Consider the following 57,671-nt stretch of genomic DNA (forward strand, 5'->3'; position numbering starts at 1 on the left):
TAGTCTATAATAACTTCGATGTATTGATGCGATGGAATCGCTCTCATTATTTTGCAACCGGAGTCGGCTATCTGGCTGATCGAATTGCTTATCCAGCATCCTCTGGCGATTAGCTCGCTTAAAATTGATTCGAATAAAGCTTGGCGGTGATGGAAATGAATTTTGAGCAATGGTTTGTCCCGGAATTAATTAACAAGTCCGGTGACAAAATTAATTATCAGTATCCAACGAGTAAAGTGGTTTGTGTTGGACGTAATTACGTTGAGCATGCGCGCGAACTGAATAACCCCGTCCCAAAAGCTCCGTTGCTATTTATCAAACCAAACTCTAGTCTGCGCTCTTTGAGGGCCGGAATTGTATTACCTGACTTACCGTTTAGTTGTCATTATGAAACCGAGTTAGCCCTGCTTATCGGTAAGACTATCAAGCACAATGAAAACGAAAACTTGTTGAGCAAGATAACAGGGATAGGACTTGCACTTGATCTCACATTAAGAGATTTGCAGCAAAAGTTAAAAACTGATGGAAAGCCCTGGGAAAAAGCAAAGGCGTTTGATGGATCGTGCCCCGTGTCGGAATTTATACACATTCAAGATAAAGATGACCTCAACACGATTCGTTTTGAGTTGAGGCGTAATCAGGAACTTGTTCAACAAGCTCAACCATCAGAAATGATTTTTAGTATTGAAGAGCTACTCATTGATGCGAGCAGATACTTTACATTATATCCTGGAGATATACTTCTCACAGGCACGCCCGCTGGCGTTGGACAACTTGAATTGGGTGACGAGTTAACGCTACAGCTCAATCACATGCAGTGGCAAACGCGAGTTATGAAAGAGACAGAAATCGATGGCTGATAAAACTAACGATCGTTTTTGGGAAAGGCTACCACTGACTGAGTTAAACGAAGAACAGTGGGAGTCTATTTGTGATGGATGCTGTCAATGCTGCGCTCATAAATTGCAAGACGAAGATACAGACGAAATTTTCAAAACCAATGTTGTATGTCAGTATTTAGATTGTGATAACTGCCACTGTACAGTTTATTCCGAACGCCAGAAATTCGTACCAGACTGTATTAAAGTCACGCCGGAAAATGCCGGTGATTTAGTTTGGATGCCAGACACATGTGGATACAAGCGACTGGCTGAAGGCAAACCGCTTCCCAAGTGGCATCCTTTAGAAACTGGACGTCGAGAGTCGACGGCCGAGGCAGGTTATACAGTAACCGGCAGAGTCATCAGTGAGGCTTTAATTAACCCGGATGATTTAGAAGATCACTTAGTCAGCGATGATTACTTTGAACCTGATGAAGAATAGGTCAGCGCTCAAGCCTTGATAGACTCGAATGAATTTGAAGAAGCCTAGAGCTAGCTTGATAGCGGCGATTTTGATACAGACAAGATAACCAACAAAAATATCGACTCAAAACGGATCCCAAAGGATGAACCCCTAGCAACAAACTTTATCTTGCATTGACTGAACTTATGGCGAATTTAAAATCTCGGAGCAACAACCGGGATAGCTTATAGGGAATCAATAATAGGTTCGCTTTGATCCATTAAATCAAGTAACTGCAACGTGATTGAGACAAAATCATGGGCGGTAATAATACCGGTCACCTGATTGTTTTCATCAACCACGGGTAGACAGCCAAATTTTGTTTGATGAATTAATCGTGCTGCATCGGCGATGTTGAAATTCTCAGTCACACTCGTCACTTGTGAAACCATGATATCCGCCAAAAGCGTCCCGGATTCGATTTTAGCTTGCTCTTCAGGCTCCAGATAGTTTTGTGAAGTGCCGCCGTGAGCGAGGATATTTCCCTGGCTTACGAGACCAACCAGTCCGTCTACTTCATCAACGATTGGGATGTGTCGAAACCCATTCTCTGCCATCGTTTTCCGGGCATCAGCGAGACTATTAAAGCGCGTCAAGGTGGTTGGACTTGGACTCATAAATTCGGCGACTGTTAGCATTTCGGGCTACCTTCAGAGATTGTTTTACAAGATATCGGTGTTGCTTATCGCCATTTTATTGAACCATTCGCTTGGTGTTTTTGATACTGATCAAGCGTTAAGACTCGAGATTTTGGCCAAACTTGAAGTATTACCCAAAGAATAGCGTCTATCTAACTGAAAACTATGAAAATAATGAGAAATCGGCTACACTAGTTTTATGCTTGGAAATTGGCTAAATCCATGAAAATACTAAAAATAGTCGTTTTATTCGTCTTATCTGTGGGTATTTCTTTCTCCACAGGGGTCGCATTGGCTGCAGAACAAGCAGAAAAGCCCGATGTTCGTTTACTCATCGATATCTCTGGCAGTATGAAACAAAATGACCCTAATAATCTAAGGATCCCCGCGCTCCAACTGGTCACAAACCTTATGCCACAAGGCGCTGACGCAGGCGTTTGGGCGTTTGGCAAGTATGTCAATATGATGGTGAAACTGTCACCAGTTGATGAAAAGTGGCAAATACAAGCGACCCAAACCGCTAATAAGATCAATTCAGCGGGACTGTTTACTAATATTGGCGGCGTTTTAGAGAGAGCCAGCTATGGTTGGACGAGACCCGATGCTAGCGAAAAGCGAAGCATGATTTTGCTCACTGATGGTATGGTCGACATTTCAAAAGATCCCGCGGTAAATGCCAAAGAACGTGAGCGAATCCTAAATCAGGTTTTGCCTAAGCTGGTCCAAGCCAATGTCGCTATCCATACTATTGCGCTCTCGCAAAATGCTGATCATGACCTTTTGAAGGCACTGTCTAGTCAAACTGACGGCTGGTATCAAGCCGTTGAAAATGCTGACGATTTGCAACGCGTATTTCTTAAAATCTTCGAGCAATCTGCTGCGCGAGACAGTTTACCGCTCACCGACAACCAGTTTAAGGTCGATTCGAGTATCGAAGAAATGACTCTCCTGGTGTTTAAAAAATCTTCATCCGACAAGAGTAAACTGGTAACGCCTGACGGTGCCGTGATTCAAGATGCGTCTGCGGATGGCAAGGTCCGCTGGTTTTCGACACAAGGCTATGATTTGATAACCGTTAAAGCGCCTCAAGTCGGGGATTGGAGGATCGATGCAGATATCGACCCAGACAATCGAGTCATGGTAGTGAGTAATCTTAAACTTCAAGTGTCCGATGTCCCTAATAACCTGCTTGCTGGAGAAGCAATCGACTATCAAGTTACTTTGTTAGAAGACGGCCAGCCAATCGATCGTCAAGACTTCCTTGATTTGGTGAATGCTCAGCTGATTCAAAAAAAGCAAGGCAGTACAAATCGGTTGGCAATGTTTTTTGATTCCGGCAAAAGCCAGTTTAAGCAAAATTTCTTTACCGATAGTTTTGAAGGCGTATTGGATTTAACCTTGGAAGTTAAAAGTCCTACTTTCGAGCGTACGCGAAATCATGCGGTTAATATTTATGGATCGCCCCTAATTCACGATGTGCTGGTGTCAAACGAAGAAAGCCAACCACACCAGGTAAGCTTTATTGTTCGAGATGATATCGTAAAATCAGAGACCTTGATCGTGAATGCTACAGTTACAGCACCCGATCAAGAAAAGCGTTATTTAGTTCTAGATGACTTGAACAAGCCAATTGAAATTCCTGTCTTTCCAGCAGGGGGAGATTTCTCGATTGGACTTGATATTAAAGGTCAATCGATTTTAGGTAGAGAGTTTACCGTTACACCCGAGCCGATAGTTTTTAGTACTTTGCCGACGCCAGCCTATCTCGCCGCACAGGTACCAGAGGAACCGGACGTCGAGGAGCCTGTAATTGAGGAGCCTGCGACAGATGAAGCGTCAGATTCTGCGGAAGAAGAGACGCAAGACGCCGCACCAGAAACTGAGGAGCCCGTGATTGAGGAGCCACAGGAGCCGCAAACAGATTGGACTATGTGGTTATATATCGGTCTCGGTATTAATATAGTGCTAATCGTTCTAGGTATTTTTGCCTGGAAGGTTATTAAGAAGAAAAAGCAGCAAGGTACTACTCAACTAACGGATGAGTTAGGTATCGAAGAAGATAGTGATGAATAGGGTATAGGAACACTGAATGAACGATCAAATTATTTCATGGCTGATAGTAGCGGAAATCGCGTTGCCGCTTTTGATACTTTCATCGGTTCTGGCATGGGTTCTTTTCAGAAGTGCTAAAAAGAACAAGGAAGCGGCCAGAGGGTTAATTCTCAAAATTAAAAATAATGAAGATAATGAACGCGCTGCGGTTATGTCGTTTCTGACCGACAAGTTATCTTTTGAGGAAGACGCTGCAAAAAAAGCCACCAAAAAGATTATTAACGAGCGTAAGTTCTTGTTTAGAAATTTAATCAGCGGATTGCTTGATAAAAATTTAGCCGCGATTGAGTCGTTAGAATCGGATATGAGTCGTATCACTCGGCGATACCATGATTTAGATGTGGTTATTCCCCAAGAGACCGAAGAAGCAGAAGAAATAGAGGACAACTCAGCACAAATCGAAGAATTAACTGCTGAAATAAAATCGCTCAAAAAAGAAGTTCATATCACTTTGACGACCCTGAATAATATATTCGCAGAATTCAGTTCAATGTTTGGTGAAGAGGTGCCCGACTCAGAAATGAGTGTCGATCAAATCATTAATGCGATGGAAGCCTTTTCAGGTAAGAGTGCAACGGTACAAAGTAATGAGCAAGATTTAGCACGGGAAACGGAGCCAGACGCGTTTGCAGAAGTCGACGAAACCCCTGATGAGGGGGAGCGCGAGGATGATGAGTCGGCCATTGATGCGCTCGATGCGGTTGATGATCAAGGAGATGTATTTGATGCCAGTGAGCCTTTAGCACCAGAAACGCAAATTAGAGAAGAACCGGATGACGATGAAGCTGCTGCAGCGAAAGCATTTGAAGAAGCAATGAATCCTGAGCCGGAAGATGATAAAGATACTTTAGATTTTTCTATTGATGAAGAATTAGACGATATCGATAGTGCGTTAGACGAATTGGAGCTTGGAAGTAGTAACGAGGCTGAACCAAGCTGGGATGATGCGTTTGAAGAAAGTGGCGATAAGACGAGTAATAATTAACCAATCTCGGACGCTGATTGGTCGTTAATTAAGCGGATTTAAAAGTTTTTTGATTTTTTCAAAAAAAATTAAAAAATTTCGTTGACACAAGACGGGGATCTACATATTATTGCGCCCGCTGAAACGCAGTAGCCCGGAACTTCACTGAACAAAGTTCCAACAAAGGGCTAACCCAGTGCGGAGTGGTAGTTCAGCTGGTTAGAATACCGGCCTGTCACGCCGGGGGTCGCGGGTTCGAGTCCCGTCCACTCCGCCATTTTACTGCGTTGTCCTAGTCGGCGATTTGCAACTCTTCATATCAATCGATCGTTTCCAAACCAAAGCTAAATGACCTATCGAGCTGAGTTCATCGATTAACATTTTGTGTACACGCTAATTTATTTGGTGTCATTTATACCCTATAATTTTATTTGCTTTACTGAGTTGGTTGATTTTTAACCTGTTGTAATCAAAAGAGATTTTAAATTCAAACCCGTTTTGCGGTACTCACCAATTTAAGACCATTGTTTTTCTGGCAAAGTGTAATTAAGGCATTGATTTTAATGGATCTGGCTAGCTATCTTGAATCTAATAAATTATGATTAGGGCCAGTAAACAAAAATTCTAATTGTCTAGCAAAGAGGGACAGAAATGAAAAGACTTGCGATTGCGGTTGTTCATGGCTTGGGGAGTGAAGAAGAGTTTTATTCAGTAGAGCTGAAACACCGAATTACCGAAGAGTATGTGAAAGGAGCAGAAGGTCGATTAGAAGACGAGCTGTTATTTCATGAAATCTACTGGGGTGACTTAGTTAAAGACGAGCTGGCGAGTTTCCGTGATAAGGCAAACTACAAAGGCGATTTGGCTTACCAAAATTTGCGTCAGATAATGACAGATACTCAAGCGCTAGCTCTGTTGTACTCTCCAGGAACTAAAATTTACGAATCAATTAATAATCGAATAAAAGACAGTTTAAGAAAATTTGCGTCTCATCGACGTGTTCTACCCGATGAGACTCCATTGCTTATATTGGCTCATTCTTATGGTGGCGTGATGATGGCTCACTATATTAAAGAGATGCAGGGTTTGGACTCAAATTTAAGCAACTTTGAGACAATGAAAACTTTAGCTGGATTTATTACGTTTGGTAACCCGATGGGACTTTACGCCTTAGACTCGGCAAAGTCTGAGCTTGGTCAACCCTGTAACATTGTTGGCTCGGCACTTGACGCCGACATGCAGAAGCGGGCTCGTTGGTATAATTTCTATGATAAAGACGATATTGTTGCCTATCCTTTGAAAGGTTTATCGGACGAGTATAATGAATATGTCCATGGTGACTTTGAAATAAATGTTGGAAGTGCGGCGACTTCTTGGAACCCCGCTTGTCATACGGGGTATTGGGAAGATAAAGATTTTTATCGTCCTGTAGCAGACTTTATTGCCGAATTAAGAGCTCCGCATAGCTTTTGGAATAGCTAAGCAGATAAATGCTTAAATAAAAAGCCTGCTTAAGCAGGCTTTTTTTTTGATCGAATGACGATAAGAATTATGTTGGATAAGATCGACTTTAAACAACTTCAAACTAAAGATAGCGAAACGATTAAACGGCTTTGCCGCTCAATTTCATCCAGAGAAAAGCAACGAAAGCCCGTAGACAAACTGCGTGAAAAGCTCGAGCATTTAGTGGAAAAGTCACAAAACTTAACTCGCGGCTTGAATGAATCTTTGCCTGTGCTTGAACTTAATCAAGATTTGCCCATCGCTAAAGACGCGGATCGCGTTATTGAGTTACTCCATAAACATCAAGTCGTGATAGTTGCAGGAGAAACAGGCTGTGGCAAAACCACTCAGTTACCTAAACTTTGTGTTAATGCGGGGTTTGGTCGACGAGGCCTAATTGGCCATACTCAACCTCGACGAGTTGCAGCAACTAGTGTTGCTCAACGAATTGCCGAGGAAGTAAAGACGCCATTGGGAGAGTTTGTTGGTTATAGCGTTCGGTTTAATAACAAGCTTTCAGAAAAGACCAGAATAAAGCTCATGACTGACGGAATATTGCTTGCAGAAATCGAGGCTGATCCGATGTTGAGTCGTTACGAAGTACTCATCATCGATGAGGCTCACGAGCGTAGTTTAAATATTGATTTTTTACTTGGTTTCTTAAAAAAAATACTGGCAAAGCGGCCTGATTTAAAGCTGATAATCACCTCTGCAACGATTGATCCTGAGAGTTTCGCAAAGCATTTTAACCAAGCACCAGTCGTGTTGGTAGAAGGGCGTAGTTTTCCGGTAGAAGTTCGTTATCGGCCGATTGAAGAAAGTGAAGATAATGATGACGACCGACTATTAAGCACCGTTGTCGACGCTGTTGATGAATGCTCTGCAGAATCACGAGGTGACATTCTTATTTTTGCGGACGGCGAAGCACAAATTAAAGCTATCTGTAAAAGGCTGGCTAAGTCTAATCTTGATAGTACCGTTATCTTGCCGCTTTACGCTCGACTGGGAATTAAGGAGCAACAAAATATATTTAAGCCGAGTCAAAAACGAAAGATAATTGTCTCTACCAACGTTGCTGAAACCTCTTTAACCGTCCCCGGAATAATATTCGTCATTGACATTGGTAATGCGCGCATTAGTCGTTTTAGTCAGCGCAACAAAATTCAACAGCTGCCCGTCGAAAAAGTGTCTCAAGCGAGTGCCGAGCAGAGAAAAGGTCGTTGTGGTCGAGTCGCACCGGGGGTTTGCATACGACTTTATTCTGAAGAAGACTTCAATTTACGCGAAGCATATACGCTACCCGAAATTCGACGAACTAATTTATCTTCAGTCGTGCTCAAATTAAAAGCACTCAATGTCCATGATATTGATGCGTTTCCATTTATGGATAAACCTGATGAGAGAGCTTGGAGAGTTGCCTACAATAGTCTTTTTGAGCTTGCTGCATTGAATAACCAACAAGAAATTACACCGATTGGTAAAGCAATGGCTAGCCTGCCCATCGATCCTCAACTTGCGCGTATTTTAGTTGAGCCAAAATTAACTGCTGTCAACGAAATGCTGATTTTTTGCGCATTGATGAGCGTTAGAGAAGTGAGAGAAAGGCCGCATGACAAGCAACAAAAAGCTGACGGTAAACACCAACAATATATCCAAGGAGATTCTGATATTGTCACAGCCTTAAACTTATGGAAAATCTTGGATGCCAAAAAGACTGAGCTATCTTCAAATAATTTTAAAAAATGGTGTCGAGATAATTTCATCAATTTTTTAGGTTGGTTAGAGTGGCGGCGCGTTTATTTTCAACTGAAAGAATCCGCTGAACAAATTAATATAAAAGTCAACCAGTCAGAAGTTCATTTCGATGAAGTACATCGAGCGTTAATTCCAGGTTTTATTACTCATGTTTTTCAAAAAACTCAAGAAGTTTATTATCAAGGAGTGCGCGGCTTAAAAGTATGGATTCATCCGTCTTCTCTAAGCTTTAAAAAATCAAAACCTTGGTTGTTGTCAGCTGAGATGATAGAGACTGAAAAGCTTTATGCGAGGATGAATGGTGAGGTCAAGCCTGAATGGATTGAAGAGGCAGTGCCTCATTTATTAAAAAGTCAATACAATGATATTCACTGGCGGAAGAACAAAGGACAAGTTTGTGCGATTTTGAATCAAACGGTGCTGGGTTTGCCAATAGTCAATGCACGAGTAATTAATTACAGTCAGATCGATCCAGATAAAAGTCGAGAGATATTTCTGTTAGATGGATTGGCTCAAGATCAATTACAAGAAAAATTTCCATTCCTTATTAGTAATCGAAAAAAACTTGCAGAGCTTGAAGAGCAAGAGCAAAGAAAGCGGCTCAACAATATTAGAATTGATAAACACATGCTGGCGTCCCTTTATGATAAGTTTTTACCAAAGCATATTGTTAGCACAATTAGTCTAAAACGCTGGCTCAAAAAAGACTTTAAAAAACGTAATCAGCAACTTTCGTTCAATTATGAACAGTTGACGCAAGTTCAATCAAACGATTTGGAAGATTTTCCTTCGACACTTCAAGTCAAAGGAGTGGAACTTAACTTAAGCTATACTTTTGCGCCAGGTACTCAAGAAGATGGGGTCAGCGTAGAAATTCCTCGACAAATGCTTGATCAGTTTAATGACAGAGATTTCGATTGGTTGGTCCCTGGCTATCTTCACGATAAGATTTTAGCAACGATTAAATCTCTCCCTAAGACACTTAGACGCTCGCTTATACCACTCGCCGATACAGCGACAGCTTGCCACCAGGAATTAAAATTAGTCGACCAACAAGGGAAGCGATTCGTCGATGAATTAGCGCGCGTATTACAAAGGTATTCAGGAATCCAAATCAAACCTGAGCAGTTTCAAATGGAGGGCGTCGAGCCTCACTTGAGTATGAAATATAAGGTACTCGGGACCCACTCTAAGTCGGGGGCTCGTGTCTACAGCGAGACAATCGGCGAACTAAAAAAACGGTTGGTCGATACTCAACCAAACAAGCCGAAAAGTAAAGTTCAATCCCGTGTGACAGGCTTACCGAATAATGATTTTCAAATCGAATTCATGCAGCGCAAGGATGGTCAGAACAGTCGTTTTTTCGCGGGCTATGTCGATCAAGCCGGAGAAGTTAAAGTTTCAAGATTTGCGTCGAGAGAAGTGGCTGAGTACGAACATTTTCGAGGGGTAGCTCGGCTTTTACTCGTTAATAATCATAGCGAGGTCAATCGTTTTATAAAAGGCTGGCCGGATCGAAAAACACTTGAATTTCAGAATTTAAGAGCCGGTGGATTTTACGCATTGGCGGACACCTTATGCCTAATGGTCGCAAAGGATATTATCGGTACACTACATCCGGTTACCCGCGTCGATGATTTTATAGCAGTCGATCATCAATTTAAAAAAGGGTACCGCGCGAAGCTGGCGGACTCCTTGACTCAAGTAAAACCGCTTATAAAGCAACGAGAAAAACTTTTCAGTGAGCTCAGTGAGTTAAACGAGAGCGCATTTGCAACTTCTATCAAAGATATTCGTCAGCAACTTGAATCGCTTTGGTCGATTGAGACATTGTTTTATGCAGGAAAACGACTTTTCATCGATTACACTCGCTATCATTCGGGCGTCCAAAGTCGAATTAAGCGCATAAAAACTAACTATCCGAAAGAAGAACAAGCATTAGACGTCTGGCACGATTGGAATGAGTGGTTTGAAGAGATCGCTGAACACGAAAATGTTGGGCAAATTGCATCAAAATTTCACGAGGTTTATTGGGCGATGCAAGAGTTTAGAATTAGTTTATTTTCGCCGGGAGTAAAAGTTAGCGGCAGTATATCAACTAAGCGTTTGCAGACTCTGATGGACCAATTAGAGCAAGAATTAGAGTTAATATAATTAAATTGTTAGATAAAACAATAAGATAGGGTGTTTATTGCATATTAAGCTTTAACAATAAGGGCTAACTGTAGCAGACAACTATTTGTGAGCATTTGTTCACAAATTAAACAGCTGTCAAAGAAATAACTGTGCAGTTTGATATGATTATTCGTGAGGACAGATTTAATTCGGTTAAATCACTAAGTTAAAGGACTACTCGCAGTTGATTATCAAGAGGTCGCAAGTAGGTGAAGTTGAAAGCTCTTTTAATTGTAATCCTAGCTGGAATTATCGGTATCTGTCGTTTCTCTGAATGCAGTGCGCAATCAAAGGCTGTTCCTAAGTCAACCAATCTTGATTCGTTTAGCCTACCAGTTTCCTTTAAAGATCACGATGAGATAAGCGAGACGAACTTCACCGCATCAGAGCCTGTCTACGGCGTTAGTTCAGCTAGTTCTTATCGTGGGAACGACCTTAATTCTACCTTACTCAAGCGGTCTGAGAGCAGTTTAGTTTCTTACACGCGCCCGATGAATTTTGGTGGTGTGATGTTTAGTCTTAATATTGAAACCGACAATAATCCGCCAATCAGCAACAAACCGGTTGATGAATCATTCGCGATAGTTGGCAGCGAAACTTCTATTCGCCCACAAATAACGCTGTTTTCGAGCGCACCTAAACTTTCTACGGCGAGCAACCTGAGTTATAGGTCGTCTTCTAAATCTGTGCGCCACGATCGTTACAAAGATACGATCCCTGCAATTTTTCGTTTGACCTTAAAGGGTTACTCAATCATGGAGCATTCGGATAAAGAGACCCTTGCATGGACACTCAACAAGGTTGATAACAAAGAGTTTCGTAAACCACAACTAATGCTCTCTTTTACAAAGCAGTTCTAAACATTTCAATAATTTAGCGCTCATCGACTACGTTGTTAATACGCCGCATCCCACTTTATGCGCCACCTTCAAAATTTTACCGCGAGTAAACTAGACAAGTCGGCATTTTCGGTATAAAGTACTACTTGTCTAGGTGGTGTTTGTTTGGGTGCTACTAGTTCGTGTCGTCAACGATGGCTGGTTTTTATCGCTAGTTCTTATAGCGATATTGTAGCCATATTATAGCGGGCTATTATGGCTGGGAGCACTTGAACACTTGCAAGAACAACGATAACAACCGAATTAACCGGAGTTAAGTCGATGAAAGAGTTAACCGCTCGCCAGCAGGAAGTTTTTGGTATTCTTAAGAATTACGTAGAAAGTTATGGAATAGCCCCAACGCATGTTGAGTTAGCCGAACTAATCGGTGTGAGTTCATCAAAAGCGGCTGCCGACCATCTCAAAGCCCTCGAAAAAAAGAACGTGATTAAAATCTACGCAGATAAACCTCGCGGAATACAAATTCTAACGGCAGACAGTGACGAATTACCCTTGATAGGCTCGGTTGCGGCCGGATTACCAATTGAAGCCATAGAAAATGTCGAAGCTTATGTCACTATTCCCGAGATGCTTAAGCGTAAGAAGCCGACATTTTTACTGCGCGTCAGAGGCGATAGTATGATTGATGAAGGTATTCTGGACGGCGATCTTATCGCGGTAAGAAAGACCAATACAGCAGAAATTGGTCAAATTATCGTAGCTAGAATCGATGACGAAGTAACGGTTAAAAGGCTTGAAAGAGACGGAAACAACGCGGTTCTACAGCCCGCTAATGATTGCTATGAACCTATTGTTCTTCCTGCAGAAGACCTGGCTATTGAAGGTAAATTTGTTGGTTTGATCCGAGCTTAAGTAGGCTAGCCGTTTAAATTAACCAGAGTCTGACCAACTGCTAACTAATACGGTTGGTTGATTGTTGAGCTAGACTTTCAAGCAAGCAATGTTAACAGGGCTGTCTCAACGAATCCTTCCCTCAAGCCATGTTTACAGAGCATTTCTAGCGCTTCATTACCCACGTTCAATGGCAATTGATTCATTATATTCATTCTATGAAGAGTCGTTAATTTACCGAGTTGATAACTTGAGTTTATAAGGGCGAACTTGTCTATAATACGTACAGCTTTTCCGTGTCTTTTGACCGATATTCCGCTAGAATAGCCGCCTTTTTAGTTTCGCCTATTGTTTTATGAAATTTGTAATTAAACTATTCCCTGAAATCATTGTTAAAAGTCGTCCTGTTCGTAAGCGTTTTATTTCTCAGCTGAAGAAAAACTTGCGCAAGTTAATGTTGGAAGTGGACGAGTCCATCATTGTCGGGGGGAAATGGGATTTCGTAGAAGTGCGCTTGGAAAACGGCTTAGATCATTATGAAGCTGAGGTTTTACAAATCCTTAAAAACACACCAGGCATTGACTTTATCTTGAAAGTTAAAACACACGAGTTTGATTCGCTTGAAGATATTGTCAGAATTACTGTCGATGAATATAAAGAAATAGTAAAAGATAAATATTTTTGTGTGCGCGCAAAAAGAGCCGGAAAGCATACTTTTAGCTCAACCTATTTAGAACAGCAAGCAGGGGGAGCTTTGCTGCAAAACAGTCAAGCTGCTGGCGTAAATCTAAAGAACCCGGACGTTACAGTTAATTTAGAAATCAAAGATAACTTGTTGTTTACTGTGGATTATCGAGTTGAAGGGTTGGGTGGATATCCAATGGGGCAGCAAGAAGCTTGCTTGAGTCTAATCTCTGGCGGTTTTGATTCCTCCGTGGCCAGCTATCTGATGATTAAACGAGGTATCAGAACACACTATTTGTTTTTTAATTTAGGCGGTATGGCGCACGAAGTAGGGGTAAAACAAGTTGCTCACTATTTATGGGAAAAATACTCTTCAACTCATCGCGTTTTATTTATTACTATCCCCTTTGAAAATGTTGTGACCGAGATTTTGACTAAGGTACACCATTCCCAAATGGGCGTTATCTTGAAGCGCATGATGCTACGTGTCGCTGAGAGAGTTGCTGAGGAGTTTCATATTCCAGGGCTGGTGACAGGGGAATGTGTCGGCCAAGTTTCCAGTCAAACGATGACAAATTTATCGATCATTGATCAAGCCACGAGTATGTTGACAATGCGTCCACTGATCACAATGGACAAGCAAGCAATTATCAAAATATCTAGAGAAACCGGGACGGAAGAATTTGCTGCTTCAATGCCAGAATACTGCGGCGTTATCTCTGATAAGCCAACGACAAAAGCCCGAAAAGAGAAAATCGAGTTTGAAGAAGCAAAGTTTGATTTTGACGTATTATCGCAAGCATTTGATCAGATGAAGGTCGAAAATATTGACTCATTGTATCAAGTAGAAACCAATATTGATGATATAGCGGTTGTTTCGATGCCGGCGGCGAACGATGTAGTTATCGATATCAGACACCCACAAGAGCTTGCGGTAAAACCGTTGTACTTAACTAACAATAAAGTACTTCCGATTCCTTTTTTCAAATTGCAGTCGACTCAAGAGTTAAACAAAGAAACTGACTACTTACTCTATTGTGATAAAGGCGTTATGAGTCAACTTCAAGCTGAGGAGTTAACGAGTAAGGGATATAAAGTTAAAGTTTACCAACCTTAGTAATCAATAATTTAGGATAAACCATTTATTCGCCGAACATGAGAACTTCGGCGGGATGAATAGCGCTTTCACTAAAATACTCTAGAAAATTTCAGTGAGGCGTTAATTGCAGTTAAGGTTTTTGTCGTTGGCCCCTTCATGGATTTCATCGCCGTCTGTGTCTTTAGAGATCCTGATGCGACCAGCTTTAGTGATTATTAAGGCTCTTGATAACTTTGGTTTTTCCTTAAAACACAAATAAAAAGTACCATTTTGATGGTTGGTGATGCCTGTTTCGTGCCACTGAAACGAACTACGGACACCAAATGCTCTCCATTTTACTTGTAAATGCTCGTCCCTGATTTGGTGACTGTAAGCTAACTGATCGGTGTTGTTGAAGTGTCTATCTTCATTATGGTCAATAAATGCCATGTATCCCTGCGACCAATCTGAGCTGCAGTTCAAATTATCACTTGTCGGACAAACGGTTACTTTTTCCCTTTCAGTGATAGCTATCTTACGCGCTAGCTGTAGTGTCGATCTTAGTTGCATTAATTGAGCATTAACTTTATTTTTATCAAGCAACTCGTCAAAGGCTGGTAGCGCTGTTCCTAATAATAAACTCAATATACTGATTGTTAGTACTAAGTCGATTAAAGTGATTCCCTGTTGAAGTTGTCGATTATTCATTTTCAATTTCACCTGCTTAGTCATTACTGATTGAAAACTATATTATCTTGATAAGGTAATAAGCTAAATTGGCTAAAGCTGAATAAGAAGTCAGTGTATGACTTGCTAAATTGACCTAATAAAGCGGTTTTATCTGTGAGAGATTGGACATGCGGAAAGTAGGCTTTTACTTTCTTGAGGTTTAGTTTAATCTAGAAATAATTGGCGTGTAGTGAATTACTCAAGGTTAAGTTTTTTCAGCTTATATCGCATTGCTCTGAAACTTATACCTAGTAGTTTTGCTGCCTGTGTTTTATTGCCTTTGGCTGCTTGCATTGCTTTTTTTATTTCCGCGGTTTCTATTTGTTCAAGGTATTCGTCCAAAGTCAAATCGTTCCGCTGAGGCAAGTCAACGATTGATGCATGCTGAGGTTTCGAGTCTTTGTTGTCTGTGGAACCACTGGGTAAGTTCAGGTCATCCAGCTGAATTTCATCACCAGAGCATAATGTTGTGGCTCGCTCAAGAATATTCTCGAGCTCTCTAATATTACCTGGGAATTCATACTTGATGAGTCGATCCAACGCTTGTTGGGAAATATTAAGTGTATCAGTGCCATGCAAGCTTGCTAGCTGGCCGAGCAAATACTCAGCCAGTTTTGGAATGTCTCCAGCGCGCTCTTTTAAAGAGGGGACTGATAGCTCGATAACGTTAATTCGATAGAATAAATCTTGCCTGAAAGCTTCTTTTTCGACCAGTTCTAATAGGTTTTTATGACTTGCACTGAGTATTCTGACATTAATTGGTATTTCTGATTCGCCGCCAACAGGTCTAACGGATTTTTCTTGAATGGCTCTTAGTAACTTAACTTGCATTGCAATAGGGAGTTCTGCAATTTCGTCAAGAAACAACGTTCCACCATCTGCCGATTGGAAAAGCCCTTTCTTGTCACTAATCGCCCCGGTAAAACTGCCTTTTTTATGACCAAAAAACTCGCTCTCCATTAGTTCAGAAGGAATAGCGCCGCAGTTGACAGGAACAAAAGGTGCGTCCGCTCGAGGTCCTTTATAGTGGATTAATTTGGCGACTAACTCTTTACCTGTGCCTGATTCTCCATTAATAAAAACGGGCGCTTGGCTGCGCGCTAATTTTAAAATGGTTTGCTTGAGTTGCTTCATGATTGGTGTATCACCAATCAATTGCTTTTTCATTTTGCGCGTGGTCTTCTTGCTGCTCTGACTCGGCTGGTTGAGTTTTATCGCCGAACCAATCAAGTCTCGGAGCGCATTGAGATCAACAGGTTTGGAAAGAAAGTCGAAAGCGCCGGCTTTCATTGCATCAATCGCGATTTCCATATTACCATGAGCTGTAATCAGAGCGACGGGGAGTTCGGGATGTTTCTCTTGAATGTGCTCAACGAGCTCCAAACCGTCTCCATCCGGCAATCTCATGTCAGTCAGACAAACATCAAACTGATTGTTTTCTAAGTGGTGGTAGGCTTGTTCTAGGTTTTCTGCTTTGCGAGTATCAATGCCCATTCTAAGCAAGGTTATTCCAAGTAATTGCAATATATCTGGTTCGTCATCGACAATAAGTGCTAATGGCGATTTACTCATGTGTTTGTCCCAGCCTCACAAAATTTAATGATTAGAATGCGCAAAACTATTATCTACTAAAATTCTTCTCTTGGCTATTGGACTGATCTCTGCCAGTGAAGTTTTGGCGATTTATTTATTGCGGATGTTTCCTGCAGAAAAGCTTATTCTAAAACACGAGCCGCCAGTGGTGAGTGGAATATAATCCAAGCGGGCACGGTTTGCTTCACAAAGTTCTTTTGACAAATATAATCCAAGGCCAGTACCTGAACGACTCGTTGTAAAAAATGGTTCGAAGAGTTTCTCTGCTACTTCGGGGGTTATCCCTTCACCTTTGTCTATTACGTCCAAAAACATCGTTTGGCTATGAGGCTCGACACCACCCATTAACTGAACGTAAGGCTTTCCGGTTTTAAGTTCACTGTATCGAGCGGCGTTGTCGATTAAATTCGTTAAAATTTGAGTAAGCTGAGAAACATCAAAATGAACTTTTAAGTTTGGTGATTGAAACTGAATATCAAGCAGCGGTTTATTATCTTTTCCACTGACGTAGTCTTGAAGCATACTAGGGATAAAACTCGACAAGTTTACCTCTTTAGCTTGTACCGTTCTGCGTTGTGACATGCTCATGATGTTTTCGATGATGTCATTCACTCGGCGGGTATTTTTTTCAATAATTTCAACTAGCCCTAAGTTGTCGGGGTCGATGTTCTCTGATTCTTTCATTAGCTGTGCGGCATGACTGAGAGCGCCCAAAGGATTGCGAATTTCATGTGCAATTGACGCGGTCAAACGTCCCAGGGATGCAAGTTTGAGGCTCTGCGCTTGTTGATTAAGAAATGAAGTGTCCTCCAGGAAAATGATCGCGTTGTCTTTTTGTTCGCCAATTGCTGAGAAATTAGGTAACAGGTTAGGGCCGGTACCAGTATTTCTAAATGGCTTAGAGCGATAACTATTTTTTTGTCGCCAAAGATTTATTTGTCTCGCGAGAGGTGTTGAGACTTGTTCTAGTCTTCGTGATTTCGTCGACTGGGGCATCCCCAAATGAACCCAGGCAGCACGATTGATTAAGCGAATTTGATTTAAGCTATCGACCACTAAGACGCCAGTTGACATAAACTGAATGATTTCTTCATTCAGCTTTTCCATGTTTTCAAGACCTTTAATCGAGGCTTGTGCGACCGATTCCGATTCGATAATTCGACGCGATAAATAATAAGATAGCAGTGAAGTTGCCATGAAGGTTATCGATAAAATACCAACTTGAGTCATGCCATTCTGACCATGCAGGCCGAGTGCGCCGGAATACAGCTCTTCGCTCAGAACACCGATGGAGGCTAATACTGAATAGGCTAACGCAGACGCGTTGCCGGTTAATATCGCCGCGGCCGAAGTGCTGACCGCTATCAATACGCCGAGACCGCTAGAAGCACCGCCACTGGCATGCATCATCAATAAAATGAAAACGATATCGATTAATACGGCAACTTGAATCTGTAAAACATAAAGACGTTTAACTGTGAAACATAGAAATAGGCCAACTCCGGTGATCAGCGAAAACGAAAGAATACTGATATAAAACAGCTGTTGGTTTTCCGAGCCAAGTAATGATGTCTCTTGGTTAAATTGAAATAATATAAATAATGAAAAAGCGAGCACGACACGATAAACGGAAAATACTCTTAACGCTCTCCAAGGTGCGGAGAAGGGAAGTATTTTTTCCGCTTTATCGGCTTGCAATTCCTTAATCATAGGCAACTCTAATTCGTTTGTTTTTTTGTCGCATGAAGTTTCTGGTAGATTAAGTCGCTATTTTAAAGCGATTCAATCAGTCATAAATGGTCGGAATCGGTCGCCTCTTGTGCTGAGTTCTGTTAAATATTTCGACTAATTTATCACTCACTTCCGTAGCAACTGGTTGACCCTCTAAAAAGTCATCAATTTGATCATAGCTTAGGCCTAACGCCGACTCATCTGTTTTGCCCGGTGACAAATCCTCCAGGTCCGCTGTTGGTGCCTTGTTGATGATAACTTCAGGTGCGCCTAAATGCGCGGCTAGTTTCCTAACCTGGCGTTTGTTTAAACCAAATAGAGGAATCATATCGCAAGCTCCATCTCCCCATTTAGTAAAAAAGCCCGTAATATTTTCTGCGGAGTGGTCAGTCCCCAACACCAAGCCACCTAACAGCCCCGCGATTTCATATTGAGCGACCATTCGAGCACGCGCTTTAACATTGCCTTTATTAAAATCAATGGCGGTTTCGGAGAGGTTATTAACACCTTCAGCGGACAATGCCTTAAGGGTTTCAGAATGGATCCCGTCAGCGCCAGGTTTTACGTTGACGGAAATTCGCATCGATGGTCTGATGAAATCTAACACTGCTTGGGCGTCATCTTCATCGGCTTGTTCGCCATAGGGTAATCTTACTGCAATGAACTGGTATTCGTTGCTATCGCTGGTGTTAGGTTGCTCGCCGCGATTACGAGTATTTAAGTCATCGACGGCTAATTGGGCTAATCTTCCTAGCGTGCAAGAGTCAACCCCTCCGCTAATGCCCAGCACTAGGTATTTTAATCCGCTACGTTCGAGTTGGTTTTGAATAAAACTAACCCTTCTTTTTATTTCTGTAACCGGGTCGATTTCCGGCAAAACTCGCAACGCTTGGATGATTTCTTCTACTGTCATACTACGATATCTTTCGTTCAATGTTGCGCGGTATAGTAACACAAGGATTTAATTTAATGACATATTGGCAGAAATTTTGCAAACCTCTAACCAATAGGCATTGGACTAGGGGGTTTATATATTCCATAATAAATCAACGGTTTAGTGCGTATTAAAGGTGCACCAAAATGGTACACCTAACTCACCTTAAAGGTGCGAAAATACACTTTTTTACGTCAACTTAAATAGTCGAGAAAGGCAGATAATGAAAAAAATCGAAGCGATAATAAAACCCTTCAAACTAGACGATGTACGCGAAGCTTTGAGCGATGCAGGTATAACTGGTATGACGGTAACTGAAGTTAAAGGGTTTGGCAGACAAAAGGGTCACACCGAGCTTTACCGCGGCGCGGAATATATGGTTGATTTTCTTCCGAAGACAAAAATCGAGATTATCGTATCGGACGATTTACTGGATCTGAGTGTGGAAACCATTATGAATATTGCGCGAACTGGTAAAATCGGCGATGGAAAGATTTTCGTGACCACGATTGAAAAAGTGATCCGAATCAGAACCGGCGAAGAAAACGAAAGCGCTGTATAAGCTGTATAACAGACATCATACAAAAAAATACACAACAGCTTGGGGATACTGCACGCGTTATAAAAACAATAAAAGGGCACTTGGCCCTTTTATTCTTAATTACACGACTAGCTTATTGAATAGCTGGGTTTTTAATGTCGTGTTTATTCAATGTCTAGTTTATTCAATGGAATTCATTTTAGTACCTACGTTTTTGGAGCGCGACCAAGTCAGCGCTTGCGTGACTCAATCAGCGCTTAAAAAACGTTAACCACCATTGAAGTCAGGGTAGTTTAGCAGTAATACTCGGCGCGAGTTTTCCGCCATTTCAGGTAATTCTAGTAAGTCGTAAGCTACAACCATCATTTGCAAAGCATAAGGCACTGACGGCGTTTTAGGGTAATGATCGACGACATACCTGGCTCGCGCTGCCGCAGCTTGGTAAGCTTCTCGCTTCATGTAGTAATTCGCCACATGTAGCTCATATTCTGCCAAACGGTTTCGCAGATAAATCATTCTTTGCTGGGCATCTTTGGCATATTTGCTATTTGGATACAAACGGATAAGCTCGGCAAAGTCGTCAAATGCTTGTCTTGCTGTGCTGGCATCTCGCTCAGAAAGTGGTGCAGAAAAAAGATCTTTACCGAAGCCGGTTTCTGTTGAGAAATTAATCAGCCCTTTCATGTAGTAGGCATACTCTAGATCTTTGTGACGAGGGTTTTGGCGTATGAATCTATCTGAAGCGGCTATGCCTGAAGCGTAGTCGCTCAATCGATAGTAAGAATAAATTAAATCGAGCTGGGCTTGGTGCGAATAAGCGCCAAAAGGATAGAGGCTGTCCAGTCTTTCCAGATATTCGACAGCGGTCCTAAAATTGCCGGATAACATTGAGTATTGCGCTTTTTCATAGAGCTTAAAAGCGTTGTTGATTCTTTGGGCTTCAGTTGTCGTCGCTTTGTTTCCTGAACACGCACTGATTAATGCGATAAAAGCCAGCAGGGTAATACTTTTTACTATTCTCATGAATTCTCAAAATCGCTAAAATATTGCTACCATATACTCAAGTTTGCTAGGTGTGAACCTCAAAGATTCATTTTAATTGAGTATAACTAGTTAATTTCTTTAAAATTTTTATATAAAGCTGCAAGATAACGTATAATCTCGCTATTCTTAACTAAACCGCTAAGTCAGAGCTGTTTAGTGTTAAAAACGCGCTATTTTAACCCAGAGGGTTAGGGTTCGCTACAATAACCATGCTACTAAGGCCGTAATAGTGACAAAAAGTTCACTCGAAGAGCAACAACAATCGATAGAAGTTGACGATATACACGCTGGCGAGCGCCTCGATAAGGTTTTAGCTGCTTACTTTCCGGACCTTTCTCGTTCGCGGCTACAAGCTTGGATTAAAAATGGCCAAGTAAAGGTTGATGAAGTGGTTGCCAATAAGCCCAAACACAAGATTTTGGGTGGCGAAATGCTGCAAGTAGAAACGACCCTTGAAGACCAAGGTGAATGGCAAGCCACTGATATCTCTTTGAATGTTCATTATGAAGACGAGCATCTAGCCATTATCAACAAACCGGTCGGGCTGGTGGTTCACCCCGCGCCAGGGCATTACACGGATACCTTAGTTAACGGCTTATTATATCGCTATCCAGAACTGAGAAAGCTCGCGCGTGCGGGTATTGTTCATCGGCTTGACAAAGATACCAGTGGAATTCTCGTGGTAGCGAAAACTGCAGAAGCGCATAATCATTTGGTCTCGCAGCTTCAAGAGAGAGAGTTTCATCGTGAATATCTTGCCCTGGTCCACGGAGAAATTGTTGCAGGCGATACCATTGATCTCCCGATTGGCCGCCATCCGGTGAGTCGCAAGAAGATGGCGGTTGTAGAGCATGGTAAAGAAGCTGTTACCCACTACAGAATTGCCGAGAAATTTAAAGATTTTACACTGGTCCAAGTCAAGTTAGAAACGGGCAGGACCCATCAAATCAGAGTACACTTTTCCTATCTCAAGCACCCCCTAGTCGGTGACCCTGTGTATTGCGTGAAGAACTTAAAACCGAAAGGGATGAGTGAATCCTTTACCAATATTCTCGATAATTTTAGAAGGCAAGCGTTACATGCCAAAATTTTAGGATTGACTCACCCGGCCAGCGGCGAATGGATGCAGTGGGAATGCGATATTCCTCAAGATATGGTTGAGCTGATGGATGCCATTAGAGTACACGATGCGGCTAAATCGTGAATCATTTAGATTGCGATAGCGTACGCCAATAATGAGCGGTACTAAATCATGAACAGCTTAGGCGAAGATAGTTTTATTTATCCTGATTGGCCGAATAAAGATGGTGTTAAGGCGGTTTGCACGACTCGGAAAGGTGGAGGCAGTCAAGCACCTTTTGACAGTTTGAACGTCGCCCAGCATGTTGGCGACCATTTTGGTTCGGTTGAACAAAACCGATCCGTACTCTCTCACTCGTTGAAGTTACCGAGTCAACCATTTTGGTTAAATCAGGTTCATGGGACAGAGTGCCTGCAATTTTCAAGCGATCATAGAACACCAACGGCCGATGCCAGTTTTACGACCCAACCAAAGCAGGTATTAGCAATAATGACTGCCGACTGTTTACCTATTCTTTTTAAAAGCAAAAACGGTTCATGGATAGCTGCCTGTCATGCTGGTTGGCGGGGATTGCAATCTGGTGTAATCGAAAACACTATGGCTACTTTTAATGGTGAGCCGAGCGAGTTAATCGCTTGGATTGGCCCGGCTATTTCGAAACAGCATTTTGAAGTTGGCCGAGATGTGTTTGATTTATTTGTTACCAGAGAGCCTCAAAATCAAAGTTTTTTTAAAGTTAAGGATGATAAAAAGTTTTGGTTTGATTTTATTGCGCTCGCAAGATTTTTAATGGAGCGCGAAGGAGTCGAAGTTTTCGGTGGTAACTATTGTACTTTTCACGATCAAGAAAAGTTTTTCTCCTATCGGCGAGATGGAAATACGGGGCGAATGGTTAGCTTGATATGGAAATAGTTGTTAGATTTAATGGTGAACAATAGCAATGACAATCAATAGCTTGGTGGTTTTTTTAGTATGTTAGTCGGATTAACACTCTCGTTTATAGTTGCTTTACTTTTATTCATCGGTCACAAAAATAATCAGGCTGATTGGGGGCATTGGGGCACCAATATACTTGATGGATTAATCCGTGTTTATTGTCGTCGATTTCATCGTCAAGGCCAACAAACCATTCATATACCCGACGACCCGCATGTGTTACTTGCACCCAATCATATCTCCGGAATAGATCCGTTCGTTTTGATTACCGCAACCAGGCGCCCCATTCGGTTTATGATCGCCAAAGAAGAATATGATAAACCGGTTTTAAATTGGATGTTTAGAGCGGCGGGCTGTATCCCTGTTAACAGAGATGGTCGTGTAGAAAAGGCATTCCGAAGTGCACTCAGAGCGATTAAGGCGGGTGAACTTGTGTCACTATTTCCGCAAGGTGGAATTCATCGTCATGATTTGCCGAGAGAAATCATCAAGCCAGGCATTGTTCGCCTGAGTCAACTCAGTGACTGTCATATTTTGCCGGTGCGGATTTTAGGGGTCGGAGCCCCGGGTACAATTGCTCACTCAATTATCAAACGAAGCAACATTACATTTGTAGAGCATCCACCGGTTTCACCTGAGCAAGCACTCGACCCGGGGTTTCGCGAAGCCATGGGTGGCTGGTTAGTGGGAAAGCGGGATAAGATAGTTTAGTTAAATTTCGAAGAGCTAAGAGCTAAGAGCTAAGAGCTAAGAGCTAAGAGCTAAGAGCTAAGAGCTAAGAAAAGAGAACAAAATCATTGTATTCGGTGTTTGAAACTGAGTACTTCTATTTTTCCCTTGATTTCGAGTTCATGATCCCCATCTTTTAGGCATTAACTAAGTTTTTATTTGAGGGGAAACTCATGCGAATGGAAAAGTTTACCAGCAAATTCCAGCTGGCCATTGCAGATGCACAATCTTTAGCGGTTGGGCGTGATCATCAGTTTATTGAACCTATCCATTTAATGACTGCATTACTCAACCAAGAGGGTGGGAGTGTACGTCACTTGTTTGCGCAGACTGGAATAAATTTGCACAGTTTACGCAGTCAATTAGGCGAAGCTCTCGACCACCTTCCTCAAGTGGAAGGTGCACCGGGTGAAGTTCATATTTCTAACGATTTGGCTCGTTTATTAAATCATTGCGATAAGCTCGCTCAACAGCGTAAAGATCAGTATATCTCAAGTGAGCTGTTTGTCATCGCGGCTATCGATGATAAAGGTGAGCTTGGACGAATTCTTAAGTCACTTGGTGCGGATAAAAACAGTATCGAAAATGCGATCGAACAAGTTCGAGGTGGTCAAGCTGTTGATGATCCCAATGCTGAAGAACAACGCCAAGCATTAGAAAAGTTTACCATTGATTTAACCGAGCGAGCAGAACAAGGCAAACTTGATCCGGTAATCGGTCGAGACGATGAAATCCGTCGCACAATTCAAGTACTGCAACGTCGTTCAAAAAATAATCCGGTGTTGATTGGAGAGCCCGGGGTTGGTAAAACGGCGATCGTTGAAGGCTTGGCGCAGCGAATTGTTAATGGCGAAGTTCCCGAAGGGTTAAAGAGTAAGCGTGTTTTATCATTGGATATGGGCGCATTAATTGCTGGTGCGAAATTTAGAGGCGAGTTTGAGGAGCGTTTAAAAGCGGTGCTCAACGATTTAGCAAAACAAGAAGGCCAAATAATTCTTTTTATCGATGAAATTCACACTATGGTTGGAGCGGGTAAATCAGAAGGTTCAATGGACGCAGGTAACATGCTAAAACCTGCACTTGCTCGAGGTGAACTGCACTGCGTTGGCGCAACGACTTTAGATGAATATCGCAAGTATGTCGAGAAAGATGCCGCTTTGGAAAGGCGTTTTCAAAAAGTCCAAGTGGATGAGCCAACGGTTGAAGATACGATCGCAATTTTGCGAGGTTTAAAAGAGCGTTATGAAGTTCATCATGGTGTAGATATAACTGATCCCGCCATCGTTGCGGCTGCGACGCTTTCTCATCGCTATATTTCTGATAGAAAACTACCTGATAAAGCGATCGATTTAGTTGACGAAGCAGCGAGTTTAATTCGTATGGAAATCGATTCAAAACCCGAACAAATGGATCGTCTCGAGCGCAAGCTAATTCAGCAAAAAATTCAACGCGAGGCGCTGAAAAAAGAAAGCGATGAAAGCTCTAAAAAACGCTTGGCTGATCTAGAAGAAAAGATCGAGGAAATGGAAAGAGAGTTTGCCGAGTTAAATGAGATTTGGACGGCAGAGAAGGCCGCGCTGCATGGCACTCAGGCCATTAAAACAGATTTAGAACGTGCGCGTATTGATTTAGATGCTGCTAAGCGAGCAGGTGATTTAGCAAGAATGTCTGAACTTCAATACGGACGAATTCCTGAGTTAGAGCATCAGCTTGATATGGCAAGCCAAGTTGAAATGCAAGATATGACTTTGCTTCGAAACCGAGTAAGTGACAATGAAATCGCTCATATTGTCTCTAAGTGGACTGGAATTCCTGTTGAAAAAATGCTGGAAGGTGAGCGAGAAAAGTTACTCAAAATCGAAGAACACTTACATACCCGAGTGATAGGGCAAGAAGAAGCGGTATCGGCAGTTTCTAATGCCGTTCGTCGTTCGAGAGCGGGACTGTCTGACCCGAATCGACCTAACGGCTCTTTCTTATTTTTGGGGCCTACCGGAGTGGGAAAAACTGAATTAAGTAAAGCGCTGGCCAACTTCTTATTTGATTCAGAAGACGCGATGGTGAGGATCGATATGTCCGAATTTATGGAGAAGCATTCTGTCGCGAGATTAATCGGTGCGCCGCCTGGATACGTCGGTTATGACGAAGGGGGGTATTTAACGGAACTGGTGAGAAGAAAACCATATTCAGTGATATTGCTGGACGAAGTCGAAAAAGCGCATCCGGACGTGTTTAATATTCTATTACAGGTACTGGAAGATGGTCGCTTAACGGATGGCCAGGGCAGAACCGTAGACTTTAGGAATACTGTTATCATTATGACATCAAACTTGGGCTCAGATTTGATTATGGAGTCTGCAGGCGAGGCGCATTATGATGAGCTGAAACAGAAAATTCATGGTGTGATTGGTGATTATTTCAGACCTGAGTTTTTAAATCGTATCGATGAAACGGTGATATTCCATTCTCTAGAGAAAGAGCATGTAAAACAGATTGCGAAAATTCAGTTGAGCCACCTAGTTGAGCGATTGAATGATAATGGCATTTCGTTTGAATATTCAGAGGAAGCTTTGGCGAATGTGTCCGATAAAGGGTTTGACCCTGTGTATGGTGCTAGACCGCTAAAACGGGCCATTCAACAATGGGTAGAAAATCCACTTGCGGAAAAAATTCTTGCTGGAAAAGTAGAGCACGGTAAACCCGTTGTTTTAGATGTCTACGATGGTGAGCTCGTTTTTAAATAAGCACATCTTTTTAATAAACTCGTCGCTTCAATAATTGAGGGCGAGGAACTAAATCCTAGGAACTAAGTGCTAAAATTCTTAGCCTTAGTTCTTAGCTGGAGCGCCAGCCGGGTCTAGTTCTTAGTTCTTAGTTCTTAGTTCTTAGTTCTTAGTTCTTAGCACTTCTATAATAGAATCTGTCTCAACCTACTAGCGACTTGTTGTTAGCTAATTTATAATGTTCTCGATTAAGTAGTACTCAACAAGGAATAGAAAATGAGTTTAGGGAAAGTGCTAGTAACCGGTGGTGCCGGCTATATTGGTAGTCACACAACGTTGTTATTGCTAGAAGCCGGTTATCAAGTCATTGTAGTCGACAATCTATCAAACTCGTCCTTAGAGTCTATGCGCCGAGTCGAAGATATCACTGGTCAGCCGGTTATATTTCATCGAGTCGATATTCGTGACACAGAAAAACTCGATGCGTTGTTTATGGAGCATGACTTTAAAGCTGTCGTGCACTTTGCCGGTTTAAAAGCCGTTGGTGAGTCTACCCAAATACCCTTGGAATACTACGAACAAAATGTATTCGGTTCAGTTTGCCTGCTGAAGGTTATGCAAAAACACGATTGCCGCAATATGGTTTTTTCTTCTTCTGCCACGGTATATGGTGATCCAGCTAGTGTACCGATTACCGAAGACTTTCCCACTTCAACCACCAATCCGTATGGCAGCACTAAACTTTATATTGAACAAATTATGCGCGACTTGGCTGCGTCGGAGCAGGGCTGGAATATTGTTTTGCTCAGATACTTTAACCCTATCGGTGCCCATGAAAGTGGCATGATTGGCGAGGATCCCAGTGGGATTCCGAATAATCTTATGCCGTTTATCAGCCAGGTGGCGGTTGGAAAACGTGAGAAGCTTTCGGTGTTTGGAGACGACTATGACACCATTGATGGCACCGGAGTACGGGATTATATTCATGTTGTCGACTTGTCCGATGCTCATGTCAAAGCAATCGAAAATATTGATGCCTTAGAAGGTATAAACGCGATTAATCTTGGCACTCAAACCGGCTATTCGGTTTTACAAATGGTTGATGCATTTGTCGAAAAAACTGGCCAGAAAGTCCCTTATGAAATTGTCGCCAGAAGACCAGGCGATATCGCAGAATGCTGGGCTGACGCAACTTTGGCTAAGGAAAAGCTTGGCTGGTCAGCCAAGCGAGGTTTAAATGAAATGGTCGCTGATACATGGCGTTGGCAAAGTAAAAACCCGGAAGGTTATCCTAAATAAGCTTTAGCCTACGAAATAAACAACCGCTATCATTGCAGAGTTGGATTTGTTTGTAGAGAACGATTGGCGCGAATTAAATAAAATTAACCGTTGAAAAATAAAATCTTTCTGATAAGATACGCGCCACATTTCGAAGCAGTAAGCATTAATGCTTCAAAATACTCCAAAATAGTCGCGTAGCTCAGTTGGTTAGAGCACCACCTTGACATGGTGGGGGTCGGTGGTTCGAGTCCACTCGCGACTACCACGCTTTTTGTGGTATCAAGACTGGACTCTCCAGGTAAAAGACCCACTCGCGACTACCACGCTTTTTGTGGTATCAAGACTGGACTCTCCAGGTAAAAGACTCACTCGCGACTACCACGCTTTTTGTGGTATCAAGACTGGACTCTCGAGGTAAAAGATTCACTCGCGACTACCACGCTTTAAGTGGTCGCAAGACTAGACTATCAAGGTAAAAGAACCACTCGCGATATAAAGCTTTTACCATCAAACACTTGTTACAAATTCTACAATTTCAAACTTCACAAACATAGCTTAAATAATTGACTTGTGGAGAATGCTGATGAGTGTAACCTCATCAGCCGTATTATAATTATTAGTGAAACAATTCCAGGATTACTCAGTTTTGAGTAACGTTTGTCGTTATCGTTGGCTGCACATCTGCACCATAATCAAAGGTTACAGCAAGTACCAGCACGATTGCAGCAGCAGTCATTAATTTGATCATCAATGGAAAACAGAATCTAAACCAGAGGTGATAAGGTACTCCGGCCATGCCGATAATTCCCATTAATACTGCATTAGTTGGAATGATCATATTCGAAAAGCCGTCACCGAATTGGTAAGCAAGCACGACGACCTGGCGATAAACACCAACTAAATCACCAACAGGCGCCAGTAAAGGAATGGTGACATAGGCTTGCCCGCTGCCTGATGGAATGAATAGATTCAACAAAGTTTGCATAATAAACATACCCACAGCAGCGATTTCAGAGCCGACAAAAGACAATGGGTAGGACATCCCATAAACCAATGAATGGAGGATTTGGCCATCTTCCATTATAAGCGCGATACCGCGCGCAACACCGATTAGCATTGCGGTCGTTGCTAAGTCCTTAACGCCTTCAATAAATTGATCGGCTGCGGTATTTGCAGATAGTTTGCCAAGAACCGCGGTTACGATGCCCCATAAAATAAATAATGCACCCAGTTCGTACAGGTACCAACCATGTTGTGAGATTCCCCATACGGCGGTTGCGATAGTTAGCACCAAGCCCAGTAATATGAGTTTGTGTCTCAGCGCCAGCTTGGGATAGTCGGCTTCGTCGATATCTGCGAGTGGGCAGGGTAAATGAGCGGTCATTGAATTAGCGGGATTTTCTAGGACCTTTTTCGCATAACTCCATACGTGATGAAAGCCAATCAGAACAAAAGGAATAAAGATAGCCAGTCTAACTTCAATGCCCGAATAAACCGGAACTTCCGATATTGTTTGCGCGACCATCACGGTAAACGGATTGAATGCTGAGACACCATAACCGATCCCATAACCGGTCACCACCATGCCCACTGCAGTCATCGAGTCCAAGCGCATCGCCTTACAGAGTCCCACCAAAATTAAAACGAAGGGGATGTATTCGCCGGCTGTGCCGATCGCACCAGATGCCATCGCAAAGCAAAAGACTACCATGAAGATTAACATGTGAGGCTTTTGACCAAACTTTTCTAATAAGTTACCGATTAGCGCGTCGATAGTTCCTGTGGCGCGAGCCACTGCTAAAACACCACCGACAATAAACACAAAGAAGATAACATCCTGAGCGGCCGCAAAAGCGCGAGGAATAGCCACTAAAAAGTCCATCGGCGTTAATCGAATCTGCTCATCCGTCAGAGCAAAAGTCCCTGGCACAACGGTTTGTCGGCCATTATCCAAAGTGACTGTCTCGAAGAATCCTTGAGGAACTAACCAAGTCGCGACATAAGCGACGATCATCATCAGTAACAGTAAAATAAGGGTGTGAGGAACTTTGAAAGCTTTTGTCATTAGTTTATTGCCTACTTAAGACCAGGCGATTATTCAGCTGAAACGCCCAGTTTGCTATTTATGATTGATAGTTGTTGTAATGTGTCTTGTTAGTCGAACTACAAGAACGACCCAAAGTTCGAAAGAATAAGGTAGAACGAAGCAATAGACAAGTTAACCACCCGTTTTCAGACTTAGCGCGCAAAATGTAACATTTTTCACACCAGCGCTCCAAAGTCAGTTTTTTTGATGTAAAATTGCGCCTATGAAAACAGTTTTAAATTTCAAAGAATACCTGATTCTCTTGACGCTAGTTCTCTGTGGAAATGCAAGTGCCTCGAGTATCGCTGAGCCGATCCTCGGAAATTTGCAAGACCACTACATCGAGCGAGTGAAGCATATCAATAGTACCCTTGAGGAAAATCAGGCTAAATTCGCACAAAGCCCTCATGACCTTGCAAAATTCGTCGATAGGTCGGTGCTGCCGCTTTGGAATTCAGAGAAAACTTTACGTGGACTGTTCGGTAAAAAGTACTGGATGGAGTTGTCGAGTGCTGAGCAGCAAGGACTGGTTAAAGGCTTTAATGATACGATTCAACGTTATGTCCAGGAAGGATTTTCTTTGTACGATGGTCAGCAACTTGAGTTTGTTAAACTCAAGCTCAATCAAAAGAAAACGCGCGCGCTACTGACTTTGAAAGTCATCCCTAACTTGTTGCCTGAGTTCGAAGTCAATTTTAAGGTTGCCAAAGAGGGGAACAGTTGGCAGCTCTATGACATTTTAATTCAAGGCGTGAGTTACGTAACGCTGAAGAAAGATAGTTTTAGAAATCAATATAAAAATCAAGGAATTACCGCTGTTATTGATTCGATTAAACTGAAAAATAAAGGATTTATCGAGAGTCAGTTGGGTGTTTCGTCATCTGCAGGGTCATTATCTTCTGATTAATCAGACGGTTCTTTGAATAAACCGCTGAGACCGAGACTGAAACTGATCACAATTCGCTATACTCGAAACTTCTGTCTTCGATATAATTAGTTCCGACGATACAATTAAGTCAGACAATATAATCAACCCATCCAACATAGAAATGGCGCCCCATGAGCAGTTCATCAGAGTGGTATCTTGCGACTACCAAACCCAGACAAGAAACCCGGGCTGAAGAAAACCTTAAAAATCAGGGAATTAAATCTTATTCGCCGATAATTAAAGTTGAAAAAGTGCGTTCAGGAAAGAAACGTTTGGTCGAGGAACCCATGTTTACTGGGTATATTTTTATCAATGTTTCTCCCGAAGACGCTCAATGGCATAAAGTCCGCTCAACCCGCGGAATTAGGGATTGGGTGAGGTTTTCTGGCAATGTGGCTAAAGTACCGCAAAATTTAATTAATCAGTTCGTCAAATCAGAGCAAGAGTTTAAACTTGCATCTGCAACAAATAGCCTGAAACACGGTGACGCTGTCCGAATTCTCTCAGGGCCATTTGAGGGGCTCAAAGGCATGTTTGTTGCTGAAAGCGGCGAGCAGAGAGCGATGATTTTGATCGACTTTTTAGGGAAACAAAGCCGTTTAAATGTCGCCAACGAACAAATAATCGCCGATTAGTGCTAAAAGCCGCATTTTAGCCACAATTCCACTCCTTTTATTCTGTAATAAAGCTGTATTTGCTGATCCCTTCGGGTATAATTTGCTCGCGTTAATATGGTGCGTAATAAAGTAACTTAACTGTATGTAAAACAACCAAAAAATTAGGGATTTGATCGGTTCAATTGCAAGGGAATAAAAGTGAGATAGAACACTTTGGGTTGCTTTGTCTTCCATTCTCGATCCCAATCGTTAATTTACTCAATTACGTCAGAAAAGATAAACTCGTGCAGTGTGGATAGACAGTGGCGATTTAAGTGCCGTAACTTAAGGGCGGTAGCGTGCCTGGAGCCTTCTGAAATACAGGGAAAATAAGCTTCAGTTGATACGCTGGATTGAATATTAACCCTGGTCATGGATCGAGAATTGAACGATCAAAGTTATAATTTCTGGCGCATAGCACATAGCATTCGGCCTGGCTAGCGTTCCAGCCCAGCATTCTGAATTAACTAACAAATACCTAGAATTTAAGAAATCCATGGATATCAATATGCGATTGATTGTGTCAATTTCGACTTTTCTCATTTCTATTGTCGGTTACACTGGCAGCAGCTATTCACAGGCCGCTGAATTAGCCAATATACAAAGTCAATGCCGTAACATCACGCCACAGCAAAGACAAATGGCCAAGGCTGCTGGTTACGATGTCGATCAATTATGTTCATCGGTGAGTAACTTAAATTCGCAAGAAAGCACTCAGCAGCCTATTCGTACGGTGATTCCCAGAGGATCGGCAGTCGAAATGAATTCAAGAGGTGTTATCGGCGAGCCAACTGAACCGGTTTCTGAAGAAGTCGAGTTTGTTGCAGACCTAGTAGAAACCACTAAATTTATTGATGACAGTGGACTGACTCGTTACGGGTATGATCTATTTGCTGGCATTCCTACAACTTTTGCGCCTGCGACAGATATTCCTGTACCGGTCAACTATGTGATGGGGCCTGGAGACCAACTACAAATTCAATTGCTCGGCAAAGTCAGTCAGAATATCAATTTGACCGTAAGCCGTGATGGTACCATTAATTTTCCTGAGCTCGGCCCTATCTCATTAGCAGGTTTAAATTTCACCGAAGCAAAATCAAGAATTCAAGAGACCGTCAAAGAACAAATGATTGGCGTGAGAGCAGTAATTTCATTGGGCGAACTTCGATCAATCCGAGTCTTTGTTCTCGGTGAAGCATTCAAACCGGGCTCATATACAGTAAGCGCGTTGTCGACTATGACCAACGCGCTTTTTGTTAGTGGTGGTGTCAAAGAGTTTGGTTCACTAAGAAATATTCAGTTAAAGCGCCAGGGTGAAGTGATTACCACTCTCGATCTTTACGACCTCTTGCAAAAAGGGGATACCAGTGGTGATCAAAGGTTACAGCCGGGTGATGTTATCTACATTCCACCTGTCGGAAAAACCGCAGGCATTACAGGCGAAGTTAAAAGACCGGCAGTTTATGAATTAAAAAATGAAAATAACTTAGAAAGTTTAATTCAATTGGCTGGAGGTTATTCAGCTAGTGCTTATCCTAATATCTCTCATATCACTAGAAAAAGTAATAGTGGTTTTACGACAGTCATTGACGTCGACTTAACGACTAAGCAAGCTAAGTCGACTCGACTAAAAGATGGCGACTTAGTTGAGATCAGTACTGTTTTAGATGAGTACGAGGGGGTTGTTGGTTTAACCGGCACTTTCCATCGTCCAAGAAAAGTGAAATGGAAACAAAATTTAACCTTAGGTGATGTGATTACTTCTATCAGAGATTTCAAAGAAAATACCGATCTCAATATCGCCTTGATAATTCGCAAATCTTTACCGCTGCGAGAAATTTCGGTACTTCACTTTAATCCGCGATCTGTTATTGAGGGCGGCGAAGATAAAGATATTCTGCTAAAGCCTCTAGATAGAGTGGTCACTTTTAGTGCCTTTGATGCTTCCAGGCATTCAGGTTCTTCGTTAGACTTATTCAAAGAAACCGATCCTGAAATCGGTTCGATTGAAGAAGCCAACGCGCTTGAAGCCCAATTGGAAAAAGAAGAAATCGAAAGTAAAACAAACTTTCGAGTGAGTCTGCTTACGCCTGTGATTGAAAAATTGAAAGAGCAAACCTCTGACGGTCAGTTAGTTCGAATTGTGGAAATTTCCGGGAATGTTAGATTTCCAGGGGTGTATCCACTTTCTCAAAATATGAATACTCGAGATTTAATTTTATTAGCCGGTGGTTTAAGGGAAGCCGCTTATTTGGGTAATGCTGAAATTACTAGAAAAGATTTATCCAACTTTGAATCGGCAAGCGTTGAACATATTAACGTGAACTTAGCGGAACAATTAACAGGCCGAAAATCATTTGAGTTACAGCCAAAAGACAAACTAGCTGTGTATACAACGCCAGAGTATCGAGAGCGGTTAAATATTTCATTGCAAGGCGAAGTAAGATTTCCTGGAGAATACGAGTTTAAGCGAGGTGAAACTCTCTCGCAGGTGATCTCCAGAGCTGGTGGCTTTACCCCAATGGCGCATATTCAAGCCGCGGTTTTTACTCGTGAAGCATTAAAACTTCAAGAGTCAGCACGATTAGAAGAGTTACGAGAAAGAATGCGAGCGGATATTGCCGCAAGTGAGCTCGAAGAGGTTGCGGCAGGAGAGGCTGCCGGAATGAATAATGCAGAGGCCTTATTAAACGCTTTGTCTGAAACTGAAGCCGTAGGGCGTTTGGTCATTGATTTAGAAAGAATTGTTTCTAATGAAATGACAGATATTCAGCTACAAGATGGCGACCAGTTGATTATTCCCGCATTTCGCCAAGAAATTTCGGTACTAGGTGAGGTGCAGCATGCCACTTCGCATCTGTTCAATGAGCAATGGACGCTTGAAGACTACCTAGACAAAAGTGGAGGGCTTACAGGGCGAGCTGACGATGATCGTATTTATGTGGTTAAAGCCGATGGTTCAGTATTTTTGCCTAACCAAAGTGGTTGGCTAACCCATCAAAATGAAATGCTAAATCCGGGCGATACTATTGTCGTTCCATTGGATACCGATCGAATTAAGTCTCTAACGCTTTGGACTAATGTGAGTCAGATTGTTTACCAGTTGGCGCTTGGAGCGGCAGCGGTGAAAAGTTTATAGCGCTTTTCAGGAGCGAGGCACGAGGAGCTGGGAACGAGGGAAGAACATTAAATAAACTTGCCAAGGAGGGGCAAATGAATTTTGAAGATATGGAAGTTTGGAAAAGAGCGGTTAAGTTAAGTTCTAAAGTATACAAAGAAACATCTAAATTAAAAGATTACGGATTCAAGGATCAAATAGGAAGAGCAAGTCTTTCGATACCTAGCAATATTGCGGAGGGAATGGAAAGAATTTCAATTAAAGAATCATTAAATTTTCTTTCTTATGCTAAAGCTTCCTGTGGTGAACTTTACACACAAATTATTATCGGACAAGAAATTAACTATTTAAACACTGACACTGCAAGTCAGATGAAACTTGAATCGAAAGCAATTAGTAAAATGCTAGGCTCTTTGATTACCAAAAGAAAAAGTTTTATTAATACAAAGTAAATTAGAATAAAAGGTGTTAGGTTTTGGGAGGGAGTAGCAATAGGGCACAGTGTATTCGAGAAAAGGTTTTAATTCCTCGAACCTCGAACCTTGTATCTCGCTCCTACAAATTAATAATTGTTTTAGGATTATTATTTTGTAACGCAATTAGTGCTGAACCTTGGATCGACACTAGAGATGAATTCCTGCGGGCCGATATAGAAATCTTAGCAGATATTGGCGTGATTAAAGTGCCTATTTCAACTTATCCTTTGATGTGGTCGGGGATAATTAGAGACTTAGATTCGGTTAAAAGTGAGAATATTCCGATGGAATATCGAGCAACTTATTGGCGAGTTAAAAAAGCAGGACGAAAGTCAATAGGCGAGGATTTGCGGCAGCTTAAATTTTCACTTTCTGATAATGAAAACGTTATCAGGACTTTTGGAGACTCTTCTCGAGCCAAGAATGAGTTATCAGCAAGAAGAGCAGGGATGAGTCGGCATTTTGCTTGGAACGCTGAGTTGACTTATGCGGATGATCCGATAGATGGTGATGATGTACGAGTTGATGGATCATATATTTCATCTATCTTTGGTAATTGGATTGTTACTATCGGCGCAGTAGAAAAGTGGTGGGGGCCTAGTTGGAGTTCCAATAACATACTTTCGAATAATGCTCGGCCGCCTGTTGGGCTATCATTTCAGAGAAATTATTCGGACCAAGCTGACTCATCTGGTCTTCAATGGATCGGCCCTTGGACATTTAATGCATTTGTTTCTGAGCTCAATGATGAACGAGGTAAAGCAAACTCCAAGTTAATAGGGGCTTCTTTAACACTTAAACCTATTGAGTCTGTTGAGGTAGGTCTTCGCTCTACACAAGTTTCGACTGAAGATAAAAAAGTCGAAGCTTTTGATAGCTCTTTAGATGTGGCCTTGAGTAACAGAATATGCGTTTCTGAGATGAAAATAAATCCTCAGGAATGTCTAAGGTATTTTGATGAGAGTAGTCGTCAAATTAGTGGCTTAGATTTTCGGTGGAAATTACCCTTTCAAATACCCGTTGCCTTATATGGAAGCAGCTACTCGAACAGTAAGCTGTTTTCTACCAACAGTATAAATCAAGTTGGCTTGACATCTTCGCTGAAAATTGGGTTGACAAGGGTCAAATGGTATATGGATGTCTCTGATAAAAAGAGATTCAATGAGACTAACAACAGTTTAGAAAATTCTTTTACTGAGTTAGGTTTTCGATATAATAATTTGAGCTTGGGCTCAACTTTTGACGATTTTACAAGTGTAGTATCTCTAGGTTTAATTGCAACTATAGACAAAACTAATCAAATATCATTACATTTTACAAAGGGTCGAGATATTTTGCATATCCCTGCCTTTAGGGAAGGAATTGAAAATAATTCTTCTTCAAAACGCAAAAGTGACTTAACAGCACTAAAACTGATTTGGAAAATAAACACAGATAAAGGTGGTACTTTTAATATATCGCTTGAATCTTCGGATTTCGAGTCTCTGGTTAATAGGAATGAGGCAAGAATAGATTGGAACTATTTATTAAATAATTAGAAAGATATTCCAACGTGTAGTTTTGAAAGTCGAGTAAGTAACGCTATAAGATGGTGTTAGAAATTTAAGATGCAGAAAGGCTCTGCTTGAGTTTTAGTATTACAGCTAGTTGAGTAAAAATATACATTCGTTAAATAAGAAATTGGATAGTGTGTTAAGATGAGCATCGAAAAAAGTACTAGTGTGCCTTCGAATCAAAACGAGATAACCTTAAAAGAAATCTTAGATGCATTCTGGGAAAAAAAGTGGATTATAATTATAGTAACTTCTATTTTTGCTATATCTTCCGTATTTGTTGCTTTAAATATCCCTAATCAATATAAGTCAACAACTATTCTTGCACCCTCGTCAAATTCTGGCGTGAGTGGGCTTTCGAAGTTGGCCGGACAGTTCGGAGGCCTAGCTTCTCTTGCTGGAATAAATCTTAGTTCCGGCGGCTCAGACGATAAATCATTAATTGCCATAGAGCTTATAAAAACATGGGGGTTTTTAGAAAAGTTTATAAAAGAACAAGAAATTCAAATAGAACTTTTCGCAGTTGAAGGTTGGTCGTTACATAATGATAAGCTTCTCGTGAATGCTGACTTGTACGATGAAAGCCAAAAAAAATGGGTCAGAGAACCTGATTACGGTAAAGGGATTGGTTCTGAGCCGACTAGCTGGGAACTATATAAAGAACTAAAAGATCGAATAGAAGTTAGTCAGGATAAAAATACTGGGTTTATTAAACTCAGTCTTGAATATTATTCTCCCAAGCTAGCTAAGGCATGGCTCGATAAGCTGGTATTATCATTAAATTCTCACATACAACAAAAAGATCGAGAAGATGCGTTGAAAAGTATCAGTTATCTACAGAGCCAGATAAAACAAACAAATATTAATGAGATGCAAGCTGTTTTTTATCAACTTATTGAAGAGCAAACCAAAACACTCATGCTTACAGAAGTAAGTGATGAGTATGCTCTCAAAACGATAAGTGAGCCCAAAGTAGCCGAAGTAAGGTCCACACCTAATAGGGCATTAATATGCATTGTTAGTACTATTGTTGGCGCATTTTTTTCATCATTAATAGTTTTAATTCGGACTTACATTATTAAGTAGTTATTAATTAATTGTAGGTTCGCGTAAATATAATCTCACGAGAACCTAAAAGTAAAATTAGCGTGTATAGTCGTAAGCATATTTCATTTAATTCATTTTTCATATTTTTAGAAAAAATATGCAAAATGATAACTTACTTTGTTGTTGGTGTAATTGTTGCGAGAGAAGTTGGGCCAAATGTATTTGGCTTGTATAGTAGTATATTATCTGTGTCTGTAATTCTTGCCGCTATAGCCGCTCTAGGGCTAAACTCTCTGTTGGCAAAAGAATTTATTAGTAACTCGAATCTTAATCTTGTTGCATCTAACTCCTTAATAATTAGATTTTCCTCTTGTGTGTTATTTTCACTAATAAGTTTGTTAGTTTACAAATATGTGTTGAAGCTATCCACAGAGTTATCATTGTTAAGTTCGATGTTAATAATGCTAACGATGTCCCAAGTTGTGGATGTTTTTTTTGAGTCGAGACTAAAAAACAAAATTGTTTCTGCCTATAAAGTGAATGCATATTTTTTCGGGGCGGCTTTAAAAATATATTCAGCAGTATATTTGAAATCAATTTATGCGTTAGTTTTTTCTCAAGTGATGGAGCTTTTCCTTGTTTTCTCAGTGGGTTTAATCTGTTTTTTTAGGCTTGAGAAGTCTGTAGTTAAGCATATTGATTTATCAATAGAATATACAGTGAATCTACTAAAAAAATCATTTCCATTAATGTTATCCAGTATAGCTGTAATAATTTATATGAAGGTAGATCAGGTTCTTGTACTACATATTTTAGATGAAAGAAATGCCGGTTTATATGCGGCAGCCACAAGGTTGGTTGAAGGGTGCTTTGTGTTTTCAATGATAGTTATGCCGTCACTTTTTCCGAATATGATAAAGCTGCACGGTGAGAACTTTACAGAGTTTAATGTTTTTATTGGAAAAGTATTTGTTAAATTTGCCATCCTAGGCTTAATTGTTTCAGTTTTAGTATTTTTACTCTCAAGTGAGATAGTCAATCTCGTTTACGGAGTAAACTATACGGAAGCGTCAAACGTTTTGGCTATCTATGCTCTTAGTATCCCTATAGTATACATTGGTGATTTATTTAGTAGGTGGTTAATTATTACAGACAATTTAGTTCTGTCCATACTGCGTCACTCATTTGGATTAATAATTAATTTGTCATTGAATCTGCTTTTGATTCCAGTTGTTGGTATCGAGGGCGCCGCTGTCGCTTCAGTGTGCGGCTACTTGTCCTCGGTAGTTCTATTCTCACTAATCTCCTCTAGAGCGAGAAGCTTTTACATGTTTATGAAGTAAAGATGAAAACATTATTAAAAAAAATCGTCCCAGAGTCTCTTTTTTTGGTTTTAGTTAAACTTAGGGATGATGTTAATTATTTTAAATTAGTAGTTGCAAAATCTAATAAAATTACAGCGTATTTCTCATTACTCTGGAGTAGGCTGTATTTAAACGAACACTTTGCGTTTTTGAGGGGAGCGTATGATTATGAAAGTCGATTGCGCCATGGTAAAAGGAATCTATATTTTATTAGAAGAAATGTGCATAGAATAGAAAAAGGATTAACCATGATCCCCAGGAGGCAAGTATTCGCCCTCCGGTTTATACTTGAAACAGTTGAAGCATTTAAGTTTCTATCTGATGATAGTGGTCGGATTAAAACAAGTGAATATAATTGGGCAAAAACTGTTTTGGATGAGTATTTCGACGTTACGGATTCTGATCATGAGCAGTACCTTAAGGCACAATCGCTTTATCGCTCTCTTTCAACTAGTTTTGATAGCAAGGTGGAAGGACCGGTTGAATACAAAAACGAGATTGAAATAGATAAATACTTATCTTTAAAACTACTCTGCGAAAATCGAAAATCTGTGAGGTGGTTTAAAACGAAGAAAGTTAGTAAAAACCTAATAAATAAGGCACTTGAGGTGGCGTTGCTCTCTCCGTCAAGTTGTAACCGACAACCTTTTAAGTTTTATATTATTTCAGATCCTGAATTAGCGCGAGAGGTCGCAAAAGTTCCTGCTGGTACAGTAGGGTGGAGCGAAAACGTTCAGTGTATAGCTGTATTGGTAGGAGATTTGAAAGCTTTCTCCAATATTGCAAATAGGCACTCGATCTATGTTGATGGGACATTAGCTGTAATGCCTTTCGTTTTAGCTTTAGAGGCTCAAGGATTGTCTTCATGTATCATAAACTGGGCAGACAACCACGACAGAGAGAAAAAAATGTGTCAGTTGATTGGTTTAAGCGACAGTGAAAAAGTTGTCCTGTCGATTGCGATTGGACATGCTGTTGATGAAGTTTTAGTTCCATATTCAAAAAGAAAGTCAATAAAAGAAATCTCGGAATTTATAGAGTAATATGAAAAAGATATTTATTTTAAATGCGCAACCTGGCGGTAATAAAGGTGCGGAAGCAATGCTTGAGACTGTCGTGTTACAAATTGAAAAACAATTTGGCTCGGATTGTAAACTATACTTGGAGGCGCTAGGTGGATCTACGAGCTACAAATTATTCGCAGAGCGGCTTGGTCTAGATCTTAATTTTATTACATTTAATCCGAAAAAAGTCATTAAGCCTTATCACGTTCAAGTCACTGAATCTGATGTAGTTATAGATATTGGTGGTATAAATTACCATGATAAGTCAATAAAGGGCGTGTTAAGAAATTTTATACGTCACTCTTTCTTTCTTCGCAAAAATGCGAAGCTTGTTTTTTTTACACAGGATTTCGGTCCTTGTGAGAAATTATTGACGCGCATTTTAGCAAAATATGTATATAAAAGAGCTAGTAGCATCTTTATGAGGTCCGAAAAAAGTAGAAACCTTTTAATAGATTTAGTAGGAGATCAGAATATTAAGGGGCCTTTTCCTGATTGTACATTGATTTATCCTCCAGAATCTTTTTCCGAGCAATTTGAGAAACTCAATATAGAAAAATACTTTATCGTAAGTCCTAGCGCCATAATGTACAACAAATACGGGGCGGATTACTTGAGTAAAATATCTGATGTTATAAGGGGAGTATATAAGGATTATACGCCTGTCGTGTTAGTACATAATTTTACATCAAATGATGGGTCGTCTGACCTGAAAGTATGTAATATGTTGGTAGATAAAGTGAGAGATTGCGCACCAGTACTTTTTGACAAAGAGTTACCGCCAAGAGAGCTAAAATATATTTTGAGTAAATCATGTTTTACGCTTACATCTCGCTATCATGTGGTTGTTGGCTCGTTAAGTTGCAATGTACCCTCTATTGCGATTGGGTGGAGTCATAAGTATCAAGAGTTTTTGAAATTATACAATCTAGAGTCACTCAATTTGGATTTTAATGACAAGTTTCAAAAGAAAGTATTAAAAAAGCTTGAAGAATTTAAAGATAACGATTTTTATTCGAGGAGCATAGGGCAATCTAATGTCGCTCTTAAAAGCAAAGTAAAGGACTCATTCAGTTTATTATTCGATGAGATCCGGTAATGAATTTGGCGCTTGATAGTAAGCTTATTACGTTACTAGTCCTTGGCTCCATCGCTTTGTTTTTTTTTCCACTTCTTTTTTTATTTGCATCTATTCTTGTTCTTACAGCAAGTGAAATAAATAAATCACTCGCTTTTTCAATCATAGGAGGAGGGTTAGCGCTATTTTTTACATTAATTAATCTATTAAAAGTTCCTGAGTCTGATATGTTAGTGTACATAGATGCTATTAGAGAGATTCGAGGTTACTCTTTTTTTGATGTGATTCAATTCAATTTTGTTTCAATGCGTAGTATTGAATTTATTTTTAATTACTACATCTATTTTGTTTCATTTATTGATACAGGTGGATTTTTCTTCTCATTTCTGTCCGTTTTTATAATTTATATATTATTTGCGCTTTCTCTCGACAAAGTAATGCCTCTGGAATTGAGGGAGAAATATTTGATTTTTTTCTCATTGATTTTATTCTCAATTACATTTTCACTTTCTGGACATTTAGTTAGACAATATCTGGCCGCTTCTGTATTAATATATGGTATAGCTTCTTTTAAAGACTCGCCGGTAAAAGGTGGTTTATTTATATTAATGTCACCTTTCGTTCATATATCGGTAGCACCATTTGTGGTGCTAATTCCACTCCTCTATAAAAGTTTAAGCCGGAAAGCTTGGGTTTTGATCTCTGTATTTAGTGTTTTGATAGCTTTAGCTATGACCAGTTTTGTAGTAGTGCTCAGACCATATATGGAGATTGGCTTTGTTAAGGATGATGGAAGTATTCCAGTATTTTTAATAGTTTTTGATGCGATTCTTTTTTTTGGTTTTGTCTGCGTGCGAGTGTTGAAAACAGAGTGCTTTGAAAAGACAAAAGTGGTCTACTGCTTTGCGTTATTACTGGTTTGCTGTTTGATAGTGTCTCATGAGATAAACTTAATTTTCTTAAGATATTATTTTTTAATGGATTTTGTTCGAGCAGTATTTTTAATGTATCTAATCTATTTTTTTTCGACAAAAATAGATTTCAGTAGGATAGTCTCGTTTCTTGTTTTTACGGTTTGTTGTTTATTATTTGTTTACAGGCTCGACTCAAGTCCTTGGGATTATGGGGCAACGGCTTTGGAGATACTGTTTCTTACAGATGTGAAGGCTTATGCCGAACGAATTGGTATGGTTTGGGGAGTTTAGGTGTTAGCGAAAGTTTGTGTTTTCGGTTTTAATAGACCTCATCATGCAGAAAACTTACTTCGTAGTTTATCTGCTTGTAAATTAGCAGAAAAGACTGATGTTGTTTTTATAGTAGATGGACCTAGAAACAAAAAAGAATCTGTTTTATGTCTATCGACACTAGATTCTACGCAAAGCTTTGAAAGGTTATTTAAGTCGTTAACCGTTATAAAAAGAGAATCAAACTTCGGTCTTGCCAAATCACTTGTATCCGGTGTTTCACAAGTTCTTAATGAGTGTGAGAAGGTGATTGTGCTTGAGGATGATTTAGTTTTAACAACGGATTTTTTGAAGTACATGAATCAAGCTTTAGATTACTATAAGAATAATGATGAGATTGGCTCAATTAGTGCGTTTACAACCCCTATAGTTGGACTCGATGCAGAAAGTGTGTATTTCCACCCTCGCCCCACGTCTTGGGGGTGGGCTACATGGCGGGACCGGTGGGATAAATGTGATTGGTCATACTCTCCTTCCTCGTTGTTAGAGGAGATTGTCTTTTGGTTTAAGTCTCGGAAGGCAGGGCAAGACGTATATCGTATGTTTAAGAATAATTCGAAGAAAAAAATTAACAGTTGGGCGATTATGTGGACAGCGTACCACATTACTCACGATTTAAAATCCGTATGCCCAGTTACTACCAGAGTTAGAAATAACGGCTTTGATAGCGATGCTACCCATTGTTTTGGAATGAATCCATTTCCGTCAAATTTTCAAGCACAAACCGACTTGGATACTAGATTTGTTAGAGAAGTGTTATTTGATCGAAAAGTGATAAAACAGATTAATTATTATCATAGTAATATCTTTAAGTTTAAGAATAAACTTAGGCTTATTTTAAAATGAAAGTTTTATTAGTACATAATGAATACGGAAAGTTTAGTGGTGAAGAGAGTGTTTTTTTTGCACAACTACGGGCTCTAAAAAAGAATTCTGTATTGGTAGAGTCCTACGTGATCGACTCTACAAAAACGCCATCATCCATATCAGATAAAGTGATAGCTTTTTTCTCTGGTATTTTTTCAGTTGTCTCTTTTATTAAAATTTATAAACAGGTCAGAAAGAAAAAGATTGATATTGTACATTTTCATAATATTTATCCTTGGCTTTCTGTATCGTCTTTATTGGCTGCACGGTTAGCAAATGCGAAAATAGTTTTTACATTACATAATTTCAAGCACATTTGTCCGAGTGCGACCTTGGCCTTCAAAGGAAAATTGTATCTTAAGGGGGTGATAAAAGGCCCAGTTTATACTCTTTACGATAATGTTCAGGGTAATTATTTTAAATCGCTAGGATATTATTTACGGTTTAAATCGGAACGTTTGCTATGTATGACGCGCCTTGTAGATAAATTTGTGTTCATAAGTAGTTTGCAGAAAGAAATATATGATAAATATTGTGACAAGATGTCAAAAGCTGGAGTTGTTATTCCAAATTTTTTGGAGCAAGAAGTTTATGATATCTTAAATAATATAAGTGGAACTAGAGATTCAGACAGGGACAGTAAGATAAAGATCGGGTTTGTAGGTAGGCTCACTTCGGAGAAAGGCTTCGACTTGTTCCTTAAACTAGCAGAAAAACATAAAAGCAAAGAGTTTCTTGTTTTTGGTGATGGTGACGAGAAGGCTGCGAGTAATATTAGATATCAAGGTAACCTTCCAAGAAAAGAGTTACTGACAGCGTACGCTGCGCTAGATATATTGGTAGTACCAAGTGTTACATACGAAACTTTTAGTTTAGTTGCTTTAGAGGCTTTAGTTGCTGGACGAAAGGTCGTTGTGACGGACAAAGTTGGTATTTCTAGTTATGAGAATAAATTTGAAAATTTGACTGTTGTGTCATCCGAATCGGAGCTATTCGAGTACTTTGAGAATTATAAATTTCAAAGTGCCTCTAAACAAAATTTTGAACTTTGCGAATCCTTTCTAGAGAAAGGTTTCGTTGAAAAAACGATTGATTTATATGAGAGTTTAATACATGAGTGTAAATAAGAAAGCGCTAATTACGGGAGTTACTGGGCAAGATGGTTCTTATCTGGCTGAATTTCTGTTAGAAAAAGGTTATGAAGTACATGGAATAAAGCGTAGAGCTTCATTGTTCAATACAGAAAGATTAGATCATATCTATCAAGACCCTCATGAGGAAAATCCTAAGTTCTTTTTACATTATGGCGATCTTACAGACTCGTCAAACTTGACGAGAATCCTAAAAGAAGTCGAACCTGACGAAGTTTATAATTTAGGCGCACAGTCTCATGTTGCTGTTTCATTCGATTCTCCTGAATATACTGCTGATGTCGATGCAATTGGAACTTTAAGGCTACTCGAAGCTATAAGGTTTCTGGGATTAGAAAAGAAGACTAAGTTTTACCAAGCTTCGACCTCTGAGTTATATGGATTAGTTCAGGAGATACCCCAAAAAGAGTCAACGCCTTTTTATCCTAGATCACCTTATGCTGTTGCAAAAATGTACGCATACTGGATTACGGTTAACTATCGAGAGTCATACGGTATATATGCCTGCAATGGTATTCTTTTTAATCATGAGTCTCCAAGAAGGGGAGAGACTTTCGTTACTCGAAAAATTACAAGGGCTATTGCTAATATTGCCTTAGGGCTTGAGCCTTGCCTTTATTTAGGGAATATGGATGCTTTACGAGATTGGGGCCATGCGAAGGATTATGTCCGCATGCAATGGATGATGTTACAACAAGATAAGCCAGAAGATTTTGTTATTGCAACGGGGAAACAAATCTCCGTTCGTGAATTTGTTAGAATGGCAGCAATAGAATTGGGGATAGAGCTTGAGTTTCAAGGAAGCGGTGCAAATGAAGTTGGAATTGTTAAGTCTGTTTCCGGAAACCTAGCACCTGAGGTTTCTGCTGGGCAAGAAATAGTAAAGGTAGATCCCCGATATTTTCGGCCTGCAGAGGTTGAAACTCTACTAGGTGATCCGACGAGGGCTAAAGAAAAGCTCGGTTGGACTCCAGAAATTTCGGTAGAAGAAATGTGTAAAGAAATGGTATTAAGTGATTTGGAAAGAGCTAAGCGTCATGCCTTATTAAAAGATCATGGGTATGACGTAACCGTAAGTAGAGAAAGCTAAAAATGAAAAAGACGCGAATATTTGTGGCTGGTCACAGAGGAATGGTTGGCTCTGCCTTAGTGAATCTACTTAAAAAAGATGCAAATGTCGAGTTGGTTTTAAGAGACAGAAATCAGTTGGATCTACTAAATCAAACGCAAGTATCAAAATTTTTTAAAGAAGAAAAAATTGATCAAGTTTATTTAGCTGCTGCTAAGGTCGGAGGAATAGTAGCAAACAACTCATTTCCTGCTGACTTTATTTATGAAAACCTAATGATTGAATGTAACATTATTCACTCATCATATAAAGCAAAAGTTAAAAAGCTATTATTCTTGGGCTCTTCTTGCATATATCCTAAGCATGCACCACAGCCAATGAATGAACAAAGTTTATTGACCGGTGTTTTGGAACCAACAAACGAGCCTTATGCTATAGCAAAAATCGCAGGTATTAAGCTGTGTGAAAGCTACAACAGACAATATGGTACCGATTTTCGTTCTGTAATGCCCACTAATTTATATGGCCCCAATGATAACTTTCACCCAGAAAATAGTCATGTAATTCCGGGATTATTAAGAAGGTTTCATCAAGCAAAGATAAATAACGAAAGTAAGGTAACAGCTTGGGGAACGGGTAAGCCAATGAGAGAGTTCTTGCATGTAGATGACATGGCAAGGGCTTGTGTTTTTGTGATGAATCTTAAAAAAGATGAGTTCGACAAAAACATAGAACCTATGCTTAGCCATATTAATATAGGTACAGGAGTTGATTGTACTATAAGAGAACTAGTGGAAACAATTGCTTCAGTTGTCGGCTTTACAGGTAACATAGAATTTGACGATTCCAAACCAGATGGAACTCCCAGGAAATTGATGGATGTTAGCCGATTAAAATCCTTAGGTTGGCAGTCTACTACAAGCCTTGAACATGGACTTTCCTCTACTTATGAATGGTTTTTAAGCAACATTGAACAGTATCGAGGATAGTCGAAATTGTTATCAGTTGAAGATTTTAAAGCTACTGTCAGAAATACTCCGCTAGTCTCTTTAGATTTAATAATAAAAAATAATAAAGGTGAGGTCTTGGTTGGAAAGAGAATAAACTCGCCGGCTAAAAATTATTGGTTTGTTCCTGGTGGCAGGATATTTAAGAATGAATCTATTGAAAAAGCATTAAGTCGAATAATGAACGAAGAAGTCGGCATGCTTTTTAGTAAAAAGGAATGTAAGAGTTTAGGTGTTTATGAGCATTTTTACCAAGATTCCTTTTATTCTAAAGAAGTTTCAACTCATTATATTGTACTTGCTTTCGAGATTAAGATGGATAAGGAGATTGCCGAGTTACCTAAAAAACAACACAGCGAATATAGACTAATTGATATAAATGAATTGTTGACTAACGAGCAAGTCCACCAGAACACAAAAATGTATTTTGAGACTAAAAGTATTTTAAATACAAACTAATTTATAATTTCAGAGTTACACATGACAAAAAACTTACCCATTCTAGGGTTTAAGGTTTCTACAGAGCCCGTAAAACAGATAATTGAGTACTGTTTAAATGATGGAAAAAACCTTGTAGTAAATACTATAAACCCTCACTCATATATCGAACAAAAATCTGATAAGGATTTTCGTGATGCTTTATTAAAAAGTGATGTGCTTATCCCTGATGGAAGTGGGATAGTATTTGCCGCGAGATACCTCAAAGGTGTGAGAATATCAAAAATAGCAGGCTATGAGCTTTTTACTGAAACTATGAAACTTTTAAATCAAAATAAAGGGAAAGTGTTATTTCTTGGTTCTTCGCATAATACTCTTGCTAAGATTAAAGAAAGGGCTTCGAAAGATTTTGAAAATGTAGATGTTTATACACATTCTCCTCCGTTCAAGCCTGCGTTCACCGAGGATGACTATGCTGAATTCGTGAGGATAATAAATGAGTTCAGCCCGGATGTGTTATTCGTTGGACTAACTGCGCCAAAACAAGAGAAGTTAATCGAAAGTATTCGAAATAGAATTGATGTAAAGTTTAGTAGTGGGATAGGTGCTGTTTTTGATTTTTATGCGGGAACGATAAATAGACCTTCTAGTATTTGGATTAAATTGCATCTTGAATGGTTTGTAAGATTAATTGGAGAACCTAAGCGGTTGTGGCGTCGTAATTTCATATCTACACCACTTTTTTTAAAAGATGTATTACTCAGCAAAAAGCATTAATCAAGAAATAAATTGAAGTTAAAGGGCTTCGACAGATGAAAAATATAACGGTTGTAGGAACTGGGTACGTGGGATTATCCAATGCTTTACTTCTAGCGCAAAACAATAGAGTCATCGCGTTGGATATTGACGCTGAAAGAATAAGCTTGCTTAAACAACTAGAATCTCCCATTCAAGATGCTGATATTGAGAGTTATTTGAGTGAGAGAAACGAAAATATTCAATTCACTACAAACAAAAAAAAAGCGTTTGAAAGTGCGGAGTTAATTGTAGTAGCTACACCTACAAATTATGATCCCGAAACAAACTATTTTAATACCAGTAGTGTTGAATCGGTTATTAGTGAAGCAAGTCAGATTAAACCGGATGCAGTCATATTAATAAAGTCTACCGTTCCCGTAGGTTTTACAGAAAAGGTAAGAAAAAAAAATGATTCAGAAAATATATTATTTTCGCCAGAGTTTTTAAGAGAGGGAAGGGCTCTTCATGATAACCTTTACCCGTCTAGAATAATTGTAGGTGAAATCTCTAAAAGAGCCAAAGAGATTGCAGAATTATTTAGAGAGTGTGCTTCGGTTGATGATGTGCCTGTTTTATTGATGAATGCAACTGAAGCAGAGGCGGTTAAGTTATTCTCAAATACATATTTGGCGATGAGAGTTGCTTATTTTAATGAGTTAGATTCTTATTCAGAGTCACACGGCTTAGATACTAGTCAGATTATTAAAGGTGTTTGTTTTGATCCAAGAATAGGAGACCATTATAACAACCCATCATTCGGCTATGGGGGATATTGTTTACCCAAAGATACTAAGCAACTTTTAGCAAACTATAAAGATGTGCCAAATAATTTGATCAAAGCGATTGTAGAAGCAAATCGTACTCGTAAAGATTTTATTGCTGAATCTGTTCTAGCGAAAAAACCTCAGGTCGTTGGTATCTATCGGTTAATAATGAAATCGGGTTCAGACAATTTTAGGTCTTCATCTATTCAAGGGATAATGAAACGAATTAAAGCTGAGGGTATTGAAGTAATAATTTATGAGCCAAATTTGTGTGACAATGAATTCTATCATTCTGAAGTTATTTCAAGTATAGAAGTGTTTTTAAATCGCTCTGATGTTATCGTAACTAATCGTATGTCAGAAGAGTTAGAAACTGTGAAACATAAAGTGTATACCAGAGATTTATTCGGGTCCGATTGATAATAAAAGGAATTTACAAATGCAAATTAATAAAGCTGTTAAGGCAGTAATTCCGGTTGCTGGCTTAGGAACAAGAATGTTACCTGCGACAAAAGCTATTCCAAAGGAAATGCTACCTATAGTAGATAAACCGTTAATTCAATATATTGTTAATGAGTGCATTGATGCTGGTATAACTGATATTGTTTTAGTAACCCACTCCTCAAAAAACGCTATCGAAAATCACTTTGATAAGTCTTTCGAACTAGAGACAACGCTTGAGAAACGGGTAAAAAGGCAGCTTCTCGATGAAATTCAGGCTATCTGTCCTAAGAAAGTGACGATTATGCATGTCAGGCAAGGCGAGGCAAAAGGCCTTGGTCACGCCGTCTTAAAAGCTCGGCCTCTTGTCGGTGATAGCCCGTTCGTTGTTGTTCTTCCTGATGTATTAATCGATGATGTAGAAAGTGATTTAAAAACAGAGAATTTAGCGGCAATGCTTAGTCGTTACAATGACAACGGTAAAAGCCAAATTATGGTCGAGCCGGTGCCGCAAGAACAAGTGTCAAACTATGGTGTAGTTGATTGCGCAGGAGTTAACCTACAACCGGGTGAATCTGTGAAAATGAATGCTATTGTCGAGAAACCTCTAGTCGAGGAAGCGCCCTCGAATCTTGCTGTTGTAGGTCGATATGTGCTTTCTAACAGGATATGGGATTTACTTGACTTTACGCCACCCGGCGCGGGAGGTGAAATTCAACTGACCGATGCGATTGCCGCGTTGATGAAGGTTGAGGACGTCGAAGCCTTTCATATGACTGGCAAGTCGCATGATTGCGGCTCAAAGATTGGATACATGTCTGCATTTGTTGAGTATGGGCTAAGACATTCTGAAAAAGGCGAAGAGTTTAAGCAGTTTTTAAAGTCATTATCGATAGACTAGGTATCGTTAACCTAACTTTGTGACTAAAAGGGCGCCTCGATTGACTATCCAGAGAGCGCTAGATGCTAAAATAAGAAACCTATAGCTTCTATTTGTTTAAGTTATTGACCTGATAAAATAAATCGTTGAATTTGATATGAAAATCTCCGAATCTAAGGAATGGAAACAATTAACATCTCATTTGCTTGAAGATATTCAAGGAATAAAAGTGGGTGAGTTAAATGATTTAAAGTCTCGGTTTGAGGACTTTTCATATGAGTTTGATGACTTACTAATCGACTTTTCCAAACAAAAAGTAACCTCCAAAACCCGAGAGCTTCTGCTATCACTCGCAGAAGCCGCGAATTTAAAATCCTCAATAGCCGCTCTGTCCGAGGGCAAGCCAATTAATACGACTGAGAATCGTCCAGCGCTGCATACTGCGTGTCGTTTGCCTGCGAGTGTCGAATTAGTCGTTGACCAAATTGATATCAATTTAGCCGTGCAGGAAGAAATTTCCAAAATTGATAAGATGGTCGAGAAACTTTCCAACGGTCACTGGCGGGGATACAGCGGTAAACCAATCAGAGATATTGTCAATTTAGGCGTTGGTGGTTCTGATTTAGGGCCATTGTTGGTCTGTGAAGCGCTTGATGAATTTAAAGTCGATTACCCAAACAATATTAGAGTTCACTTTGCCTCCACCATGGACGGTTCGCAGATATCGGATATTTTTAACACTCTTAATCCTGAGACCACCGTGTTTGTCTTGGTTTCAAAGTCCTTCTCGACTATCGACACACTTTCAAACGCGGCATCAGCAAAAGCGTGGCTCATGTCAAATTGTCCAAATGAAGCACTTGTTGATAAACAACATTTTATTGGTGTTTCTGTTAGCGCAGAGAAAATGGGTGAGTGGGGAATACACCCCGATAATCAACTTAGACTTTGGGATTGGGTCGGCGGTCGATATTCATTGTGGTCGAGCGTAGGCTTAACTATCGCAATTAAACTGGGTATGGAAAACTTCAAGTTGTTGCTAAGCGGCGCCCACTCGATTGACAAGCATTTTTTTGAGACAGAGCTTTCTCAAAATTTACCCGTACTCATGGGACTCATCGGTGTTTGGAATAGCAATTTCCTTGGTGTGCCGGCGCAAGCTATTTTACCTTATGATGCACGGCTCAAATATTTACCTAACTATCTAATGCAATTGGAAATGGAGAGTAATGGTAAGTCGGTCACACAAGGAGGCGAAAGTATTGATTATGACAGCTGTCCGGTGCTTTGGGGGGAAGTTGGACCTAACGCTCAACATGCTTTTTATCAGATGATGCATCAAGGCACAAGGAAAGTGACCAGTGACTTTATCGCACCAATCAGACGTTTTTCAAAAGAGGATTCCGAACACGGGAAGTCACTCCAAGAACAACATTTATTGACGCTCGCAAATTGCTTTGCACAGTCGAGGGCTCTCATGACAGGTGGTTCGCTTGATGAGTTAGCATCTAATTCATCAGAAAAAAAGCAATTTCCAAACCCTCACAAATTTTATCCAGGGGACCAAACCTCAACGACTATTCTCATTCCTGAGTTAAATCCCTACACGCTCGGCCAGCTAATCGCCCTTTATGAGCATAAAGTTTTTGTAATGGCGACTATTTGGGGAATAAATCCTTTTGACCAGTGGGGCGTCGAGCTAGGCAAAATAATGGCAAATGAAACTTTAAGTGAACTGAAAAATGCCGCTTCGACAGAAAAATTCGATAATGGAACCAATACTTTGATCAACTTAGTCAAAGAAGGAATTGGAAAGAACGGCAAAGGATCAAACTCATGAATATCATTGTGATGGGAGAAGACCTAAATGCTAAAGTGGCAGCATCGATGCTCGCTTCTGTTGGCAATCAAGTATGGGTTACTTCCGAAGAAAGCCTGCTAACTCAATTTAATTCTGAGCCTGGATTAACTGAACTTTATCAACGCCAAAAATCTTGCGGTCGTATCGTCTCGATTGCAAAGAGCGAGCTTTCAGAAAAGCGAGCTCCAGCGGAAACAGACTTTGTTATCATATCTGAAACTTCAGATGTGATTGCGGAGATCGAGTGTCTACGAGATAGTTCCTGCGTAAGTAAATCAATTTTTGTAATTCTTTCACCCTCTAGAATTGGTGAAGCAATCGGACTAAAGCAAAAATTTTTTAAAGATTATGAAGAGGTATCTGTTGCCTGTATTCCTTTATTGATAAGAGAAGGAAGAGCTCTTGAGGATTTTTCAAGACCGGAAAATATTATCGCTGGAATAGATGATCTTAAATCACTTGCGAAAGTAGAAAGCCTATTTCATCCGTTCAATCGAGTAACCAATGTTCTAAAATTCGTTTCCACGAAAGAAGCTGAATTTACTTGTTTTGCTGGACATGCCATGTTGGCCACGCGTTTAAGTTTTATGAATGAAATGGCGAGTTTAGCCGAAAGAACTGATGTTGATATTGATGTAGTTAGGCAATGTATCGGCTTAGATCCGAGGATTGGCCAAGAATATCTTTATCCCGGATGTGGGTTTGGCGGAAAAGCGCTAGAGCAAAATGTTAAACGTGTAGCGACTCAGCTGCGGCAACGCAATGATGATCTTGGACTGCTCGATATTGTTTTAAGAATCAATGATCGGCAAAAAGAATTGTTATTTAGAAAAATTTGGAAATTCTTTAATGGTGAATTGGAGAATAAAACAATCGCGATTTGGGGAGCTGCCTTTAAGCCTGGTACGTCAAATATTAACGATGCACCTTGTCTCAAATTGATTGAGTTACTCACTGCGCAAGGAGCTTTAGTAAAAGTCTATGACGTTCAAGCGAGTTCAAAACTGATAGATTACTTTAAAAAAGTTGATTCGGTTAGTGTTGTCGATTCGTCGTTAAAAGCAATAGAACGCGCTGAAGTTCTAGCGATTTGCACTGAATGGAAAGAGTTTTGGAGTCCAAATTACAAACTGTTAGCAGAGCACTTGAAATCAAAAACGATATTTGATGGCCGAAATATCCTTCAGCCGCAACTTGCTGAGCAACATGGGCTTAAGTATTTCGGCATAGGGCGGAATAAAGTTACCAGGTAAATAGACAACTGCTGCATTTATTATCTTCTATTTCACTGAGAAGATTTAATATTTAAATGAATTGGCAAAACAGGTTACGGCTGTAGTGAATCCGAGTTGCCCCATACCTATCAGCTTAAGGTTTTGCTCCTAGAATTCAGTTCTACCACTTCTGCGTCGATGTCAGTCAGTGTTTTCCGTCTATCTCCATGAGTTTTAAAGTCATAAACTTCGGCCACTGGTTTGCGCGACAATGATCCGACTCTTCCGAGATAAAAAGTCATAAAGATAAAAAACGCCGCAAATGATTCGATTTGAGAAAAGCCAAAGTATTGAGCCGCAAAGCCAAAAGAGACAGTGGTGATAGTCAGCAGATAAATCAAATGAAGCGTGTGCCTGACGGTTAGCCCGGCCTGCATAAGGACGTGGTGTATATGGTCTCGGCCCGCACTCAACGGAGACCGTCCATCTCTCATTCTTTTTATAATAACAGCGCAAATATCCCAGATTGGAATCGCGAATAGCCACAGAAGAATCGAGCTTGGCGCATAAGCAGGTGCTTCGATTGCTAGCTTGATAGCGAGATAGGGAAGAACGAATCCAAGCACTATCGTGCCTGAATCGCCCATAAAAACAGATGCTCTCTCTCGCCAAGAAAACCGGTAATTGTAAGCCCAAAAGCCGAGGACACCGCCAAAAAATACAGTCGCAAAGAAGGATACATTGGTTAATGAAGCAGCGCTTGCAACGCTGATGATGAAGCCTAATGTAATCAAAACGATGCCGGATGATAAGCCGTCTAGACCATCAAGCATATTGACCGCATTAATTAGAGCCAATACCGCTACAACAGTTAGCGGATAGGCGAAAACGCCTAAATCAAGGACAATGTCTTTCGTGAGCGCAATTTGAGTTAACCAGACATCATCCAAGTAAAGTGCGACCGCCACAAGCGTTGTTTGTGCAATGAGTCTGAGCGCGGCACTTATATCATATTTGTCGTCAATAAAACCAATTAGGAACAACCCACCGCAGCTAAAAACGAGTCCTTCATGGCCTTTTGAAAACCCCCATAGATAGATGGATGCTAGACTAGCCGTTATAATAGCTAGTCCTCCAACTAGAGGAACTGGCATAGCGTGCTGCTTTCGTCCTCCTGGATGATCGACTAAATCATATTTAATAGCAAGACGTCGGTATAATGGAATTACCGCTAAAGATATTAGCAATGCTAAAAATAGATAAGGAGAAAATAAACTGTCAAAAAATGGAGACAAGTCGCCCATCGCGTATCCTTTAGTTTTACTCGAATAAGTCCATGTATTTATTAGCGCTTTTCGATTTCGGGCAGATTATACGTAGACTAGTTATAAAAACAAGAAAACGCCAACTTTTTTAGCTATTTAAGTTAAAAAATACGCTAAAAGACTCATTTTCTAAGGTTTGTAATTTGAAACGTAGGATTCCACAAATAGATGACAAAAACTTTAAGAGAGTTGTAATTTTTTGTAATGACATCTAAATATTGGTCTAATATCTTGGTCGATATATAATTCTGAATCACTTTACAGCAGAAGGCTGAGTTGAACGAATTAGTAAAATTCTTTAATTTTGGTTGATTAATCGATGAGAATCGCGATAATCGCCACTTTGTAGGAACTTGAATACCCCAAGCTAAGGGGAGCATAAATAAAAAGGAATTATAATGAGTCGCAAAATTTCCGTTGTTGGCCTAGGATATGTGGGGTTGCCCGTCGCTGTCGCCTTTGGCAATAGCTCTAAAGTTATAGGCTTCGATCTTAGCGATGCTAGAATTGAAGAACTTAAACAGGGTATAGATAAGACTTTGGAAGTTGAGTCTGAGGAATTAAGAAACTCTGATATTCTGTTTACTTGCAATCCCTCTGATTTAAAACATGCAGATTTCCATATAGTCGCTGTCCCCACACCCATTAATATAGCTAATCAACCAGACTTGACGCCGATGCTTTCCGCCTCAGAGACCATAGGTAAGCAGCTCAAAAAAGGCGATATCGTAGTTTTCGAATCGACTGTTTACCCTGGTGCTACTGAAGAAGACTGCGTGCCCATTTTAGAGCGAGAGTCTGGCTTAAAGTGTGGCGTTGACTTTAAGGTAGGGTATTCTCCTGAGCGAATTAATCCTGGCGATAAAGAGAGGACTTTCACCAAGATTCTAAAAATCGTTTCAGGTATGGATGAAGAGTCATTAGATATTATCGCTGATGTGTATTCAAGTGTTGTAAAGGCCGGCATTCACAAAGCTCCAACAATCAAAGTAGCTGAGGCTGCGAAAGTAATTGAAAATACCCAGCGAGATCTCAATATAGCCCTAATGAACGAGCTTGCAGTCATTTTCGAACGTTTGGGAATCGATACTTTAGACGTCCTCGAAGCGGCAGGTACAAAATGGAATTTTCTACCATTTAGACCCGGATTAGTTGGCGGGCACTGCATTAGTGTCGATCCATATTATTTGACTTACAAGTCAGAAAGAGTCGGTTATAGACCGGAAGTTATTCAATCTGGACGCAGAGTCAATGATAACATGGGGCATTTTATCGCCGAAAGATGCGTTAAGCAGATGATATTGGATGATAAAAAGATTAAAGGCGCCAAAGTCGCAATACTCGGTTTGACCTTCAAAGAAGACTGTCCAGATTTGAGAAATTCGAAAGTTAAAGACCTTGTAGAGGCATTTAAGGGTTACGGAATTGAACCGATTGTAACCGACGCAATGGCTGATTCTAATGAAGCGAAGCAGATATACGGTGTTGAGCTTTCATCATTGAACCAAGTCAATAAGTGTGATCTTGTTGTAGTCGCAGTGGCTCACAAACAATATAAAGCTTTAACTGCTTATGATTATCAAAGCATGTTAAAAGACGACGGTACCTTATTCGATATTAAAGGAATCTTACCCAGAAGTGACATCGAAAGCTTAGGGATGAAGCTACATCGAATTTAAAAGTTTAAGCTTTAATTAATATTAATATTATTTAGGAAATATAATGATTTTACCCGTAATTATGGCTGGAGGGTCAGGTACAAGGTTGTGGCCGCTCTCTCGTTCTTTGTACCCCAAGCAATTTTTGAATATCGTTGGGCAAAACACGATGCTTCAAGAAACTTCACAAAGAATTAAAAACATAAAAGCAACTAAGTCTCTGATTATTTGCAATAGCGAACACCGGTTTCTCGTCGCCGAACAAATGCGCGAAGTGGGCCAACCTGTTGATATTATTCTTGAGCCCATGGGGCGAAATACTGCGCCAGCCATAGCGCTAGCGGCACTCAAAGCCACTAAAGATGGAAATGATCCATTGTTGCTTATACTGGCTGCTGACCATGTTATTCAAAACGTGAAAGCTTTCGAATCTGCTGTAGAAAAAGCGACTCAATACGCCAATGATGGTCAGCTTGTGACTTTTGGTATTGTCGCCGATAAGCCTGAAACGGGATATGGTTATATTCACCGTGGTGAAGACATTGGTGATGGCTTTAAAGTTGATAAGTTTGTCGAAAAGCCAGATGCTGAGAAGGCGCAACAATATATAGATACTGGTGAATACTATTGGAATAGCGGTATGTTTATGTTTAAGGCAAGCCGTTATTTAGAAGAGCTAAATACGCATTTCCCAGAAATCCTTTCAGCGTGCGAGCCGTGCATTGATGGTGCCTATGAAGACTTAGATTTTATTCGTATCGACGAAGCCCTTTTCGCAAAATGTCCGTCGGAGTCAATCGATTATGCTGTCATGGAAAAAACTTCAGACGCCGTCGTTGTTCCTATGGATGCTGGTTGGAGTGATATTGGTTCCTGGTCGGCGATTTGGGATGTTAGCGAAAAAGATGAAAACGGCAACCGAGTATTGGGTGATGTTTTAACTGAAGATTCTAAGAACTGTTTAGTTCATGCTGAGGACCGTTTAGTTTCAATTTTAGGCCTAGAAGATGTTGTAGTTGTTGATACGAAAGATACAGTTTTGGTTGCGGACAAAAGCAAAGTCCAAAACGTTAAAAAGCTCGTTGAGAAATTAAAAGCTGCCAATCGAGAAGAGTGGAAAATTCATCGCGAAGTTTATCGTCCTTGGGGCAAATACGATTCCATCGATATGGGTGACCGTTACCAAGTAAAACGGATCACTGTTAATCCTGGCTCTAAACTAAGCGTGCAAATGCATCATCACCGGGCTGAGCATTGGGTAGTGGTTTCTGGTACTGCAAATGTTACTAATGGTGATAAAACATTTTTAGTCTCAGAAAACGAATCAACTTATATTCCAATTGGCCAGGTTCATGCATTAGAAAACCCCGGTAAAGTACCGCTAGAGCTAATTGAAGTTCAGACTGGCTCCTACTTAGGGGAAGATGATATTGTTCGATTGGAAGACAATTACGGTAGAGCTTAATTAAAACTTAAAGAAAAAAGTTCTAAGTGACGGATTCTAAGAATGAAGTTCTAAGTGCTAGATTCTAAATACGAAAATAAGAGCTAGAGAAAGCGGAGTTGTCTCCGCTTTTTTGTTTTTAGATTTTGGCTATTTAAGGGAAGCTCTACAGTCAGCAATACATCTTTTTTATTTGGTTAGGAATTTGAATAAGGCAAAACCTAAAAGAACGCCAATAAAATCGGCCAGCATATCGGCAATACTGAAGCCTCTCCCAGGGACAAAATACTGGATGATTTCTATCACAATACCTAAGGTTGTTGCAATTATAACAATCCACAGGTGTTTCAGTTTCCCGTAGGCCGCAAGCATCAAAAAGGTTGTGCCGGCAAACGCAAGGCAGTGGTAAATCTTATCGATCTGTGGGAGGTTAATTGGTTGTGGTGGTTTAGGTATAATGGTCAAGTACAACAATAAAGCTATCACTACCCAAAAGCTTACGCGCCAAAAGATAACATAGGAAGTTAACAGAGATTTCAACATGGATTTTTTTTACTGCGGGACATTGCGGCGTAGTTTACGCGAATTGTTTGGTTATAACTACATAGCAACAAATTATTCATTTTAATAAGGCAAAATAGACTGGCTGTGGTAAAATTCGCCCGTTTTTTAATCATTACAACAAATTGGAAATCAAGGAAATGCAGATTGAATATCGTGCCCATGGTGGGGAGCTCAAAGATCTTTATTTGTCTTTGAACGAAGCAAAACAAGCAAAGGAAAGCGCCAAGGAACTGGCCTCTTGGGATTTAACCCATCGTCAAATATGTGATAT

At 40.3% G+C, this 57,671-nt stretch carries 48 protein-coding genes and 2 tRNA genes (2 of these 50 cut by a window edge); 41 read left to right on the forward strand and 9 right to left on the reverse strand.

The features are described from left to right. The 3 genes in view from FLL45_RS03325 to FLL45_RS03335 are tightly spaced (at most 42 nt apart) and all read left to right on the forward strand, a layout consistent with a single transcriptional unit that may run on beyond the window. Positions 1-113: the 3' portion of a lytic murein transglycosylase gene (locus FLL45_RS03325; RefSeq protein ID WP_142888358.1), read on the forward strand. It extends 889 nt beyond the left edge of the window; 113 of the gene's 1,002 nt are visible here — the last part of the coding sequence; its start codon lies off the left edge, out of view; it ends in the stop codon at positions 111-113. A gap of 42 nt (positions 114-155) precedes the next feature. Continuing rightward, positions 156-860, forward strand: coding sequence for a fumarylacetoacetate hydrolase family protein (locus tag FLL45_RS03330; protein ID WP_142888359.1), 705 nt, complete (start codon positions 156-158; stop codon positions 858-860). Further along, complete coding sequence (locus FLL45_RS03335; protein ID WP_142888360.1) at positions 853-1,323, forward strand: YcgN family cysteine cluster protein; 471 nt, start codon at positions 853-855, stop codon at positions 1,321-1,323. The genes FLL45_RS03330 and FLL45_RS03335 overlap by 8 nt, the downstream gene beginning before the upstream one ends. Before the next feature lie 206 nt (positions 1,324-1,529). On the opposite strand, the gene FLL45_RS03340 is transcribed toward FLL45_RS03335, so the two are convergent. Continuing rightward, positions 1,530-1,982 carry a CBS domain-containing protein gene (locus FLL45_RS03340; RefSeq protein ID WP_142888361.1) on the reverse strand — a complete coding sequence of 151 codons (453 nt, stop codon included), beginning with the start codon at positions 1,980-1,982 and terminating at the stop codon, positions 1,530-1,532. A 222-nt stretch (positions 1,983-2,204) separates the two neighbouring features. On the opposite strand from FLL45_RS03340, the gene FLL45_RS03345 reads away from it, so the two are divergent. From FLL45_RS03345 to thiI, 8 genes are all read left to right on the forward strand, one after another. Beyond that, positions 2,205-4,055, forward strand: coding sequence for a VWA domain-containing protein (locus FLL45_RS03345; protein WP_142888362.1), 1,851 nt, complete (start codon positions 2,205-2,207; stop codon positions 4,053-4,055). 16 nt (positions 4,056-4,071) lie between these two features. Continuing rightward, the gene (locus tag FLL45_RS03350; RefSeq protein WP_142888363.1) at positions 4,072-5,079 is read left to right on the forward strand and encodes a hypothetical protein; all 1,008 of its coding nucleotides are present in this window, start codon (positions 4,072-4,074) and stop codon (positions 5,077-5,079) included. Positions 5,080-5,258: 179 nt separating this feature from the next. Further along, positions 5,259-5,335, forward strand: a tRNA-Asp gene (locus FLL45_RS03355). A 374-nt stretch (positions 5,336-5,709) separates the two neighbouring features. Next, positions 5,710-6,540, forward strand: a complete 831-nt coding sequence (locus tag FLL45_RS03360) for a hypothetical protein (RefSeq protein WP_142888364.1) — start codon at positions 5,710-5,712, stop codon at positions 6,538-6,540. Between the two features lie 69 nt (positions 6,541-6,609). Further along, entirely contained in the window at positions 6,610-10,470 is a 3,861-nt protein-coding gene (gene hrpA, locus FLL45_RS03365; RefSeq protein WP_185964303.1) for an ATP-dependent RNA helicase HrpA, read from the forward strand. 230 nt (positions 10,471-10,700) lie between these two features. Next, positions 10,701-11,351 carry a hypothetical protein gene (locus FLL45_RS03370; RefSeq protein WP_185964304.1) on the forward strand — a complete coding sequence of 217 codons (651 nt, stop codon included), beginning with the start codon at positions 10,701-10,703 and terminating at the stop codon, positions 11,349-11,351. Between the two features lie 300 nt (positions 11,352-11,651). Beyond that, on the forward strand, positions 11,652-12,242 hold the full coding sequence (gene lexA, locus FLL45_RS03375) for a transcriptional repressor LexA (RefSeq protein WP_142888367.1): 591 nt from the start codon (positions 11,652-11,654) through the stop codon (positions 12,240-12,242). Positions 12,243-12,576: 334 nt separating this feature from the next. Next, complete coding sequence (gene thiI, locus FLL45_RS03380; protein ID WP_142888368.1) at positions 12,577-14,022, forward strand: tRNA uracil 4-sulfurtransferase ThiI; 1,446 nt, start codon at positions 12,577-12,579, stop codon at positions 14,020-14,022. A gap of 102 nt (positions 14,023-14,124) precedes the next feature. On the opposite strand, the gene FLL45_RS03385 is transcribed toward thiI, so the two are convergent. From FLL45_RS03385 to nadE, 4 genes are all read right to left on the reverse strand, one after another. Then, positions 14,125-14,691 (reverse strand): GspH/FimT family pseudopilin, encoded by a 567-nt coding sequence (locus FLL45_RS03385; protein WP_185964305.1) that lies wholly within the window; start codon positions 14,689-14,691, stop codon positions 14,125-14,127. Between the two features lie 216 nt (positions 14,692-14,907). Beyond that, complete coding sequence (locus FLL45_RS03390; protein WP_142888370.1) at positions 14,908-16,284, reverse strand: sigma-54-dependent transcriptional regulator; 1,377 nt, start codon at positions 16,282-16,284, stop codon at positions 14,908-14,910. Between the two features lie 111 nt (positions 16,285-16,395). Then, positions 16,396-18,015 carry a sensor histidine kinase gene (locus FLL45_RS03395; protein ID WP_142888371.1) on the reverse strand — a complete coding sequence of 540 codons (1,620 nt, stop codon included), beginning with the start codon at positions 18,013-18,015 and terminating at the stop codon, positions 16,396-16,398. Positions 18,016-18,091: 76 nt separating this feature from the next. Beyond that, complete coding sequence (gene nadE / locus FLL45_RS03400) at positions 18,092-18,949, reverse strand: ammonia-dependent NAD(+) synthetase (protein WP_142888372.1); 858 nt, start codon at positions 18,947-18,949, stop codon at positions 18,092-18,094. 244 nt (positions 18,950-19,193) lie between these two features. On the opposite strand from nadE, the gene FLL45_RS03405 reads away from it, so the two are divergent. Then, positions 19,194-19,532, forward strand: a complete 339-nt coding sequence (locus tag FLL45_RS03405; RefSeq protein ID WP_142888373.1) for a P-II family nitrogen regulator — start codon at positions 19,194-19,196, stop codon at positions 19,530-19,532. Between the two features lie 246 nt (positions 19,533-19,778). Here FLL45_RS03405 and FLL45_RS03410 read toward each other — a convergent pair whose 3' ends face one another. Beyond that, entirely contained in the window at positions 19,779-20,534 is a 756-nt protein-coding gene (locus FLL45_RS03410) for an outer membrane protein assembly factor BamD (RefSeq protein ID WP_142888374.1), read from the reverse strand. A gap of 250 nt (positions 20,535-20,784) precedes the next feature. Here FLL45_RS03410 and rluD point away from each other — a divergent pair, with 250 nt between their 5' ends. From rluD to FLL45_RS03440, 6 genes are all read left to right on the forward strand, one after another. Continuing rightward, complete coding sequence (rluD, locus tag FLL45_RS03415) at positions 20,785-21,759, forward strand: 23S rRNA pseudouridine(1911/1915/1917) synthase RluD (RefSeq protein WP_246075748.1); 975 nt, start codon at positions 20,785-20,787, stop codon at positions 21,757-21,759. A 48-nt stretch (positions 21,760-21,807) separates the two neighbouring features. Then, the gene (gene pgeF, locus FLL45_RS03420; RefSeq protein ID WP_142888375.1) at positions 21,808-22,548 is read left to right on the forward strand and encodes a peptidoglycan editing factor PgeF; all 741 of its coding nucleotides are present in this window, start codon (positions 21,808-21,810) and stop codon (positions 22,546-22,548) included. A 60-nt stretch (positions 22,549-22,608) separates the two neighbouring features. Next, a complete protein-coding gene (locus FLL45_RS03425) occupies positions 22,609-23,283 on the forward strand; it encodes a lysophospholipid acyltransferase family protein (protein WP_142888376.1) in 675 nt (224 codons plus the stop codon). A gap of 191 nt (positions 23,284-23,474) precedes the next feature. After that, on the forward strand, positions 23,475-26,045 hold the full coding sequence (clpB, locus tag FLL45_RS03430; RefSeq protein WP_142888377.1) for an ATP-dependent chaperone ClpB: 2,571 nt from the start codon (positions 23,475-23,477) through the stop codon (positions 26,043-26,045). 255 nt (positions 26,046-26,300) lie between these two features. Continuing rightward, a complete protein-coding gene (gene galE, locus FLL45_RS03435; protein ID WP_142888378.1) occupies positions 26,301-27,323 on the forward strand; it encodes a UDP-glucose 4-epimerase GalE in 1,023 nt (340 codons plus the stop codon). 170 nt (positions 27,324-27,493) lie between these two features. Next, a tRNA-Val gene (locus tag FLL45_RS03440) sits at positions 27,494-27,570 on the forward strand. Between the two features lie 375 nt (positions 27,571-27,945). Here the strand turns inward: FLL45_RS03440 and FLL45_RS03445 are convergent. Further along, positions 27,946-29,370 (reverse strand): YfcC family protein, encoded by a 1,425-nt coding sequence (locus FLL45_RS03445; protein WP_142888379.1) that lies wholly within the window; start codon positions 29,368-29,370, stop codon positions 27,946-27,948. A gap of 244 nt (positions 29,371-29,614) precedes the next feature. Between FLL45_RS03445 and FLL45_RS03450 the strand changes: the two genes are divergently transcribed. From FLL45_RS03450 to FLL45_RS03550, 20 genes are all read left to right on the forward strand, one after another. Next, positions 29,615-30,298, forward strand: coding sequence for an MlaC/ttg2D family ABC transporter substrate-binding protein (locus tag FLL45_RS03450; protein ID WP_142888380.1), 684 nt, complete (start codon positions 29,615-29,617; stop codon positions 30,296-30,298). A 152-nt stretch (positions 30,299-30,450) separates the two neighbouring features. Continuing rightward, a complete protein-coding gene (gene rfaH / locus FLL45_RS03455) occupies positions 30,451-30,954 on the forward strand; it encodes a transcription/translation regulatory transformer protein RfaH (RefSeq protein WP_142888381.1) in 504 nt (167 codons plus the stop codon). Between the two features lie 529 nt (positions 30,955-31,483). Next, entirely contained in the window at positions 31,484-34,114 is a 2,631-nt protein-coding gene (locus FLL45_RS03465) for an SLBB domain-containing protein (protein ID WP_185964306.1), read from the forward strand. Between the two features lie 74 nt (positions 34,115-34,188). After that, entirely contained in the window at positions 34,189-34,545 is a 357-nt protein-coding gene (locus FLL45_RS03470; RefSeq protein WP_142888384.1) for a four helix bundle protein, read from the forward strand. Between the two features lie 371 nt (positions 34,546-34,916). Next, entirely contained in the window at positions 34,917-36,107 is a 1,191-nt protein-coding gene (locus FLL45_RS03475) for a capsule assembly Wzi family protein (protein ID WP_185964307.1), read from the forward strand. A gap of 159 nt (positions 36,108-36,266) precedes the next feature. Further along, a complete protein-coding gene (locus tag FLL45_RS03480; RefSeq protein ID WP_142888386.1) occupies positions 36,267-37,208 on the forward strand; it encodes a Wzz/FepE/Etk N-terminal domain-containing protein in 942 nt (313 codons plus the stop codon). 62 nt (positions 37,209-37,270) lie between these two features. Then, entirely contained in the window at positions 37,271-38,512 is a 1,242-nt protein-coding gene (locus tag FLL45_RS03485) for a flippase (RefSeq protein ID WP_142888387.1), read from the forward strand. Between the two features lie 2 nt (positions 38,513-38,514). After that, positions 38,515-39,576 (forward strand): nitroreductase family protein, encoded by a 1,062-nt coding sequence (locus FLL45_RS03490; RefSeq protein ID WP_142888388.1) that lies wholly within the window; start codon positions 38,515-38,517, stop codon positions 39,574-39,576. A 1-nt stretch (position 39,577) separates the two neighbouring features. Then, positions 39,578-40,696 (forward strand): polysaccharide pyruvyl transferase family protein, encoded by a 1,119-nt coding sequence (locus FLL45_RS03495; RefSeq protein ID WP_142888389.1) that lies wholly within the window; start codon positions 39,578-39,580, stop codon positions 40,694-40,696. Next, the gene (locus FLL45_RS03500) at positions 40,696-41,880 is read left to right on the forward strand and encodes an EpsG family protein (RefSeq protein WP_142888390.1); all 1,185 of its coding nucleotides are present in this window, start codon (positions 40,696-40,698) and stop codon (positions 41,878-41,880) included. Before FLL45_RS03495 ends, FLL45_RS03500 begins: the two co-directional genes overlap by 1 nt. Next, positions 41,881-42,765 (forward strand): glycosyltransferase, encoded by an 885-nt coding sequence (locus FLL45_RS03505; RefSeq protein ID WP_142888391.1) that lies wholly within the window; start codon positions 41,881-41,883, stop codon positions 42,763-42,765. After that, positions 42,762-43,913: a glycosyltransferase family 4 protein gene (locus tag FLL45_RS03510; RefSeq protein ID WP_142888392.1), complete on the forward strand. Its 1,152-nt coding sequence runs from the start codon at positions 42,762-42,764 to the stop codon at positions 43,911-43,913. The genes FLL45_RS03505 and FLL45_RS03510 overlap by 4 nt, the downstream gene beginning before the upstream one ends. Further along, on the forward strand, positions 43,900-45,027 hold the full coding sequence (gmd, locus tag FLL45_RS03515) for a GDP-mannose 4,6-dehydratase (protein WP_142888393.1): 1,128 nt from the start codon (positions 43,900-43,902) through the stop codon (positions 45,025-45,027). The genes FLL45_RS03510 and gmd overlap by 14 nt, the downstream gene beginning before the upstream one ends. Before the next feature lie 2 nt (positions 45,028-45,029). Beyond that, on the forward strand, positions 45,030-45,995 hold the full coding sequence (fcl, locus tag FLL45_RS03520; RefSeq protein WP_142888394.1) for a GDP-L-fucose synthase: 966 nt from the start codon (positions 45,030-45,032) through the stop codon (positions 45,993-45,995). A 6-nt stretch (positions 45,996-46,001) separates the two neighbouring features. Then, the gene (locus FLL45_RS03525) at positions 46,002-46,472 is read left to right on the forward strand and encodes a GDP-mannose mannosyl hydrolase (RefSeq protein WP_142888395.1); all 471 of its coding nucleotides are present in this window, start codon (positions 46,002-46,004) and stop codon (positions 46,470-46,472) included. Positions 46,473-46,493: 21 nt separating this feature from the next. Further along, entirely contained in the window at positions 46,494-47,228 is a 735-nt protein-coding gene (locus FLL45_RS03530; protein WP_142888396.1) for a WecB/TagA/CpsF family glycosyltransferase, read from the forward strand. Between the two features lie 35 nt (positions 47,229-47,263). Next, positions 47,264-48,433 (forward strand): nucleotide sugar dehydrogenase, encoded by a 1,170-nt coding sequence (locus tag FLL45_RS03535; RefSeq protein ID WP_142888397.1) that lies wholly within the window; start codon positions 47,264-47,266, stop codon positions 48,431-48,433. Positions 48,434-48,452: 19 nt separating this feature from the next. After that, the gene (gene galU / locus FLL45_RS03540) at positions 48,453-49,355 is read left to right on the forward strand and encodes a UTP--glucose-1-phosphate uridylyltransferase GalU (protein WP_142888398.1); all 903 of its coding nucleotides are present in this window, start codon (positions 48,453-48,455) and stop codon (positions 49,353-49,355) included. Positions 49,356-49,491: 136 nt separating this feature from the next. Then, a complete protein-coding gene (pgi, locus tag FLL45_RS03545) occupies positions 49,492-51,174 on the forward strand; it encodes a glucose-6-phosphate isomerase (RefSeq protein ID WP_142888399.1) in 1,683 nt (560 codons plus the stop codon). Further along, positions 51,171-52,448: a nucleotide sugar dehydrogenase gene (locus FLL45_RS03550; RefSeq protein ID WP_142888400.1), complete on the forward strand. Its 1,278-nt coding sequence runs from the start codon at positions 51,171-51,173 to the stop codon at positions 52,446-52,448. Before pgi ends, FLL45_RS03550 begins: the two co-directional genes overlap by 4 nt. 110 nt (positions 52,449-52,558) lie before the next feature. Here the strand turns inward: FLL45_RS03550 and FLL45_RS03555 are convergent, their stop codons facing one another. After that, on the reverse strand, positions 52,559-53,713 hold the full coding sequence (locus FLL45_RS03555) for a glycosyltransferase family 4 protein (RefSeq protein ID WP_142888401.1): 1,155 nt from the start codon (positions 53,711-53,713) through the stop codon (positions 52,559-52,561). 419 nt (positions 53,714-54,132) lie between these two features. Here FLL45_RS03555 and FLL45_RS03560 point away from each other — a divergent pair, with 419 nt between their 5' ends. Both FLL45_RS03560 and FLL45_RS03565 read left to right on the forward strand, forming a co-directional pair. Beyond that, positions 54,133-55,413 carry a nucleotide sugar dehydrogenase gene (locus FLL45_RS03560; RefSeq protein WP_142888402.1) on the forward strand — a complete coding sequence of 427 codons (1,281 nt, stop codon included), beginning with the start codon at positions 54,133-54,135 and terminating at the stop codon, positions 55,411-55,413. A gap of 43 nt (positions 55,414-55,456) precedes the next feature. Then, positions 55,457-56,857 carry a mannose-1-phosphate guanylyltransferase/mannose-6-phosphate isomerase gene (locus FLL45_RS03565; RefSeq protein ID WP_142888403.1) on the forward strand — a complete coding sequence of 467 codons (1,401 nt, stop codon included), beginning with the start codon at positions 55,457-55,459 and terminating at the stop codon, positions 56,855-56,857. Between the two features lie 168 nt (positions 56,858-57,025). Here FLL45_RS03565 and FLL45_RS03570 read toward each other — a convergent pair whose 3' ends face one another. After that, a complete protein-coding gene (locus FLL45_RS03570) occupies positions 57,026-57,379 on the reverse strand; it encodes a VanZ family protein (protein WP_142888404.1) in 354 nt (117 codons plus the stop codon). 158 nt (positions 57,380-57,537) lie between these two features. Here FLL45_RS03570 and FLL45_RS03575 point away from each other — a divergent pair, with 158 nt between their 5' ends. Beyond that, positions 57,538-57,671, forward strand: the start of a protein-coding gene (locus FLL45_RS03575; protein ID WP_142888405.1) for a bifunctional sulfate adenylyltransferase/adenylylsulfate kinase. The gene runs 1,579 nt beyond the window's last position; only the first 134 of its 1,713 coding nucleotides appear in the window; the start codon lies at positions 57,538-57,540; its stop codon lies beyond the right edge, outside the window.

Source organism: Aliikangiella marina, assembly GCF_007004765.1.
Classification (GTDB): domain Bacteria; phylum Pseudomonadota; class Gammaproteobacteria; order Enterobacterales; family Kangiellaceae; genus Aliikangiella; species Aliikangiella marina.

Coding starts and splice junctions, on each gene's coding strand:
- FLL45_RS03425 (WP_142888376.1), top strand. CDS start 22,609: ATGTTAGTCGGATTAACACTCTCGTTTATAGTTGCTTTACTTTTATTC.
- FLL45_RS03535 (WP_142888397.1), top strand. CDS start 47,264: ATGAAAAATATAACGGTTGTAGGAACTGGGTACGTGGGATTATCCAAT.
- FLL45_RS03490 (WP_142888388.1), top strand. CDS start 38,515: ATGAAAACATTATTAAAAAAAATCGTCCCAGAGTCTCTTTTTTTGGTT.
- FLL45_RS03465 (WP_185964306.1), top strand. CDS start 31,484: ATGCGATTGATTGTGTCAATTTCGACTTTTCTCATTTCTATTGTCGGT.
- FLL45_RS03330 (WP_142888359.1), top strand. CDS start 156: ATGAATTTTGAGCAATGGTTTGTCCCGGAATTAATTAACAAGTCCGGT.
- pgeF (WP_142888375.1), top strand. CDS start 21,808: ATGAACAGCTTAGGCGAAGATAGTTTTATTTATCCTGATTGGCCGAAT.
- FLL45_RS03390 (WP_142888370.1), bottom strand. CDS start 16,284: ATGAGTAAATCGCCATTAGCACTTATTGTCGATGACGAACCAGATATA.
- nadE (WP_142888372.1), bottom strand. CDS start 18,949: ATGACAGTAGAAGAAATCATCCAAGCGTTGCGAGTTTTGCCGGAAATC.
- FLL45_RS03410 (WP_142888374.1), bottom strand. CDS start 20,534: ATGAGAATAGTAAAAAGTATTACCCTGCTGGCTTTTATCGCATTAATC.
- FLL45_RS03565 (WP_142888403.1), top strand. CDS start 55,457: ATGATTTTACCCGTAATTATGGCTGGAGGGTCAGGTACAAGGTTGTGG.
- clpB (WP_142888377.1), top strand. CDS start 23,475: ATGCGAATGGAAAAGTTTACCAGCAAATTCCAGCTGGCCATTGCAGAT.
- FLL45_RS03560 (WP_142888402.1), top strand. CDS start 54,133: ATGAGTCGCAAAATTTCCGTTGTTGGCCTAGGATATGTGGGGTTGCCC.
- FLL45_RS03405 (WP_142888373.1), top strand. CDS start 19,194: ATGAAAAAAATCGAAGCGATAATAAAACCCTTCAAACTAGACGATGTA.
- fcl (WP_142888394.1), top strand. CDS start 45,030: ATGAAAAAGACGCGAATATTTGTGGCTGGTCACAGAGGAATGGTTGGC.
- FLL45_RS03495 (WP_142888389.1), top strand. CDS start 39,578: ATGAAAAAGATATTTATTTTAAATGCGCAACCTGGCGGTAATAAAGGT.
- galE (WP_142888378.1), top strand. CDS start 26,301: ATGAGTTTAGGGAAAGTGCTAGTAACCGGTGGTGCCGGCTATATTGGT.
- FLL45_RS03345 (WP_142888362.1), top strand. CDS start 2,205: ATGAAAATACTAAAAATAGTCGTTTTATTCGTCTTATCTGTGGGTATT.
- FLL45_RS03350 (WP_142888363.1), top strand. CDS start 4,072: ATGAACGATCAAATTATTTCATGGCTGATAGTAGCGGAAATCGCGTTG.
- FLL45_RS03500 (WP_142888390.1), top strand. CDS start 40,696: ATGAATTTGGCGCTTGATAGTAAGCTTATTACGTTACTAGTCCTTGGC.
- FLL45_RS03530 (WP_142888396.1), top strand. CDS start 46,494: ATGACAAAAAACTTACCCATTCTAGGGTTTAAGGTTTCTACAGAGCCC.
- galU (WP_142888398.1), top strand. CDS start 48,453: ATGCAAATTAATAAAGCTGTTAAGGCAGTAATTCCGGTTGCTGGCTTA.
- FLL45_RS03335 (WP_142888360.1), top strand. CDS start 853: ATGGCTGATAAAACTAACGATCGTTTTTGGGAAAGGCTACCACTGACT.
- FLL45_RS03450 (WP_142888380.1), top strand. CDS start 29,615: ATGAAAACAGTTTTAAATTTCAAAGAATACCTGATTCTCTTGACGCTA.
- FLL45_RS03470 (WP_142888384.1), top strand. CDS start 34,189: ATGAATTTTGAAGATATGGAAGTTTGGAAAAGAGCGGTTAAGTTAAGT.
- pgi (WP_142888399.1), top strand. CDS start 49,492: ATGAAAATCTCCGAATCTAAGGAATGGAAACAATTAACATCTCATTTG.
- FLL45_RS03550 (WP_142888400.1), top strand. CDS start 51,171: ATGAATATCATTGTGATGGGAGAAGACCTAAATGCTAAAGTGGCAGCA.
- rfaH (WP_142888381.1), top strand. CDS start 30,451: ATGAGCAGTTCATCAGAGTGGTATCTTGCGACTACCAAACCCAGACAA.
- FLL45_RS03555 (WP_142888401.1), bottom strand. CDS start 53,713: ATGGGCGACTTGTCTCCATTTTTTGACAGTTTATTTTCTCCTTATCTA.
- FLL45_RS03395 (WP_142888371.1), bottom strand. CDS start 18,015: ATGATTAAGGAATTGCAAGCCGATAAAGCGGAAAAAATACTTCCCTTC.
- lexA (WP_142888367.1), top strand. CDS start 11,652: ATGAAAGAGTTAACCGCTCGCCAGCAGGAAGTTTTTGGTATTCTTAAG.
- FLL45_RS03570 (WP_142888404.1), bottom strand. CDS start 57,379: ATGTTGAAATCTCTGTTAACTTCCTATGTTATCTTTTGGCGCGTAAGC.
- FLL45_RS03340 (WP_142888361.1), bottom strand. CDS start 1,982: ATGCTAACAGTCGCCGAATTTATGAGTCCAAGTCCAACCACCTTGACG.
- hrpA (WP_185964303.1), top strand. CDS start 6,610: ATGTTGGATAAGATCGACTTTAAACAACTTCAAACTAAAGATAGCGAA.
- thiI (WP_142888368.1), top strand. CDS start 12,577: ATGAAATTTGTAATTAAACTATTCCCTGAAATCATTGTTAAAAGTCGT.
- FLL45_RS03480 (WP_142888386.1), top strand. CDS start 36,267: ATGAGCATCGAAAAAAGTACTAGTGTGCCTTCGAATCAAAACGAGATA.
- FLL45_RS03510 (WP_142888392.1), top strand. CDS start 42,762: ATGAAAGTTTTATTAGTACATAATGAATACGGAAAGTTTAGTGGTGAA.
- FLL45_RS03360 (WP_142888364.1), top strand. CDS start 5,710: ATGAAAAGACTTGCGATTGCGGTTGTTCATGGCTTGGGGAGTGAAGAA.
- FLL45_RS03385 (WP_185964305.1), bottom strand. CDS start 14,691: ATGAATAATCGACAACTTCAACAGGGAATCACTTTAATCGACTTAGTA.
- FLL45_RS03445 (WP_142888379.1), bottom strand. CDS start 29,370: ATGACAAAAGCTTTCAAAGTTCCTCACACCCTTATTTTACTGTTACTG.
- gmd (WP_142888393.1), top strand. CDS start 43,900: ATGAGTGTAAATAAGAAAGCGCTAATTACGGGAGTTACTGGGCAAGAT.